The 47,979-nt window shown below is 69.9% G+C and carries 15 protein-coding genes and 1 pseudogene; 13 read left to right on the forward strand and 3 right to left on the reverse strand.

Going from position 1 to position 47,979, the window contains the following annotated elements; all coding sequences use genetic code 11:
• The first annotated feature begins 138 nt into the window (after nt 1–138).
• The 4 genes from ACFYMM_RS35400 to ACFYMM_RS35415 all read left to right on the forward strand — a co-directional run bounded on the left by ACFYMM_RS35400 (nt 139) and on the right by ACFYMM_RS35415 (nt 34,548).
• Complete coding sequence (locus ACFYMM_RS35400) at nt 139–27,021, forward strand: hypothetical protein (protein WP_388394485.1); 26,883 nt, start codon at nt 139–141, stop codon at nt 27,019–27,021.
• Nucleotides 27,022–27,111: 90 nt separating this feature from the next.
• A complete protein-coding gene (locus ACFYMM_RS35405; RefSeq protein ID WP_388394488.1) occupies nt 27,112–27,498 on the forward strand; it encodes a YbaB/EbfC family nucleoid-associated protein in 387 nt (128 codons plus the stop codon).
• A 103-nt stretch (nt 27,499–27,601) separates the two neighbouring features.
• Entirely contained in the window at nt 27,602–31,615 is a 4,014-nt protein-coding gene (gene eccCa / locus ACFYMM_RS35410; RefSeq protein WP_388394491.1) for a type VII secretion protein EccCa, read from the forward strand.
• 134 nt (nt 31,616–31,749) lie between these two features.
• Nucleotides 31,750–34,548: an ATP-binding protein gene (locus tag ACFYMM_RS35415; RefSeq protein ID WP_388394494.1), complete on the forward strand. Its 2,799-nt coding sequence runs from the start codon at nt 31,750–31,752 to the stop codon at nt 34,546–34,548.
• Nucleotides 34,549–34,623: 75 nt separating this feature from the next.
• On the opposite strand, the gene ACFYMM_RS35420 is transcribed toward ACFYMM_RS35415, so the two are convergent.
• Nucleotides 34,624–35,238 (reverse strand): sigma-70 family RNA polymerase sigma factor, encoded by a 615-nt coding sequence (locus tag ACFYMM_RS35420; protein ID WP_388394496.1) that lies wholly within the window; start codon nt 35,236–35,238, stop codon nt 34,624–34,626.
• A gap of 282 nt (nt 35,239–35,520) precedes the next feature.
• Between ACFYMM_RS35420 and ACFYMM_RS35425 the strand changes: the two genes are divergently transcribed.
• The 8 genes and pseudogenes from ACFYMM_RS35425 to ACFYMM_RS35460 form a co-directional block, all read left to right on the forward strand.
• Nucleotides 35,521–38,415 carry an ATP-binding protein gene (locus ACFYMM_RS35425; protein ID WP_388394499.1) on the forward strand — a complete coding sequence of 965 codons (2,895 nt, stop codon included), beginning with the start codon at nt 35,521–35,523 and terminating at the stop codon, nt 38,413–38,415.
• A 349-nt stretch (nt 38,416–38,764) separates the two neighbouring features.
• Complete coding sequence (locus ACFYMM_RS35430) at nt 38,765–40,099, forward strand: cytochrome P450 (protein WP_388394502.1); 1,335 nt, start codon at nt 38,765–38,767, stop codon at nt 40,097–40,099.
• Between the two features lie 184 nt (nt 40,100–40,283).
• The gene (locus ACFYMM_RS35435) at nt 40,284–40,670 is read left to right on the forward strand and encodes a YbaB/EbfC family nucleoid-associated protein (protein WP_388394504.1); all 387 of its coding nucleotides are present in this window, start codon (nt 40,284–40,286) and stop codon (nt 40,668–40,670) included.
• Between the two features lie 161 nt (nt 40,671–40,831).
• Nucleotides 40,832–41,938 carry an NAD(P)/FAD-dependent oxidoreductase gene (locus ACFYMM_RS35440; protein WP_388394507.1) on the forward strand — a complete coding sequence of 369 codons (1,107 nt, stop codon included), beginning with the start codon at nt 40,832–40,834 and terminating at the stop codon, nt 41,936–41,938.
• 575 nt (nt 41,939–42,513) lie between these two features.
• Nucleotides 42,514–42,975 (forward strand): hypothetical protein, encoded by a 462-nt coding sequence (locus ACFYMM_RS35445; RefSeq protein WP_388394510.1) that lies wholly within the window; start codon nt 42,514–42,516, stop codon nt 42,973–42,975.
• Between the two features lie 17 nt (nt 42,976–42,992).
• Nucleotides 42,993–44,255: a cytochrome P450 gene (locus ACFYMM_RS35450; protein ID WP_388394513.1), complete on the forward strand. Its 1,263-nt coding sequence runs from the start codon at nt 42,993–42,995 to the stop codon at nt 44,253–44,255.
• Entirely contained in the window at nt 44,252–45,040 is a 789-nt protein-coding gene (locus ACFYMM_RS35455; RefSeq protein WP_388394516.1) for an enoyl-CoA hydratase/isomerase family protein, read from the forward strand. Before ACFYMM_RS35450 ends, ACFYMM_RS35455 begins: the two co-directional genes overlap by 4 nt.
• 94 nt (nt 45,041–45,134) lie before the next feature.
• Nucleotides 45,135–45,749 (forward strand): annotated as a pseudogene (locus tag ACFYMM_RS35460) (transposase); the annotation flags it as partial.
• Here ACFYMM_RS35460 and ACFYMM_RS35465 read toward each other — a convergent pair.
• Entirely contained in the window at nt 45,733–46,053 is a 321-nt protein-coding gene (locus tag ACFYMM_RS35465) for a transposase (protein WP_388394519.1), read from the reverse strand. The pseudogene ACFYMM_RS35460 and the gene ACFYMM_RS35465 overlap by 17 nt on opposite strands.
• Entirely contained in the window at nt 45,980–46,330 is a 351-nt protein-coding gene (locus tag ACFYMM_RS35470) for a DUF4262 domain-containing protein (protein ID WP_388394522.1), read from the reverse strand. Before ACFYMM_RS35470 ends, ACFYMM_RS35465 begins: the two co-directional genes overlap by 74 nt.
• Before the next feature lie 261 nt (nt 46,331–46,591).
• Between ACFYMM_RS35470 and ACFYMM_RS35475 the strand changes: the two genes are divergently transcribed.
• Nucleotides 46,592–47,470: a metallophosphoesterase gene (locus tag ACFYMM_RS35475; protein ID WP_388394525.1), complete on the forward strand. Its 879-nt coding sequence runs from the start codon at nt 46,592–46,594 to the stop codon at nt 47,468–47,470.
• Nucleotides 47,471–47,979 lie beyond the last annotated feature (509 nt).

The raw sequence follows: 47,979 nt of genomic DNA on the forward strand, positions 1-47,979 counted from the left end.
ACTCCGGCGGCCGGGCGGACCGGAGCCGACACCGCGCGGGCTTCGGCCACCGTTGATCACCAAGCCACGGCCAAGGCGGCGGGCACCCAGGCGGGCGAACGGACCGTGGAGCCGGGGCGGAGGGCCACGCCGGAGGATGTGGCTCGCTACAAGGCGCAGATGGAGGAGTGGGACCGCAAGGTAGCGGAGCTCGTCCAGCGGCAGGCGGCTGCGGATGCCACGCGGACCGCCGAGTCCCGCGCTTCCGCCGCCGATCACCATGCCACCGCAGAGGCCGCGCGCACCCCGGCGGGCGAGCGGACCGTGCAGCCGGAGCACCGGGCCACGCCGGAGGATGTGGCGCGTTACGAGGCGGAGCTGCGGCAGGCGGCCCGCAAGGCGCAGGAGGACGTGTCGGCCGCGCGGCAGGCGGTTGCGGACGCCACGGTGAAGCGTCAAGCGGCCGAGGCCGAACTGTCCGCTGCCCGATGGCAGTTGAAGACCGAGGTCGAGGCGAACCTTGCCGCGGACGCGGTGAACGGGGACGGGCAGTCCACCGGCAGCCGTGCCGCGGTCGCCGCCGACATCGAGTCCGAGGCGCCGGTCGACGAACCCGGCACCGACACGACGCCGTCCGAGACCGCGGGGGACGAGCCGTCCCCCGACTCCGCCGAACCTTCCGAGCCCGCCGGCTCCTCCGAGCCCGCCGGCCACACCGAGCTTGCCGCTTCCTCCGAGCCCGCCACTCAGGCCACGCGCCAGGACCCGATCGCCGACGCACGCCAGCCGCAGGACGAGCTGTTCCGAATGGTCGCGGACTGGCACGAGCAACGCGTCCAGGAGACCACCGCGGCCGCGCACGCCTCGGCCGAGACGGTGCGGCAGGCCCAGGCCCAGGCTCAGGCCGGAGATGGCACGGCCCCCGAGACAGCGGTCCGGCAGGCGGCCGCCGACGAGTCCGCGGCACAGGCAGCCCGCGCCCAGGCGGAGCGCTGGGACGAGCACCGGCAGGCCGCGACGCGGGCGCAGGCGTCCGACACCAAGACGACGGCCCCGGACACCGCTGTGAACATCGGCTTCACCGGAGCGAGGATCGTCGGCCGGCAGGACCTGTCCACGCCGAACCGCGTCTCCCCGCTGCTGCCGACGAGTGACCAGGCGATCATTGTGGACGGCCCGTACAGGATCGCCGACAACCGCATGCACGTGGACGGGCGTTGGCTGACCGCGGCGGAGGTGGCGGAGTACATCCGGCAGCAGACGCGCTGGGATCCGGCAACCCGCCTGCCGGTCGTTCTCATGGCGGGCCAGGCCGGACGCGAGAACGTGCTGCCGTCGTTCGGCGGGCAGGTGGCCGAAGCCCTGAACACCCCGGTCATCGCTCCGGTGGGGCAGCCGGTCCAGCTCGGCCCCACGGAGATCGTCGCCGGAACGCCGGTCCGTCGCGAAGAAGCGGACCAGGTGGACCTGCGCGTCGACACAGGTGAGGGCTTCGCGCTGAACGTGCCGGGACAGCGGCGAGGCAGAGCGCTCACGCACGACCTGGGTACGGCCCTGAGCCATTTCGGAGCCACCCTGGAGCCCGGCACCGCACCCCCGTCCGAGCCGGTCATCTGGGGCTTCGGCCCGGAGGCCCCGGCCGGCATCGCCCGCTACACCGCGCCGCCCACTGCGGCTGACGGCTCATCGGACGTCAGCAGTGCCGTCAGTCACGAGGCGTCCGCGGATGCGGGCACTGCCCCGTCCGCCGAGGACCCGGTCGGCGATCCGCTCGTCCACTCGGTTCCCACCACCGGTGGCACGTGGATCCGGGCTTCCTTCCCGGAGGTGGAGTGGGCGGAGAAGGGCGCGGCGTATCCGCATCTGGCTGATCTGACGACGTTCTCGCAACATGCCATAGATCCGGTGACGAAGAAGCGGTTCAAGCAGGAGCTGCCGTTGCCGTGGCTTCCCGGTCCCGGTTCCACGGCCGGCGTGGATGCGCCGAGGGTGCATTTCTGGGGTTCGCACGCCAGCCCCCACGGCTTTGACATCGCCCAGCAGGACGGCAAGAGCCGCCGGGCCGGCGCCACGGCGACAGGTCGCATGCTGAACCGGCGGAACAGTTTCGCGGCGTTGCCCAGGACGGACATCCTGGTGCTGCTCACGTGTGAACCGGGCGAGCCGCAGAAGGTGGCGGACGAGACAGGGATGATTGTCTACGCTCCCGACGGCGGCCGGGTTGGCCTGGAGCCGCCCGAGGTGACTGAGAGTGGCGAGACGGAGCTGTCCCTGCTCGAAGACGCCCAAGGTATGCCCACCAACTGGCGGGCATACCACCCGCGCCGGCCGTCCGCTCCGGCCGCGGAGCCGACGGCCGGGCCCGCGGCTCTGTCGGGGGGTAACTGGGTTGCCGGGGAGGGTCCTGGCGAAAGTTACGTGAACGCCCCGGGTCAGGCCACGACCGGCGGCGGGGCGCCTGCTTCGGAACCGCTGTCCGGGGACCAGCTGCCCGAGAACGTCCAGCAGCTGCTGCGGTATCCCGTGGTGCAGGCGTTCGTGCCTTTCCTGGGGCTGGCGAGCAGTGAGGATTTGCCGGATCTCGTCGGTGGTGTGAGGGCACCGCTCTCCGGGGCCGAGGTGCAGGCCATTGCCGGGGTGCTCGGTGGGTTCGCGCTGGGAACGCCGCTGAGCGCCGACGAGTACCAGGGGCTGTGGAAGCTGGTGGTGGAGATATCGGCCGCCGTCCGGAACCACCTTCGCACCGCGGACCAGCGCCATGGGTGGGTGCTCGGTATCGTGCGGGGGGCCGAGTCGGCGCTTCTGGAGCTCGATCCCCGCCGGCCCGAGCCGGAAGCGAGGATGGTGCCGAACGCTGTTGTTGCCACGAACAAGGCTGACATCTTCCCGCCGCCGGCATGGTCCCCGACACGACTGTTCTTCGTCGCGGCCGGTGGCACCACTCAAACGGTCTTCCGCGATGGCTTGAAGCCCGCCAAGAGGAGCCTGAACATCGTCAATCGAGTCCTGGCGGACAACCCATCGAATCACGGCTTCGTGGCCGCCTTCGGTTCGGCTGAGAAAGCTGCGGGGCGGTTGAGCCGTGGGCGCGTCTTCGAGATCGACGCGCCGGGCGGTATCGACGTCGAGGCGACCCTCGCCGCGCTCGGCGACGATCGCCCGGACGCTGGCGGGTTGGAGGTTTTCTTCGCGGGCGGCGTCGCGTCGCGCTTCATCAAGGGCTTCTGGAAGATCAGCGACGGCATTAAGAATATCGAGGACCAGCCATGGGTCCCCAACCCGCATTACGCGACCATGCCCGAGAGCCTGGCCGCGGGTGCGCAGCAGGTGTCGGCTGTTGTGTCGGCTGCGGCTGGCGGTGACGGTGGGTCTGCGGTGTTCCCGGAGCAGTTGTCCGGGGGCGGGTTGCAGGGGGCTGTTTCGCAGGTGGTTCGGCAGCGGGCGGTGGAGGCTTTCCGGCCTTTCGTGGAGATGCTGGGCTGGCAGGTCATGCCGGTGTCCGGTGGTCTTCCTCCCTGGAATCCGTTCAGCGTTGCCCAGGTGGAGTCCCTTCTCGCGTTGCTCGGCAGGGTCGAGCAGGGAGCTTGGTTGTCGCCTGTCGGGTACGGACGGTTGCGGCAGCTGGTGGAGGTCGTGGCGCGGGCTGTCTGGAGGGAGCTGCCGCAGGTCGGAGCCCTCAGTGGCGGGGATCTTGATCGGGTGGGTGCCATCGTCCGGGAGGCCGCGTCCGTTCTTGGGCTGCTCGGGCTGCTCGACCCGGCCCGGCCCCCGGTGACCGCACAGGAGGCGGCGAACGCTGTCGGTGCCACGTATCTGGCAGCGATGTTCCCCGAGGAGCAGTCCGGGGGGCGGCTGGGAGAGCCCGTCCAGAGGGTTGCAGAGCATCCTGTGGTGCAGGCGTTCGTGCCTTTCCTGGGGCTGGCGAGCAGTGAGGATTTGCCGGATCTCGTCGGTGGTGTGAGGGCGCGGCTCTCCGGGGCCAAGGTGCAGGGCATTGCCGGGATGCTTGGTCGGTTTGCGCTGGGAACGCCGCTGAGTGCCGACGAGTACCGGGGGCTGTGGGGTCTGGTAGTGGAGATATCGGTCGCCGTCCGGAACCACCTTCGCACCGCGGACCAGCGCCGTGGGTGGGTGTTCGGTATCGTGCGGGGGGCCGAGTCGGCCCTTCTGGAGCTCAATCCCCGCCGGCCCGAGATGCAGGAAGGGCAGCCGCCGAGTGCTGCTGTTCACGCGCCCATCGCCCACATCCGCCCGCAGCCGGCATGGTCCCGGAAACGACTGTTCTTCGTCGCTTATGGTCGCAACCGCGATGAGAAATTCAACGATGGCTTGAGGCCCCTCGGTACCGGCCTGAACATCGCCAACCGTGTCAGGCTGGGGAGGGAGGACACGAACAATACCTACGGCTTCGTCATCGCTTTCGGTTCGGCTAAGGAGGCTGCGGGGCAGCTGAGCTACGGGTGGGTCTTCGAGATCGACGCGCCGGGCGGCATTGACGTCGAGGCGACCCTCGCCGCGCTCGGCGACGATCGCCCGGACGCCGGCGGGTTGGAGGTTTTCTTCGCGGGCGGCATCGCGTCGCGTTTCATCAAGGGCGCCTGGAAGATCAAGCGCGGAACGGAGATCGAGGACCAGCCGTGGGTCCCCAACCCGCATTACGCCGCCGAGCCCCAGAGCCAGGCCGGGAGCGCGCAGCTGGCACCTGCTGTCGCGGGGTTGGCGGCCGCGGACCTGCTGCCGACCGGGATCGAGGGGCCCGCGGCTCTGCCGCCGGGTGACTGGGTACCCGGCGAGGACGACGGCCTCGCGGGGTTGGCGGCCGCGGACCTGCTGCCGACCGGGATCGAGGGGCCCGCGGCTCTGCCGCCGGGTGACCGGGTACCTGCCGAGGACGATGGCCCTGGTGAAAAGTATGTGAGTGCTGTCGGTTTGAGGGTCATGGACCCGCATGTCCTGGAGGCGGCGCCCGGGGAGTCGGTGCCCCTTGAGGGGGTGGAGCTGGCCGCGAGGCCCGGTGTCAAGGTGGTCCTGAGTTATATGGACTTCCATCGGCGTGATGACGGCGTGTGGCATCCGGGGTTGGGACCGCTGGCGGGGGATGGTCAGCCGGAGTCGCCGACGGAGAAGTTCCCCGTCGCGGAGTTCGTAGTCGAGCCGGTGAAGCTGGGTGAGGGGGAGCGGCGTCAGAGCGCGGATGCCGGAATAGCGGCGCTGGTGGCGGGCCGCACGGCGCTGCGCTTCACTGATGAGACGGAGTTGTCCTGGGGCTTGGAATGGCTTTTGGGAAAGGAGTGGACTGTCACGGCGGAGGGCCAGAAGCTCACTGTCCGGGCCAATGCTCATGATGTGCAGTTGCCGGCATATGTCCGGCCCACGCTGGCTGGGCCGGCTGACAGTCTGAGGATGTATCAGGATGCTGCTTACCAGCGGCTGGTCGCCGAGCAGTGGCGGCCGCTCGTCTTCATGGGGCGGGTCTTCGGGCAGGAGCTCGTCGAGTGGTTCGTACGCGGTGTCACCGACGAGGCCGATGTGAAGGCCCATCATGTTCCGTTCTTGTCGGTGATTGCGGACATCGATGAGGTGTGGGGATATGCCTGGCGTCTGTTCACTCATGTCGGTGCTGTGTCGGTGGCGGAGACGTTCCCCAACCCGCAGCTGGCCGGGAACATGTTGACGGCGGCGTCCGAGACGGAGTTCGCGGACGACCGCCCGGGGATCAGGGAGATTCTGCGGCCGGGCACACAGGAGTTTTTCGGCCGGGAACACGACGCTGTCCGGGACCATTTCCTCGCGCTCCTGGATGGGGTGACGGCGTACTACCAGCAAAAGACGGGCAGGCCGGGCGGGAGCGTCGACGTCGACCGCCTGTCTGTTCTGCTGCGCGGGCTGCCAGGTGCCCCTCAGGCGGAGAGTGACGCGACGGCCGGCCATGATGCGACGGTGTCGATGGCGGGGGCCGTGGTGCCGGTCGACGGCCAGGGGCGACCTGAGAGGGCCACGGTGCCGCTGGATCCGCAGAGGTTCGGCTTCAGCGGCCGGCTCATGAGCGATGCGGAGATGGGGCAGGTCGTCCAGGAGCTGACGGCCGTGACGGACCGCGCCCACCTCCGGTGGGCGAAGTCGTCGGAACCGCTGTCCGGGGACCAGCTGCGAGAGCAGATCCTGCAGGTGCTGGGGCATCCCGTGGTTCAGGCTTTCGTGCCGTTCCTGTATATGGCGGGCAACAAGGGCTTGTTGGAGCGTATGGGTGGTCCGCGTCCTGCGCTGGATGAGTTCGAGGTGCAGTCCATCGCCGGGATGCTCGGCGGGTTCGCCCTGAAAACACCGCTGAGCCCCGGCCAGTACCGGGATCTGCGGAAGCTGGTGCTGGACATATCGAAGGCCGTCCGCAAGCACCTCCACGATGAGGACCGTGAGTGGGCGCTCGGCGTCGTGCGGGGTGTCGAGGCCGCGCTTCAAGAACTCGACCCCGGCCGGCGCGTCGTGGAACCAGGATGGGCGCCGGGTGCTGCAGTTCCCACTCGGTGGGCTCGCATCAGCCCGGAGCCGGTCGAGTTGGAGAAACGACTGTTCTTCGTGGCGTACCGTCGCGGCCCCGACGTGGCTTTCCCTGATGGCTTGAGGACCAATGGTCGCGACCTGGACATCGTCAAACGTGTCCGGGAGGGGAGGGACCACCGGAGTTACCGTTTCGTGGGCGCCTTCAGTTCGGCTGAAAAGGCCAGGCAGCAGCGGAGTGGGTACGTCTTTGAGATCGATGCGCCGGGCGGCATCGACGTCAAGGAGACGCTCCTGCGGGCGGGCCACGTGGGCCTGGGCACCGACGGGGTGGAGGTTCTCTTCCCGGGCGGTGTCGCGTCCCGCTTCGTCAAGGGCGCCTGGAAGATCACAGCCAGAAGGCCGATCGAGTCCGGGGAATGGATCCCCAACCCGGGCTACGCGGCAGAGCCCGAGGACCTGGCCGAGAGCGCGCCGCAGGCGCCGCCTTTCTGGTCGTCGGCGGCTGGTGGTGCTGGCGGGTCTGCGACGCTCCCGGAGCCGGAGTTCGGGGACCTGGCCGAGAGCACGCTGCAGGAGCTGCCTGCCTGGTTGTCTGCGGCCGACGCTGATGACGGGTCTGCGATGTTCTGGGAGCCGCAGTCCGAGGGCCTGGCCGAGAGCGCGTTGCAGGAGCTGCCTCCCTGGTTGTCTGCGGCCGACGCTGATGGGGGGGCCGAGATGCTCCTGGACCAGCAGTCCGAGTTCTGGCTGGAGGGAACCGTTTCGCAGGAGTCGCCTCTCTGGGCGGCCGCGGACCCGCTGGCCACCGGGGCCCCGGGGCCTGCGGCTCTGCCGCCGGGTAACTGGGTTCCCGCCGAGGACGACGGCCCTGGTGAAGACTATGTGAACGCCGCGCCCCCGAGGCGGCGCTCGTCGGAGGAGATCCTCAAGGAGCATCTCCAAGGGCTCACGGTGAAGTCGGTGGGCAGGCGCCCGTCCGTCCTCACTCCGGTCAATGAAGTCGCGCAACCCCTCTCCGCGGACGTCCCTCGTGATGCGGCCCGTCAGGGATGGGGCATGCCGGCCACTGACCAGCTGCTCTTCCATGAGAAGTCGAACAAGCACGATGCCGTCATCGATATGCGCGGATCCAACGTCGAGGCGGCGCGCCGACGGGAAGAGGGGGCTCTGCCCAAACCAGAGGAGATCAAGGCCAAGACCGTCAACCGCTATGACACCTATCTGGGAGCCTCGCCGGAGGACGCCGGACTGGTGGCCTATTTCAGGCCGGTTCTGACAGGCATCCTGCCGGACGACGCCGAGACCGTCGCGGCGATCCACGAGCGGTACAAGCAGCGGCTGGAGGAACACTCCCAACTGCGCGAGAGCATGGCGACGCTGACGAACAGCGGTCGGTACCGCGTCACCCCCACGGGGCTCGTCCAGGGCCGGGACAAGCATGGCGAGTTCCGCAACCTGGCCTCGGACAACGACGCCTATGACCTGTTCAGGCGGGACGGACGCCGTGTCAGCGCTGAGGGGGCTCGGGCGATCATCGACGATATGCGGGCGTCGAACATGGGCGTCATGCACGGCGCCCACAAGTTCTGGCGCCCCGTCGACGAGTTCAGCCGGAAGATCTACGACAAGATCGTCAAGTCCCACAAGAGGCCTGACAAGGGTGGTGACGGCGAGCACCTGCTCCGGTTCGTGCCGGGGCGCAAGCTGCCGACGGTGGCGCATGACGAGTCGGAGATCGTGGAGGAGGGGGAACAGGAGCAGGTCGCCGCTTCGTCAAACGCCCGCCCTGACGGTGACGCCGCCGGGGACGGGCACGCGGGCCGGGCTCCGCTGACGGAGGGCCCCGGCGCGCCGGGGGCGCCTGGTGCGCCTGCACCCAAGATCGTGGTCACCGCGCCGGACGAGCCCGGCGACCGTACGCCCTGGTATCTCGAGTACGGCGCGATGGGCCAGGCCGTCGTGCCGGACTCCGTCAAGCAGGTCGAGTTCACCGACGAGCAGGCCAAGCTCTGGGCGGAGGCGATCAGCGAGCGGCTGGAGCTGCCGGAGTCGGTGCCGGATCCGGAGGGCGCGCTGCGTGCCGGGATCCGGGACGCCGTACGGACTCTCCTGCTGACCACGGAGCCGAAGCACTGGGACGACCTCCTGGCGGCCGGGCGCACACTCGTCGTGGCCGGCCGGCTGGTGTGGCTGCGGCCGGTGCTGCGGGATCTGACGTTCCTTCCGTCGGAGAAGAAGGATGTGGCCGAGTATGCGGTCGGGTTCACGTCCACCCTGACCGGGGGCGGGAGCGGCCGCGAGACCGTGCAGGGCGCGGACACGGTGCTCTTCACGGGCCTGAACCTGGGCGGGGGCGTGGCCGCGTCGGCCGCCCTGGCCGGCGCGCCGCAGATCAACGTCGGATCGTCGAAGACCAAGGAGCAGAGCTGGGCGCGGACGGTGCTGTTCGGCCGCAAGCCCTTCGTCAATCAATTCAACCGCTTCAGCGCCGGGCTGGAGATGCGGGTCTTCGTGGGCGGCAAGGAGGCCACACCGCATGGTCACCGGGTGACCGTGCCCGACCGGATCCACGTCGACCTGCCGACGCCGTACTCGGCGGAGCAGGGCCATCGTCCCGATCCGGTCGCGCCGCAGGGGCCTCTTCCGCAGCAGCCGCGCAAGCACGGGCCGTCGCAGGCGCGGGACATGCTGAACGCGGTGGACATGACACCGGTGATCGCCGGTCTGCACAGCAGTCTGCTGGACGCCGGGCTCCCGGCGCCGGCGGTGAAGAAGTTCATGGACGGCCTGGAGATGAACTCCACGAAGGGCTTCCTCACCGAACCGACCGCCCGCAACCGCTACCTGTGGTGGGCTTCCGGCGACACGTCGAACAGTGTCGAGGTGAGCGGTCCGCTGCTGCGCTCGAAGTTCAAGGGCCATGTGCGGCTGCAGGCCTCGATCGCCAGCCTCCAGTACGTCGGCGACACCACCGTGGGCAGCCGCGAGGACATCGGCGCGGGCACCAACCGGACGGCGTCCAGCAAGGGCGCGTCGGTGGGCGGTCTGGGCGGCGGGTACAACACGGCCGGCATCGGTACCGGGGCCGACGCGGCGGCGGCCGGCAGCGACCCGGAGAACGTGCTCGGGACGGGCCAAGGGGCGTCCCATCCCGCTTCGACGACGGTCCGGGTGACGGGCATCGCGCCCGCCATCGGCGGCAGTCTGACCAGTCAGCGCGGCACCGGCTACGCGCTCGATGCCGGGCAGCTGAGCCACGCGGTGCTGAACACCTTCGACGACCAGAGCAGGTACCGCGTCGGACTGCGCCTGACAGCGACCGTGGAGTCCCCGACCCACACCATCGAGCCGGTGGAGGTCACCACCGAGTCCGAGCTGAGCGTGCCCCAGCGCGAGGCGGCCGACTTCGTCAACCGGACGGTGGGCGCCGGGTGGACCCCGGACCTGCGCCCGCTCGACGACGGTCCGGGCGCGCCGCGCCACCAGGTGCTGACACCGCCCGCACCACATACCGTACGACGGCTGCCCACCGCCCGGTCCCCGTTCAACTTCGGTCTGCTCGAGGACTCCCGGAAGGGCATGCGGCTGAACCCGCACCCGCGGGAACCGCTCGCGCTCGCCTCCCGGCGGGGCTTCGGCTTCAGCATGCCGATCGCTTTCGCCGGAGCCGAGATCCTTCAGGCGGACATCCGGGCGGCCATCGCGCAGCACCACCAGAACGCGGTCGGCGCCCGGAAGGCCAAGAAGACCGACTGGGCGACCGCGGACCGCGATCTGGCGGTGTTCTACGGCTCTTCCGGGCTTGCCGACCCCCACAAGGCGCTGCTGGGCGTCCACGAGTCCATCGAGCTGGGTGGCCTGCGCTACAACGTCTCCGCGAGGCTGCGGTGGGGTGACCGCATCAACGGTCCCAACCCGCTGGCCGGCCCTGCCGACCCGGCGAAGGATCCGGTCGAGCAGACGTACAAGATGAAGGTCAACGCCCGGGCCGTCCGCGGCGCCACGGTGTCGGGGGAGCGCAGCCGCGGGACCACCGGCAAGTTCGGCTTCGGCGGCGGTTTCCGAGTGGCCGTACCGGAGCACGAGTTCCGCCTCGGCGAGCTGCACTTCACCACCCCGTCCTTCCGGCTCGCGCTCGGCGCGTTCAAGGGGTTGTTCGGTGGCTCCCGGAAGAAGGCCCAGAAGTTCAGCGGTCTGGCGAAGAACTACCGGCGGACGGAGACGGCCGGCGAGGTCCACGAGGACCGCTACTGGATGATGTACGAGTGGGCGGTCACCCCCGCGTCGGGCGAGCCGTCCTACCTCAGCGGCCGGGTCCCGGTCGTCGGCCGGGTGGTGACCCCGCTGGAACACGCACCCAAGCAGCCCGTCACTCCGAGGCAGGCGGAGACCGCGGGCAAGGCCAGGATCAGCAAGAACCGCCCGCAGGCCGACCGGCCGCTGGACTTCGCCACCGGCACCCAGGGCATCTACCCGGGCTTCCTGATGATGCCCGAACTCGCCCAGCTCGCCGCCCGGATGTACGCCCGGGAGCACGAGCTGCCGGACAGCTGGCTGGGCGACCCCTCCCAGTGGCCGGAGGAGATCCTGGACCTGGCGCATCCGGTGAACCTGGGCTCCGGCTTCGGTGGGATGACCGCGGCGCACGGACACGAGACCGAACTGCCGAAGACCGGCAAGTACAAGGAGGCGTTCCGGGTCAAGCTCCTCACCGACGCCCCTGAGGACCTGGGTCCCAGCAGCGAGGTCGAGGTCGAGCACTACCTCCAGGCCGCCGCCGCGTACGAGAAGGAGAAGAGCAGGGAACTGGAGCTGGGCCTCAGCGGTTCGGGCGGGCCCCAGTTCCGGTTCGGCGCCGACAGCGAGGAGGGCCACCACCACGGCGGCATCGGCGGCCGTGCCACCGTCCTCGGCTACGGCGAGGCCGCCGCCAGGTGGGGCCACGGCGAGGCCGACAAGGCCGGCCGGATCGACATCACCCGGGCGACCTACGGCGGCGATGTCCACACGATACGCACCAACCCGGTCTTCGAGCTCACCTACGTACGGTGGCGGGGCAAGGAACTCATCGAGACCACGCGGTACGTGAGCGTGGAGCGGGGCCTCGACCTCCTCGTCCCCCAACGCCGGCTCGCCGACGTGATGCCGCCGACGCCCGAACCCGACGCGCAGTCCGAATCCGCCTCGCAGTCCGAGGCCGGGCCGGCGTCGGAGCCGGAGGCCCGGCCGAAGGCGGAAGCCGGTTCGCAGTCCGGTGCGGAGCCGGAGTCGGAGCTCGGTTCTGACGCGGCGGCGGATGCGGCGTCGGAGTCCGGGGCGCAGGTCCAGCCGGAGCGGACCGGCGACACTGCCGAGGACCCGGCACGGACTCCGATCCCGGACATTGTCGTCACCCCGCCCGCCGACGAGGACCCGAAGCTCACCCGGACGTACGTGTCCCCGGACCTGATCGCGGGCGTCGGGCATCCGGAGGTGCTGCGGGCCGACGGCGTGCTGGAGGCGATCTTCCAGCGGCTGCGGGACCAAGGTGTGGTCACCACCGAGAAGGTGGCCGGTGCCGCACCGCGTCCCAACCTCCTGAACCGCACACTGACCGCCTCGTTCTCCTCCGAAGCGCTGGAGACCGAGATGCCCGCCCTGACGACCAACCAGGGCGTCAGCCGCTGGCTGCCGATCCCCGGCGCCCTGGGCTCCACCCGCTATCTGTGGGTGAAGGTCAACGCGACCCGGCTGGGCCCCGCGACCGACCAGCGACCGCGCGACGACGTCAAGCTCACCCTGCGCGGCGAAGCGGAGCACGAGAAGGCCGAGAGCGAGACCCACGGACTGGAGTACGGCGGCGGACTGGACGCCCGCGCTCGCGTGGAGGGTGGCGGCCGGCACGGCGGTGTGGAGGGCGGCGCCGGTTACCGCAGCTCCCGCGGGAGGACCGAGGAAAGCACCGACAAGACGGTCAAGATCTACCGGGCCAACCCCAAGGACACGTCGGAGGAGTTCAACCACGACATCACGTTCCAGGTCGAGATGGGCACGACGACCGAGCCGCCCGAGATCCTCAGCGTGCCTGCGCGGGCCGTCGACAAGATCGCCAGGCTGTACTCCGGGGAGCCGTCCCGGGACCGGGGCGTCTTCCAGTGGTACGACGCGGGTGACGGCACCGAGGGGAACAGCCCGCTCGTGGAGGGCGGGAAGGCGCGCCTGCTGGTGCCCCGGCACATGACCGTCGAGACCCATGAGCCGCCGCAGGCCATCGATCTCACCCGGGTACGTGAGACGGCGGTCGCCTGGGAGCCGGCGCCACCGCGGAAGCCGAACAAGCTCCAGAAGCGGAACCGGCCGCAGCAGACGGCCACGAAGCCGGACGCCCCCACGCGTCCCCAGCTGCCGAAGGCACTCGTGGAGGGGCTGCACCCCTGGGCGGTACCGGCCGCCGCCTCGATCGAGCGCTGGGCCGGTCTGACCGCGCTGCGCCAGCGCACCGCCCCGGAACTCGACGTGAATGCCCCGCCGCGGATCGGCGGACTGAACTTCACCACCCGGGCCGGACTGCGCTACAACCACTTCACCAGCGGCAACATGCTCCGCTCGCACATCGCGGAGCTGCTGAAGCACACCTACCAGGTCCCGGTGGGCAGCGACCAGGTCACGGTGGGCCTCGAACTGGACAGCGCCGAGATCCTCGGCCCGGTGGAAGGCACCCTGCTCAAGCAGCGGACGTACGAGCAGCGCAACGAGGAGCCCAAGTCCGAGACGGAGCGGGAGAGCGGCTGGGACATCACGCTCGGGCCGGAGATGGGCGGTTCGATCGGCGAGCACAAGATGTTCGACCGGTTGCCCATCACCGTCAAGAACTGGCTGAACAGCTTCAAGCGGTCCGCCGCGATGGGCGAAACGGACGAGCGCAACAAGGAGGCCCAGCGCCCCTACCGCCAGTACCGCTTCGGCGTCACGGCCGTCGTCCACGGCCCGCACGGCGTCATCCGCATCAAGGTCCCGGCTGGTCTGTACGGCGGGCTCCCGGTCGACACGGCCACCGGCAAGCTGGCCGACGGCCTCGAAGACGAACTCGGCGGCCTGCTGGCGCCCCGGGCCAAGCTTGCCCTGCCGCAGCTCCCTACTCCCGCTATCCGAGCGGCCACACCGCCGCCCCAGGCACCGAAAACGGCGGTGTCCTCCGGGACCGGCGCGACGGCGGACACCGGGACCGGCACGGTCGGTCACGAGGCGGCTGCCGGCATGGACGCCGCCGACACCCGTCAGGGGCTGACGGATGCCGGAGCTGTGCGGACGCAGCACTCCGGGGATGACCCCTCGCTCGCGGAGCCGTCGGACGAGCCGTCGGCCCTGCCGCCGTCGGGTGGCTGGGTTCCCGCAGGGCCGGTGAAGAAGAAGTTCCAGAACGCCACCGGCCCGGCGTCCGAGGCTTCGCGCCTCCCGGAGCCGGAGCAGGGAGACGAGGAGCCGCAGGAAGACGGCGGCGACGGCCCGGAGCCGACGGCGAAGGCCGCCGCCACCGCGCGTCGGACGGCGCGTAGGTCGGCCTTGACGTGGCACCCCGCCCTGGACACCATCCCGGAAGAGGACGGGCCGCAGGACGACGCGTCGTCGACGATTCCGATGACGCCGGTGGTGCGGGACGGCACGCGGGTGAGGCCCGAGGACCTGCGGCGGCTGCGCTACCAGCACGAGGCGGAGGTGTACGAGCGCAAGCTCGGTGACTACCTTTCCCAGCATCCCCAAGTCGTCGAACAGATGGCTCGATTCGCCCGTATCACGTGGGAGAAGACGCCCCCAGTACTCCGGGGCAGGCTCGGCACCCACCAGAACTTCGTGCCTGGTGCCGTCGGTATCGATCCGGAGGCGTTGGAACGGGTCGTGCAGAGCGGCAACCTCCGAGAGCGTTCCACCCTGGTGTGGAACGCGTTGCGCCGCTATGTCTTCCATGAGCTGCTGGGGACGCCGACCACCCACCCGCCCGCGATCAGCGAAGCACGGCGTTGGCGTGGTGCTCCGTCCGACGGTCGCCTCCCACGGAGTGCCCGGCAGGAGATCCGTCCGCCGCTCAGCCCCGCCGAGGCGGCGTTCACCTCGAACGGCGCGACGTGGAGGCCGGGCGAGGAAATGTTCGGCATCAGCCACCGCCCCTCTCCAGGGGTGGCCGAGGACGGCCAGCCGCTGACGTTCATGGATTCCCCGCACGTGGCCGGCCAGCGCACCGGTGGCCTGCTCATGACTGGCATCTCCGGCACCATGTACAGCCTGCTCAACGCCGCGCAGGCGGCCAATGAACAGTGGGGTGCGGGCCTCGACCTGCGATGGCTGAGGTTGGCGCTCACCGGTGGGATGCTCGTCATTCGTGACCACACGTTCCATGAACTCCTCCAGGCGGCCGAGGCATGGGCCAACGAGGAAGCGCATCCGGAGCGCCGTGCTCTGGGCTTCGACTACGAGGACTCATGGACCCGTTACCACCGTCTGGCGCCGCTGTCCGAAGCGGAGTTGCGGGAGAATGTCGCGGTCGGCGGGCGGTTCCCCGACGAGCGGGTTTACGAGTTCTACACGGGCAGTACGCCCGGGCCCTACTCCTCCGCCGCGCCGCGGCTGTCCCAGTTGCTGCCGGAAGCCTCGTGGTGGCGGCTGTTCATCGACCCCAACGTGCACGCCGAGGCGTTCCGGAACTCGCCGGGAGACGTCGGTGGCCACCTGGACAAGAGCGCGTACCCGGGCTACCGGCAGAGCATGACCGAGCTGTACCAGGAGGTCCTGGACGGTGGACGGATCGGACGTGACTGGTCGCGCATCGACGCCGCCGCGTATGAGGAACTGCACAACATGGCCACCCGCCACCTCGTGCCGGAGGCCGGGTGGAACGTGGCCACCGCGTGGTCGCAGAGCGGCCACCGCACCACGATGCGTGGTACGGGTACTGCTCGCATGGCTTCCGACATGGTCGACGATGTGCTGCTGGGCCGCCGCCTGATGTTCGGTGTGAATGAGGGGTCGGCGCCGGCCGCCAGGCCGCTGACGGTCCTCTACATCGATCACCGCGGCCCCCAGCTCACCCTCAACTACGGCGCGAACGAAGCACCCTTGCTCGTGGATGCCGCGCTGGACCGCTACTACGACGAGGTGGCGGTGGCCGCCGGGCCCGAGGAGAAGCTTCGGGCCATCGCCCGGGTGACGAGGGCCCTGCAGATCCTGCAGGCGTTCACGGATGCGAACAGCCGGCTCAACGTCCACACCCTGATGCAGAAGTTCCTGCTGGAACAGGGATTCCGTCCGGCCGTGCTGATGGACTCCCGCTTCCTCTTCCTCGGCGGATACACGGTGGCGGAGATCGCCGAACGCCTCAAGGAGGGCATGGCACGGTTCGATCAGCAGGTCCGCGCGTCGCGCTGGGACGGTTTCAGCCAGCCCGACGAATCGCTGGTGACCGGGCAGGCGGACCGACTGGCCGCGGCGATGGGGATCACCACTGGCTCCGCGGACGAGCGTCGCCGACAGGTCATCGCTGCGGTGCGGACGGCGCGGGCACTGCTCGGCTCCGAAGCCACCGGCGAGGACAACACGGACCTGGAGAAACTGGCGGCGGTTCGTTCGCTGGGCCAGGTGGCCGAGGAGCGTTACCCCCGTGCCACCGTCCATGCGTCGGTCGTCGAATACGCGCGGGCGGTCTTCGGGCTCGCATCGGTGGACGAGGTGAGCGATGACCACCTCCGCGTACTGAGCCTGGCCGCCGGACGCGCCTCCGCCGAGGGTCGGCCGCTCCATCCCGACGTTCTGCGCGACCTCGTCCTGCCGCTGCCGTCGAACGAGAGCGGACCCAGCTCCAGCTCCGACTCCGACGATGGCCCGGAGGCCGATGCCTCGGTTGCCGAGGTCTCCTGGGACGCTCTGGAGTACCGGCCTTCGTCCGATGGGCGTAAACCGCTGGACTTCCTGGTGTCGGACCTGGTTGACGGCGGCCTGCTGCGCAGTGGAGAGGATCTCGCCCAGGCGTTGATTCCGTCCTTGACGGGGGAGCAGGTCGGCGGTTTCCGGCTGGTGCTGCGGGCCGACGTGGGGTCGTTGGGGTCCGATCCGGTCGGCTTGGTCTCGGATCTGGTGTACGAGCTGGACGCGCCGGTGGATCTGCTGCTGGCCGGGGGCGACGGTACTGTGCGGCTGCTGCGGTTCGACGAGCACGGTTCCCATGAGGACTTGGGCCCGGTGTCCTCCGCGGAGCCGGAGCCGGAGCCCACCGCGCCGGTCACCGGTCCGGAGGCGGCGAGCGAACCCGCGCTGCCCTACCGGCGCACGGTCGAGGACGCGCACATCTCCGGGTCCTCCGCGATGCGTCTCGCGGTGACCGACGAGGGGCAGATGCGGAACGCCGCCGTTACCACGTACCTGGCTGACATCTTCCCGGCCCCGACGCTGTCCGGGGGAGGCCAGTTCTACGTGGTGGATACCGACGATCCTGGCAAGGTTCGCCTGGAGGGCCTGAAACCTCCGGGTGGGTCCCTGGACATCCATGCATATGCCGACGCGGGCAAGGACGCTCGTCGCCACTTCGGCTTCGTGAGTGCCGTCGGTTCGAAAGAGGCGGCTGCGCGGCGGATGAGCGGCGGATACGTCTGGGAGGTCCACGCGCCGGGCGGCATCGACGTCAGGAAGACGCTCGAAGCGTGGCACGTCATTTACGAGGACACCGGCGAGGGCGAGGTTCTCTTCGCGGGCGGCGTCGACTCCCGCTTCATCAAGCGTGGCTGGAAGATCGTCGCTGAAGGGAGGGTCGACTCCCAGGAGATCACCAACGAGCACTACGCGGGCGACTCCGAAAGCCCGGCCGCGAGCGCGCAGCAGGCGTCGGCTGTTGCGGAGCCGTCGGCAGACTTGCCGGCCTCGCTGCCGTCGGGTGGCTGGGTTCCCGCCGGGCCGGTGAAGGCGGAGTTCCAGAACGCCATGTCTTCGGCGGCCGAGGCTCCACAGGCTCTGGTGCCGAAGAAGGGTGGTGCCGAGCCGCAGGAGGTCGACGGCGACCGTCCCTCGGATGTCGTGAAAACGTTCGGCTCGCGCCGCGACGGCGCACAGGACCTCACCAACATCACGCCGGTCCCCGACCACGTCGTGGAGTGGCTGCAGGAGCAGGCGATCGAGAAGGGTGAGGACGGCAAGGGCGAGGACGCCGACTTCCGTAAGGCCGTGCGCGAAACGCTGACGGCGCGCTGGCTGACCGAGGAGCGGTCGGCGGTGTCCAGTGAGGCCGGTCTCCCCCTCAACGTCGAGTATCGGGGGCAGCGTTACCCGGTGTCGCTGAGGCGGACGCTCTTGCGCATCGGTCCCGCGCCCGAGCAGATGGAACCCATGCCCGACGGTCCGCCCGTCGGAATTCAGCGGTGGACGTCCGACATCCACGAGGTTGCCCGTACGGCGGGATCCGGCAACCTGCGTAAGGTGCACCTCAATTACACCCAGCCCTGGACGGTCAAGCACGGGGCGCTGAACGGCATCACCTTCTCTCCGCGGATCGACCTGACCCTGAACCAGCTCACCACCTCGGTGACGATCGGTCGCACGGTCCAGTCGATGGTCCTGCTGCGCAGCAAGGGCAGCTCGGTGCCGTACGACTTCGCCATGGTGTACCAGCTGCGCCGGAACACGGGCTCGTCGCGCGACATCCTCGCCAACATCGGGCAGCCGGCCTGGCAGGACCTCGGCCCGACGCCTGGGCCGCCCGGGGATCCGGCGGGTACGACGCCGCTCACCGTGTGGTTCCCCTCCTACCTGGCGAAGGCGCCGGAGGACAAGCAGGAGGACAAGAAGCTGGAGGGGAAGAACGACCAGCAGAACGCTGAGACGGAGGAGGAGAAGCAGAAGAAGGAAGAAGAGCGGCTCAAGTCCGAGCCGGCGCCCATCGACCAGGTGCAGGAGATCCTCCCCGGCATGCTCGCGGCGGAGTCGATGGTGGACCACGACACGCTGTTCGCCGATCTGCTGGAGGCGTATCCCGACCACCTGAGTTCGGTGGCGGAGAAGTCCGTGGACGCGCTGTTCCAGTTCGTGAAGGAAGGCAGTCGGCGCTCCACGCTGAACCGGATGCAGAACGGTACGGTGAGTTCGCCGGTGCTGATCTCGGCATCGGGAGCCGTGATCGGCTATCTGAGGATCTCCGGCAGGCTGACCGGCGGACAGACAGTGACGGGACCCATCACCGCGTCGTCGGTGATGGAACACCGTTCCCTGCGTTTCGTACGCATGCAGGGCACCGCACAGGTCGCCAAGGGAGCGGGGATCACGCTGCCGGTACGGTTCGGCCTGTCGTCCGGCGGCCCTGATCCCGTGACCGGTGTGCAACCGCTGGGGGGTTCGGTCAGCGGGCAGGCCGGTGCCTCGCAGCAGTACGCCCAAACCCTGACAGCGGGAGGCAGCGCATATCTGGCGCGCACCCTGCGCATCGCGGACCCGCTGCCGCTTGTCAGCCCCGAGCTGACACTCCACGTCGAACTCGTCCGACCCGACGGCGCCCCGGTGCGCCCCGCCCCCGACTCCCGGCTCGGCAGGGGCGAGCCGTACTCCCTGAACATGCGGGTCCCGTCGGTGCACACCCTGGGCAAGAAGCCGACGCAGGCGCGGTATCTGCCGCCTGAAGTGCTCCACCTCACCAACATGGGCGCCCAGACGACACCGACCCGGGCGAGCGGTACCGAACCGATCCTCGACGCGGCGGAGGGCTGGTTCCGGGCCAACGGCTATCTGCCGTCGGACCGGCCGCAGCCCAGTCTGTGGGACCGCGCCACCGAGGAGGCGATACGCCGCACGAAGCTCGTCAACCAGCAGGACATGGACAAGTTCCGGTCCGGCTACAGCCTGATCGGGGCCCTGGACGAGATGGCCCAGGTGCGACGGGACGAGCAGGGCGAGAACGCGTCCGCGCAAGCCGCCGGCGCCTCGATCACTCTGCAGGTGCCGACATCGAACGGTGTGCGCCGTGCGACGTTCTGGTTGAACACCAAGCGCCGCTACACCGGCCCCTCCGACAACGACGGGGTGATCCATGAGCGCGATCTGGCCGGCGTGCGGACGCTGAACTACGACGGTTCCGCGACCGCCGGCAACGAACAGTTCCAGCGGACGCCCTTCCGCTGGAACGTCGGTGCCGGAGGCTCTGTCACCAACCCGCTCAGCGCGGGCGACGTCCAGCCGCTGCACGAAGTGGGCGCGCGCTTCGTGTACGGCAAGGCCACAACCGAGTCCGCCGACTCCAGCGCGGCGACGGGGCACGAGCACTACATCCTCAGCTCCGCCAGCGGCTCGCAGCTGTTCTCCGTGCCCGTCACCCACGGGGGGATGATCAGCGAGGACGGCGAGAGGCACGCCCTCGAACCGGCTGACGGCTCGGTGTGGCTCGTCGTGCCCACCGACCGCACCTTGCAGGCGCCGTACACCGGGCCGCGGCCGCGGCCGGCCGTCGTGCGTGACCTGCAGGACGACGACACAAAGAAACTGGATATGCCGGGCGACGGCCCCACCTATCACAAAGGTGTGCTGCGACCGCCGGAGTCCGCCGTCTTCGAACAGGCGCCGGGCAGCGCGGACCTTCGCGCCCTCGTCCCGCAGATGATGGACGAGCTCGACGAGGAGGCCGCCCGCCAGGAGGAACTGGCGGTGCAGGCACGTGCGCCGATACCGGGCGCCTTCCCCGGGGACATCGATCTGGCGGTCCAGGACCATGGCGAGACCTCCAGCGACGACGAGTCCGACACCGAGAGCGACACGGACACGGTGACGGGTACGGGGGCGGGGAACGGCGAGGACAGCGACGGCAGTACGGACTCCGGCACCGTTGCCACCGCGCCGGCTCGGCGCGGCCTGCTGGCGGACCTGATCCTGGGGGCCGGCTCCTGGCTGGGCGATCAGGCGCAGGGGGCGGCGCGCTCGGCGTGGCGTACGGCGTTCGGTGAACCGGCGGCCCGCGAGGGGTCGGTGGCCCGTGAGGTCTTCGACGCAGCCTTCTCGCCGCAGCACGTGGTCGCCAACGCCTCGCGCGTCTACCGTGACTCATACGTGATCACGGGTGCCGACACCACGGGTGCGGTGGCCGGTACGGACTACCTCGTCGAGGTCCAGGGCTATCTCACGCACGTGGAACTGCTGCCCGCGGGCGAGCCGGTGACCTTCGAACGATGGCTCCTGTCGGTCGACGCTGCGGCGTTCACCTCCGGCGAGTCCTCGTCCCATGAGGTCGTCTTCTCGGTGGCCGGCCAGTACGGCTCGCAGGACAGCGCCTTCACGCCGACCGGGAGCTTCACCTACTCGCGAACCAACGGTCAGAACGTCACCGCCAACGACTCCACCGGTGTCTTCCGCGCCATAACGGACGACAGCGTCACCCCCTACCGTTTCGAGGCGAGGTCGCATCAGGTCGTCACGGTGACGCGAGGCCGCCGCAACGCCGCGCTCGGTACCTTCGACTCCAGCCCCGGCCTGAGCATCACCAAGGTCCTCGAGCCGGACGACAAGGTGGTGTTCTCGCTCGTCGACGACGACCTGCAGAACGCCCCCGAACTCGCCGCACTGGCGCACGCGGCGGGGCGTGCACCGGCCGACGCCGGCAAGGCCGAACACCCGCTTCCGTCCTGGTACGTCGCCAGCGGTGGTCAGATCGGTGACGGAGACGTCACCCACGTCGAATTCCGGCGCGGCCGGAAGGCGTTCACCAAGCTGATACAGGACCTCGTGGAGCGCACGGTCCCCGGCACGACCAAGCCGGGCTGGGCAGCCTACCTGCCCGCCCTGCCGGCGTGGATCAACGAGCGCGGCACGTCTCTGGGAGCTCGCACGCTGCCCAACGCGGGACCGAGGGGACACACCGCCTTCCACTTCTGGGACCGCTCCTACAAGACGTTCGGGTGGGTGTACCGGTTCGTGGAGGTGTCCCTGGTCGCCCGGCCCGCCCGCACCGTCGGCCTCACCAAGGTGCGCGGCAGACTCGTCGACGAGAGCTCGGCGCTGGACAGCATGTTCAGTCACTCGCACGGCGACGGCACGGCTCTCGGAGTGCCCAAAGCCACCCGCGTCACACGCAGCACGGGAAACAGCCACGAGCTGACCTTCTCCCCGACCGGACAGCACGGCGTACATCGCTTCGGTCCGACGGCGAGCGCGGCCCGCCACACCACGTGGGAGGACGCGCAGCTCTCCAGCCGTGACCTGCGATCCTGGAAACAGGCGGCCAAGAAAACCGTCGCGTACCGCGACGTACCGTACGAGCTTGAAGCGACGGTCCGTTCGTGGTCGTCGCTCGACAGCGCGTCGATCGACAAGCTGATCGCCGCGATCGGCAGCGGCCTCGCCACCGTCTCGGACTGGGCGGCCGACGTGCTCGGCCTGCTGCCGTCGACCGAGCACACCCGCCATGAACTGGCGGACGTGACCCTGCGGTTCAACTTGTCGGAGACGACGGGCGACAGCACCCCGCTCACGCAGGGCCCCCACCTGTTCTCGTCGGATCCGCGGATCGCACCGGCACCGTCGGAGGCCCCCGGGGACGTCGTCCTCGACATGGAAGTACCGCGCGGCCTACGAGAGTTGCTGTCGAAGGACAACTGGGTGCCGTCCCGGCCCTTCCAGATATACGACTTCGCGGGCATCGACCGGTTGGGCAAGGCACTGCGGGCAGTGGACCCGAAGCTGCGCCAGTCCCTGGACCCGCGCACCACCCAGACCGCCGAGGGCATGTTCATCCGCCTGACGACCCTGGTCCAGAGTGGCAAACTGAAGCTGCTCGACCCCGCCGCCACGGCACCGTACCTGGGCGATCGGGGCAGCGACAGCACCTCTGTGTCGGTGAAGCTGTACGCGCCGCGGGTCGAGACGACCTCCAAGGACGCCGCGATCCACCGGTTCGAGGTGGCCACGGACGGGTTCCAGTCGCAGGCGGACACCGTCATCGCCACCGGCCTCACGTTCGAGTACTCCGGTGGCGCCGGCAAGCGCGGCGGGGCGTCGGTGCCGCTCGCCGGTGAACACGCCGCTCTCGGCCAGATCTCCACGGTGTCGAGCCAACGCCGTGAGCTGCTGCGATTCGGCACGGCGTCGGAGGACGCCGAGGGCCGGGGCATGCCGGGCTATCGGGTGCGCGTCGTGTTCGTGCTTGTCGTACAAGGACCGAAGGGCACCCGGTATGTCACCGGCGACGGCCTGATCCGTACGACCGAGGCGCCACCGGGGGAAGAGGCCACCGGGGCGACACAGACCGACGGAGGCGGCGCCGGGAACAGCGCCGAGACCAGCGCCGGCAGGAGCGTCGACGACCCGTCGGCCTCGAAGGCTGAGGATGCCGGGTCGAGGGCGTCGAAGTCGGGGGACGCCGAGTCCGACACGACCGGGAAGCCGAAGAGCGGGGCCGGCGAGACGGAGAAACTTGCCGAACAGGCACCGGAGCTGCCGGCAAAGTCGGCAAAGAAGCAGGGTAAGCGAGCGGAAGAGCGACCGAAGAAGGCCGCCACCGCGCGTAGGTCGGCCTTGACGCGGCACCCCGCCCTGGACACCATCCCCGAAGAAGACGGGCCGCAGGAAGACGCGTCATCGAACGCTTCGGCGGACAGCGTGGCCGCATACGTGCCGGGTCGCCGGGTGATGGTGCCCGCCACCGGCCTGTGCCTGCTGTACTCGTTCCTGGGCAGCGACCCGCAGTACATTCGCAGCCGTCTGCCTGCTCTGGAAAGAACGCATCCCGAGGTTTACCGCTTCATGGGGGACGTGCAGGCAGTCCGGGCCGCACTGAGGGAGAACCAGCGGGTCTACTCCCATTACAGCCGCCTCCCGCAAGGGCCGTCCGGGACCGCGATCGGGATCGCCGTCAAGGCCATGCTCGACGTCGTGGAGGAGCATCTCAGGGCTCACCAGGGCCGACTGGACCCGCAGATCCTCAGTGGTTTCCGGAAGGCCGAGCACGCCCCTTACCTCACTGTCCTGACCGGCATGGACCGCGACGACCTGCGCGAGCGCCTCGCCTACCACGGAGTGACGGACCGTGCCGCGGTCCTCGGAGCCCTGGCACCGGAGCATCTGCGGGCCGACGCGCCCGCGGACGGAGCTCCGCCGCGCCTGGACGACCTCACGGACGACGGACTGCGGGCGCAGCTGGCCGCCGTCTACATCCAAAGCACCGCTCCGCTGGACGCGATCGAGCAGCTCATCCTGCAAGACGCCGCCACCGACTGGCAGCGGAGTTGGGGGCGACCGGAGGGCGAGGCCTTCCTCCCGCTCCTCGCCCAGGCGTTCGGTGTCGAGGCCCATGTCATCAGGCCCCGTTTCGGCCGGCCGCAGACTCATGGCCCGGCTGATGGCCACCGGATCGAGATCCACTACAACAGCCAAAACCACTACGACGCCAGTGACGCCGACCCCGAGACCCTGAACCGTCGGGCGTCGCGGGCCCCCGACAGCACTGGCGCCACCGCCGAAACGTCGACTGGGGCCTCGGCCCTGCCAAAGGGCGACTGGCGTCCCACCACCGCGGTCCCCGACAAGTACACGAACGCCGTTGGCCTGGAGGTCGAGGACCACCACATCCTGGAGCTGAAACCCGGAGCGGGGAGCCTCCCGGAAAACGGTGAGGAACTGGCCGAGGGGCCGGGCATCAAGGTGGTCGTGGCCACCAAGACCTTCCACAAGCGTCCCGACGGCCGGTGGTATGGCGGACACGGACCGGGGGTGGACGGCAAGCCGCGGTACGAGACACAGAAGTTCCGCATCGCGGAGTTCGTGGTCGATCCCATGGCCCTGCATCCCCGGGAAGAGGGTGTGCGCCAGAGTGTGCGCGACGGAATGGCGGCGCTGGCGGCGGGCCGTGAGGCGCTGCGCAGGACCGATGACAGAGGGCGTGCGATAAGCCTGAGGAGGCTGCTGCAACCGCTGAGGTGGACCGTCAACGAGGAAGGCCGGAAGTTCGACGTTCTGCCCAATGCCGATGGTCGGAACGCCCCGGCCTATACCCAGCTCAGCCTGGGCGGTGCGACCGATGCCCTCAGGCGGTACCGCGATTTTGCTCTCCGGCGGCTCACCTACCAATCGTTGCACCAGTACGTCACCGGGGGACGGGACTTCGGACGGGAAGTCGCCGCACGGTTCGTACGCGGGAAAGTCGGCGTGACCGATGTGACGCGGGATCACATTCCGTTCCTGTCGATGATTCCGGACATCGACGAGGTGTGGGGATACGGCTGGCACTTGTTCGCCCATGTCGGTGCCCAAGCGGTGGAGAAGTCGTTCCCGCGTGAGATTCTCACCAAGAACGCGTTGATGGCGGCGTCCAGGACGTATTTCGCCGGTACGGCCCGCAGGCCGGGGATCAGGGAGGCGCTGCGGCCCGAGACGCTGGAATTCCTCAACCAGGATCGCCACGCCATCCGAGATGTCTTCGACACCGCCCTGACCTCGGTGCTCGCGGAATACGAGCGAGTGACGGGCAAGGAAGGCGGGAGCGCCGACGAATTTCACCTGGCCGTCGTGCTCAGCGGGCTGCCGCCCGCCGACCACTCGGTGTACGCCCGGTTCAGGGAGGCCATCCGGCAACTTCCGGAGACAGATCCGAGACGCCGGATGCCCGTGGAGGAGGTGGTCGCGGAGGATCTCCATGAGCGGTCCACGGACATGAAGTACTTCCCGGTGCTGGACGGCGACCTGGCAGTGACGGAGTTCCGGCACTTCGGCTTCGGTCGCCGGCACATGAACGACGAGGAGATCGTCCGGGCCGTCGCGGAATGGGCGTCCGTGGCGCAGGCCGCCCACGACTGGTCCTCGAGGTTCCCGGAACCGCTGCCGTTTGACCAGTTGCAAAGTCTCGTCGGGCAGGTCACAGGACATCCCGTGGTACGTGCCTTCGCTCCCCTCTTGGAGGTGGCGAGCAGGCATCACATGCGAATGCCCGATGGTGACACTCGGATACCACTCACCCTGTTCAAGGCCGTGGCCATCGCCCAGACGCTTGGGTGGTTCGCACTGGGACATCCGGTGTCGGTCGACATGTACCGGATGCTGCGGGAGCTCGTGGGCGACATCAAGGGCGCCACGCGGGTGAGGCCGCCCCACCAGGGCGCCCTCAGCGACGAGGATCGTACGCAGGTGCGGGACATCGTCCGGGAGGCCGAGCGCGTTCTTCCGCTGCTCGACCCTCGCCGGCCCGCCGCGAGGCAGGACACCGGGACCGACGCCGTCGGTCACGAGACGGCTGCCGGCACGAGTGCCGCCGCCCTGCTCCCGGAGCCGCCGACCGGGCGCTCGGCCCTGCCGACGGGTGACTGGCGTGACGCCGAGCCGGTCCCCGGCGGCTACGTGAACAGTGGCGTGGGCCAAGGGGCGACGGCGTTCTTCGAGCAGATGCCCAGCGGATCCGACAGCCCTGCGGCCCCGGCGCTTCAAGCCATCGATTCCGACTCGGACGCGTCCGGGACCAGGCCGGACGCGCGGGCGACCGACACCTCCGCCGGGTCCGTGGTCGACGGGCGGAGCGGCTTGGCGGGGGCTGGGCACGACAGGGCCCGCACCGACCCTCCGGCGCCGACGCAGGCTCCCGTCGCCGTCGTCCCCCAGGCCATGACCGAGGTGCCGCAGGCCGCACCAGAGCCCGCGGTCGACGATGCCGGGTCCTCCGCGATGCGTCTCGCGGTGACCGACGAGGGGCAGATGCGGAACGCCGCCGTTACCACGTACCTGGCTGACATCATCCCGGCCCCGACGCTGTCCGGGGGAGGCCAGTTCTACGTGGTGGATACCGACGATCCTGACAAGGTTCGCCTGGAGGGCCTGAAACCTCCGGGTGGGTCCCTGGACATCCATGCATATGCCGACGCGGGCAAGGACGCTCGTCGCCACTTCGGCTTCGTGAGTGCCGTCGGTTCGATCGAGGCGGCTGCGCGGCGGATGAGCGGCGGATACGTCTGGGAGGTCCACGCGCCGGGCGGCATCGACGTCAAGAAGACGCTCGAAGCGTGGCACGTCATTTACGAGGACACCGGCGAGGGCGAGGTTCTCTTCGCGGGCGGCGTCGACTCCCGCTTCATCAAGCGTGGCTGGAAGATCGTCGCTGAAGGGAGGGTCGACTCCCAGGAGATCACCAACGAGCACTACGCGGGCGACTCCGAAAGCCCGGCCACGTCGGCGCAGCAGGTTTCCGTTATTCCGTCGGCCGGCCCCTCCCATCAGCACCCGGTCGAGCCGGTCGAGCCGGTAAGCCGCGAGAAGCACGTGTTCCAGGTGGTGGAGAACGTGGTGTCCCCGGACGAACTCCAGGAACTGGTGGCCGAGTTCGGCAGGGACAAGGAGGCGGGCGAACGGTACGCGCACGAGCTGGGAACGAGGCTGGCGGACCACATCGATGCCACGCTTTCGGAACAGGGGAAGTCTCGCGACGGCATCGACGTGCACCTGAGTCTGGAGAACGAGCTCCACTCCCCGGCGGGAATGGCGCTGGCCACTGTGGTCGCGAGCAGCTTCGGCCAGGTCAAGCTTCAGGTCGGCCAGATGGGGACCTACAACATCTGCCCGCGGCTGTGAGAAGCCGACGAGACCCGTTCGGGCCTCGCGTCCGTATCTCTAGGTGGAAGCACCCGCTCCCGGACTCCACCCCTCATGGAAGGCGGCCGTATGCCCGACGAAGAGCAGATCGACTTCTCCGCGTTCGCGGAGCGTGCCCGGCGTATGCGGGGCGCGATGACCGACGCCCAGCAGGATCTGCGGACGTTGGAGGCCACGGGGCACAGTGCGGACGGCATGGTCACGGCGACCGTGTCGGGCGAGAGCCGGGTGGTGGACCTGCGTATCCACCCGTCGGTGATCGATCCCGATGATCCGGAGGGGCTGGCCGTGCTGGTTCTGCAGGCGATCGACAGTGCGTACGACACCGTGGACGAGCGGCGCACCGAGGTCTTGTCGGGCATCACCGGGGGCCTGCAGAGCATCCTGGCCGGTCTGAACGGCGGTCAGAGGGAGCCCGTCGTCGTACCGCGTCTGTCGAAGTACCGTCCCCGGTGACCGGACCCGTGCCCCTGCCGGGGAGCGCCCCGGCGCCGTACCGCTGTCCCGCCCCCGGCGGGGCCGCCGCGCCTCATGCCCGTGTGACACACGAGGAGCCCTGATGTCCCGGCTCATCTTCCACCGGCCCGCCAGGGTCGTGCCGCCCGCACTGCCCACCGACCCGGTGGTGCTCGCCGCACCGCCGCAGCCGGTGGGCAAGGACAGCAACGCCAGTTGGCTGATGCTGCTGATGCCGGTGCTGTCGAGTATCAGCATGGCCGCCTACCTGATGTCCGGCGGCCGCAAGATGCTGGTGCTGCTGGGCATCGCGTTCGTGGTGATGTCCATCGGCGCCACCGTCGCCGTACGGATGCAGATGCGCGGTCAGGTCCGCAAGCAGAAGATCCGGGCCCGCGACCGCTACCTGGACCATCTGGTCGAGGTGCGGCGGACCGCCCGCCAGGTGGCCCAGAACCAGCGGACCGTGGCGGTCTGGCAGTTCCCGTCACCGCATCGGCTGTGGGCGATAGCGACCCAGCGACGCCGGGTGTGGGAACGCCGCGTCACGGACGCCGACTTCCTCAAGCTGTCCGTCGGAACGGGCCGTGCGCCGCTGTCGACTCCCATCCGGATGGCCACCCGCAACGACCCGACGGTGGAGTACGACCCGCGCGCCAAGGAGGCGGCGGACCGGCTGGTCGAATCGATGTCCACGGTCGGCGACCAGCCCGCCGTGCTGGATCTGGCGAAGGCCGGCGTGGTCAGCGTGCTCGGCCCGGCGAAGGTGGCCCGTGCGGCCGTGCGTGCCCTGCTCTGCCAGATCGCGGTGCTGCACGCCCCCGACGACGTGGGCATCGCCATCGCGACCGGCGGGGAGGACTGGAACTGGGCCAAGTGGCTTCCGCACACCCATGAACCGGACGCCACCGGGGAAGCCGGTGTGGTGTCCCTGGTCGCGGAGGAATTCGAGGGCATCGCCGACCACGTCCAGCAGGCCCTGGAGACGGCGGCCCAGCAGTCGACGCGCCGGCTGGGCATGGCCGACCGGGACGGCGCGGACACCCGGCGCCGCCTGGTCGTCGTCCTCGACCGCTACCTCCCGCGGGCGGCCTGGGCGCGGTCCCCGCTCGCCGCCGAGCTCCTCGCCGCGGCCGGGCCGCAGAGCGCCGTCAGCGTCATCTGCCTGGTGGACCAGGAGAACGACGAGCCGACCCGCGCCGACGTACGGGTACGTATCGACGCACAGGGCGCCGTCACCCTGGAGGGTCGCCGCGCCGACCCGCGTGCCGCAGTGGACAACGCCGTCGCGGCGCGCGCGGATCTGCCGCTGTGTGAAGCCGTCGCCCGGGCGCTGGCCCCGCTGCGCCTGTCCATGGAGGGTGAGGAGATACTCGCCCAGACCATGTCGCTGCCCAGCATGCTCGGCATATCCGACCTGGAGAACTTCCGCCCCGAGTCGCTGTGGGTCGCCGCGGACGACGAGGAGGTGCTGCGCATGCCGATCGGCTTCGACAGCGGCGGCCAGCAACTCGTACTCGACCTCAAGGAGTCCGCACAGGGCGGCATGGGCCCGCACGGACTGGTCGTCGGCGCCACGGGATCCGGCAAGAGCGAACTGCTGCGCACCCTGGTCACCGGCCTGACCATGACCCACTCGCCGGAACTGCTCAGCCTGGTCCTCGTCGACTTCAAGGGCGGCGCGACCTTCGCGGGCGTGACCGACCTCCCGCACGTGGCGGGCCTGATCACCAACCTGGTGGACGAGGTCGCCCTCGTCGACCGGGTCAAGGACGCCCTCGTCGGCGAACAGCAGCGGCGGCAGAAGATGCTCCGTGACGCCGGAAACGTCGACAACGTCCGCGAGTACCAGCTGCGGCGCGCCGCCGGGGCCACCGGCCCGGACGGGCAACCGCTGGAACCGCTGCCGTATCTGCTGGTCATCGTGGACGAGTTCGGCGAACTGCTCGCCACCCGGCCGGACTTCATCGACCTCTTCGTCCAGATCGGCCGGGTCGGCCGCTCCCTGGGCATGCATCTGCTGCTGGCGACCCAGCGACTGGAGGAGGGGCGGCTGCGCGGCCTGGAGGCCAACCTCTCCTACCGGATCTGTCTGCGGACCTTCTCGGCGGCGGAGTCCCGCGTCGTCATCGGCACCCCGGACGCCTACCGACTGCCGCCGATCCCCGGCTCCGCGTACCTGAAGTTCGCCGAGAGCGTCCTGGAGCGCTTCCGCGTCGCCCATGTCTCCGGGGTCCACATGTCGGCGGAACAGCGCGCCCTCGCCGCCGGACCGCCGCCGACCGACCCCGTGCCCTTCGACCTGCGGCTGCCGCTCGACCCCGACGCGGAACCGGAGGAGGAGCGCGAGCGCGTACGCCCCATGCTGGAGGGGCCGAGCGAGATGCAGGTGATCGTCGAACGGCTCGGCACGGCAGGCCAGTTGGCCCACCAGGTGTGGCTGCCCCCGCTGCCCGCCGCGCTCGCCCTGGACGACCTCACCGGGCCGGTCGTGGTCCACCCGGAGCGGGGCATGAGTGCCGACTGGTGGGCCCACAAGGGCGCACTGCGCGCGCCGGTCGGTGTCCTGGACGTGCCGCTCCAGCAGCTCCAGCAGCCGCTGGTGCCGGACTTCGCCAAGGCCGGTCACCTCGCGGTGGTCGGCGCCCCGCAGACCGGCAAGAGCACGTTCCTGCGCACCCTGATGCTCTCGACGATGCTCACCCACACCCCGGCCGAGGCACAGTTCATCTGCCTGGACTTCGGCGGCGGTTCGCTCCAGCCCTTCGAACGGGCCCCGCACGTCAGCGGGGTGGCCGGCCGGCACGACCTGACGCGCGTGCGGCGTGCGCTGGCCGAGGTGCGCCAGCTGATCGCCGAGCGGGAGCGGATCTTCCGACACCTCGGCATCGACTCCGCCGACGAGTTCCGGCGGCTGCGCAGCACCGACCGGCTGCCGAAGGGCATGCGCTCGGCCGACGTCTTCCTGGTGATCGACAACCTGGGCGCGGTACGCGGCGACATGGAGGGCCTCGACGAGATTCTTCTGGACATCGCGGGCCGCGGCCTCGGCGTCGCCGTCCACCTGGTGCTGGCGGCCAACCGCTGGGGCGACATCCGCATGGCGCTGCGCGACTCCATCGCCGCGCGGCTGGAGCTGCGTCTCGGCGACCCCGGCGACTCGGAGATCAACCGCCGCGCGGCGCGCGCCTTCGGCCTCGCCGTCCCCGGCCGCGGCATGGCGCCGCCCGGGATGCAGTTCCAGGCCGCACTGCCCCGCCTCGACGGCAAGGACACCACCGAGGGCCTCGCGGAAGCGCAGGAGGAGGCGATCGGCAAGCTGGCGGCCGCCTGGTCCGGGCCCGTGGCCCCGCCGATCCGGATGCTGCCCGAGCGGCTCACCGCCGACCGGCTGGCGAGCCAGATCCCCGAGGACGACACGGCGCCGGGCGTGCCCATCGGCATCGCCGAGAGCGACCTCGCGCCGGTGCGCCTGGACCTCACCGACGCCGACCCGCACTTCCTCGTCTTCGGCGACGGAGGCAGCGGCAAGTCCACCTTCCTGCGCGGCTGGATGAAGGGGCTGGCGGCGCGCCGCTCGGCGTTCGAGACCCGGTTCATCGTCGTCGACTACCGGCGAGCCCTGATGGGCGCGGTGGACGAGGAGTACGTCGGTGCCTACATCGGCGACGCGGGCGCGGCCCAGGTCTACGTCGAGCAGGTCGTCGCCAAACTCACCGAGCGGCTGCCGCCACGGGACGTGACCATGGACCAGTTGCGCGAACGCAACTGGTGGACCGGCCCGGAGTTCTACATCGTGGTCGACGACTACGACCTGGTCGCAGGCGGCCGGACGTCACCGCTCAACCCGCTACTGGACTTCCTGCCGCAGGCCCGTGAGATCGGCCTGCACATGGTGGTGGCCCGCCGGGTCGCGGGCATCTCACGCGGTGCGATGTCCGAGCAACTCCTCACCCGGGTCAAGGAGCTGGGCACCGCAGGCCTCGTGCTGTCCGGGGATCCGCGCGAGGGCGTGGTGCTCGGGGGCGAGCGTGCGGCCCAGCGCCCGCCGGGCCGGGGAGTCCTGATTGGCCGTCAGGCACCGCCGACCGTGATCCAGGTCGCCCTGGACGTGTGATCGATCTGGCATCCTGAGGTAACCCGGACGAACAAGGAGGAGAGTGGCGAGACGGACGTGGTGAAGCGGAAGCGGAGCGGCAAAGTTCACTTCCGGGGAACCTCCGTCTCGCCGGTGCTGTCTATGCTCCGCGCATGGCGGTGCAATCGACGCTCTCGTTCCACGGCAGAGACGCGGAACTCAAGCTGCTGGAAGAGGCGTTGGCCGGCCTCGTCGCGGGGTACGGACGTGCTCTGCTGATCGAGGGCGAGCCCGGGATCGGCAAGTCCGCGCTCGTGTCGACAGGTCTGTCCACCGCCGAGCCGGCCGGTTGCCGGGTGCTCAGGGGCGCGTGTGAGGAACTGACCCAGCGGTTCCCGCTCCGGGCGTTCGTCCAGGCGGTGGGGACGGGCCGGCTGTCCGCCGGACATCGGCCCGCACCCACCGAACACCAGCAGGTCCCCGCCGAAGATCCCGTGGCCGCGGCGGTCGATCAACTGGGCGTCCTGGTGGACAGGTTGTGTGCCACCGGTCCGCTGGTGCTGGCGGTCGAGGACCTGCACTGGGCGGACGAGGCGAGCCTGCTGTTGTGGGAGCACCTGAGCCGGGCGACGACGCGGCTGCCCCTGCTGCTGGTGGGGACCTGCCGCCCGGTGCCCGTCCGGCCCGAGCTGGACCGGCTGCTCCGCACGGTGCGGGCATCCGGCGGAGTGGTCGTCACGCTCGACGGACTGGCGGAGCCGGAGACGGCGAAGATGGCGACCGAGCAACTGGGTGGCGCACCGGGGCCGCGGCTGACGCGACTGCTGGCGTCGGCGGCCGGAAACCCGCGGTACACGGCCGAGTTGCTGGCGGCCCTTGCACGGTCGGAAGCGGTGCGGACGGTGACCGACGGCGTGGAGCTGAGGGGGGACATGCCGCCGCGGGCGGTGACGTCGTGGGCGCGGATGATCGTGGACCAGCTGGACTTCCTCTCGTCTCGGACCCGCGCCACGCTGCGCGCGGCGGCCGTGCTGGGCCGGCACTTCTCGGTCACCGATCTCGCGACGGTGGTGGACGCCTCCCCCAACGCCCTGGCCGGCGCAGTGGACGAGGCGCTGGCCGCGCGCGTGGTGGAAGCAGACGGCGCGCGACTGCGTTTCCGGCACGGACTGATCCAACGCTCCCTCTACGAGACCACGCCCACCGCCCTGCGGGCGGCCCTGCACCAGCACGCCGCCAAGGCACTGATCGCTGCCGGAGCACCGGTGGAGCACGTCGCCGCCCTGGTTCTGCCGGTGCTGGCGGAGGCGGAGGGCTGGGAAGCGGGCTGGATCGCGGCGAACGCCGCAGCCCTCGCGGACCGCTCCCCACACAGCGCGGCGCACTTGCTGGAGTACGCCCTGGCCCGGCTCGACAGCGACGATCCGCGTCGTGCCGACGTCGAGGACCAGGTGCTCGCGGTCGCCTACCGACTCGGCCGGGACCAGCAGGCCGAGCGCACGGCCAAGGACATCGTCGCCCGCGGCACCGAGCGAGCCGGCCGGGCCGCGTGGTACCTCGGCTCCACGTTGTTGCGCGCCGACCGGAGCGAGGAGGCCGCCGCTGTCCTGGCCGGCATCGAAACCGCCCCACCGTTGTGGCGGGCCCGGAACTCGGCCCTGCGATCGACGGCGCTGGTCGGACGGGGTAACAGGCAGGAGACGCAACAGGCCGCCGAGCGGGCGCATGACGAGGGGCGGCAGCTCGCCGAGCCTCTCACCACGGCCCAGGCCCTGTACACGCGCTCGGCCCTGGGCGCCCTGACCCACGACTTCGCCGACGCGCTGACCAGCATGGACGGGATCCTCGCCCTGGCCGACGGCAGCGAGGAACTGGCCGAACTGCGGCTGACGGTGCTGGGCGACCGTACAGCCGTACTCACGGAACTGGACCGCTTCACCGAAGCCGAGGCAGCGGTACGGGCGGCGCTCGCATCGGCCGATCGGACCCAGTGGCCTGTCGCCGCGCTCGCACTGCGTACCCGGATCGCCGAACTGAACTACACCCTGGGCCGGTGGGACCGCGCCCTCGAAGAGCTCGCAGACCTCGAAACCGCGCGGGCGGAACCCGAGGCGGTGCGCCTGCCCGGTGCAGCGCACGCGGTGCGGGCCCTGATCGCCGGGCAGCGCGACGACTGGCAGGAGGCCTCCCGGCATCTGGCGGCCCTCGGTGAGCGGCCGACGGGGGACGAGCGGCTGGTCGGGTCCGCCGTCGTGCTGCGGGCCTGGGCACTGGACGCCGAGCAGGCCGCTCGCCCGGAGCGGGTCGTCGAACTGCTCGCGCCCTGCCTGTCGCCGGGCGCCGCGGAGCGGATGATCGATCCGATCAGCTGCCTGCCCACGCTGGTGAGGGCCGCGCGGGAGTGCGGAGACCTGGCCGCACTGCGAACCGCGACCCAGGGGTGCCGGGCAGCCGCGGAAGGCGAGCGGTACCCGGCCCGGCAGGCGGACCTCGACTGGTGCGGCGGGATGCTGGCGGGCGACCCTTCGCCGATGCTGGCCGCCGCGTCGTACTACCGCACGCGCGGACGCCGGCCGGCGCTGGGCAACGTCCTCGAGGACGCCGCCGTCGTACAGGCGGCCTGCGGTGAGGTGACGGCGGCCCGGGTCGCGCTGGGGGAGGCGCTGGAGGTGTATTCCGAGCTGGGCGCGGCGTGGAACGCACGACGGGCCGCCGCCCGGCTGCGGCCCTACGGTGTCCACCTCGGGGTGCGGGGTGCGCGGCAGAGGCCCCTGAACGGTCGGCAGGCGCTGACCGACACGGAAAGGCGTGTCGCGGAGCTCGTCGGGCAAGGCCTGACGAACCCCGAGATCGCCCGACGACTGCTGCTGTCCCGCCGGACGGTGGAGACCCACGTCTCGCGCATCCTCGCCAAGCTTCAGATCCGCTCCCGCCGCGAGGTCGCCCGACACGTCCGGTCCAAGGACGCGTGAGCACCGGTCACGCTCCGTCGGGAAGGAACGTCCGGGGGACGCGACCACTGGGCTGCGGTCGGGGCTCCGCTCGGCTCAGTGCCCGGCCGGTACCCGTACGGGCGCCGGGCACTGACCCGGGCGGTGTCGGACCGGACCTGACGGGAGGTGTCGGATCGGACCGGACGGGGCGCATCCGTGTGCCACCGTGCGCGTGCGGAGGGCCGCCGTGTGGCGGTCGCCCAGCGCCTCGCGCAGGGCTCGCAGGGCCTTGTGGGTGCGGGACTTGACCGTGCCTTCCGGGACGTTGAGGACCTCGGCGGCGTGCCGGACCGGGCGGTGCAGGAAGTAGACCTGGGTCAGCACCGCGCGATGGGTGGCGGAGAGCTCGGCCAGGGCGGTGCGGAGCACCTGGCGGTCGAGGACCTGCTCCAGGGGCTCCGCCGTCGCGGGCATCGACTCCAGCGGATCGTCCTCCACCTCGGTCGGACGCGCCGAGCGGGCGCGCAGCATGTCGATCGCCAGCCGCCGCGACACCGTCAGCAGCCATGGACGTACCGCACGCGGGTCGTCGGGCAGTGCGTCCAGATTGCGCCAAGCCCGCAGCATGGTCTCCTGGACCAGATCCTCCGCCGCCTGCCGGTCGCCCTGGGTCCAGCCGCGCAGACTGCGCATCAAAGAGCCCTTGTTGACTTCGTAGATCAGTCGCATCTTCTGCTCCGTGGACCCGGGGGAGCGGGTGGCCTGCGGTGTGGGAGTGCGCGTCGAGGGTGTGAGTGCCGCCGTCATGAGGTGCCCATCTGTTGCCGTCCGATGGGACGAGCCTGTGGCAGCCGGGACACGGAGACATCCGTGAGCCTCACTGAGATACGGACGGGCCGAGACCTACGCGTCTCAGTGAGCCAGGGGCGGCTGCATGGTTCAAGCCACAGTTTTCCCGGGCGTTACCTGATCCGGACGGAGACCTCACGGAGCCGATCTAAAGTCATGGGCATGCTCGGGCAACATCTACAGTCAGTGATCGGCCGGGACGCGGAGCGAGCCCTCGTGGAGCGGCTGGTCACCGATGTGGCGGCGGGGCGTGGAGGATGCCTGCTGATCGAAGGGGAGCCGGGCATCGGCAAGTCCACGTTGCTTGCGCACGCCCTGGCCAAGGCCGATGCGGTCGGCTGCGAGGTGCTGACCGGGCAGTGCGACGAACTGGGACAGAGATTTCCGCTCTCGGTCATGGCGGAGCTCCTTGAAGTGGACGCCGACTCGCCCGATCCCCGCCGTGCGGAGACCGCGCTCGCCCTGGAACAGCCTCAGGAGACGCAGGGCTGGACGATGCGCCTGCTCGTCGGGGACCCGGTGGTGGCCGCGACCGAGCAACTGCTCGTCCTGGTTGACCGGTTGTGTGCGGGCGGCCCAATGGTGCTGGCGGTGGAGGACCTCCAGTGGGCCGACGAGGCGAGCCTGCTGATGTGGCGTCGGCTGTGCCGGGCCACCGTCCAGCTTCCGCTGCTGGTCGTCGGCACCTGTCGGTCGGTGCAGGGGCGGACGGAGCTGGAGGCGCTCCGCCGCGATCTGCGCTCCCGGAGGGGCGAGCTGGTCTCGCTCGATCAGTTGTCCGGGGCCCAGGTGGCGGAGTTGGCCGGGCTGCTGGCGCAAGGTGAGCCCGGACCGATGCTCACCGAACGGCTGCGGTCCGCCGCAGGCAACCCGCTCTTCGTCAGGGAACTGCTGGACGCCCTGACCCGCGTCGGCGCCCTGGACTTCGCCGACGGACGTGTCGAGCTGAAGGCGGGCGGCCGGGACGTGCGGGAACTGGGCGAGCTGAAGGACGTAATCGCGGACCGGCTGGCATCGCTCTCGGCCGAAGCCGGGGAGGCACTGCGCGCCGCGTCGCTGCTCGGGCCGGAATTCTCGGTGACCGATCTGGCGGCGGCGGTGGGCTGCGGGGCTGGTTCCCTCCTGGGGGTGGTGGAGGAGGCTCTCGGCGCCGGAGTCCTCGAGTCCACCGGGGCCCGGCTGGCCTTCCGGCACGCGTTGCTGAAGGAGGTCCTGCACGAGTCCATGCCGACTGCCCTGCGTACGGCCTTCCTCCGGCGCGCGGCGCAGGAGCTGGTGGCCTCCGGGGCATCGGTGGAGCGGGTGGCCGAGCTGATTCTCCCCGTCCTGGGGACTGCCGAGGACTGGGAGTGGGAATGGGAATGGCTCGTCGGCAATGCCGAGAGGCTGGCCGTCCGAGCACCGGCCGTCGCCGCCGAACTGCTCGAACACGCCCTGCGGTACGCCCGCACGGACGACCCGAGGGTTCCCCCGCTCACCGCGCAACTGGCCGCGCTCTACTTCCGCGTGGGCCCCTTGGACCGCGCGGAGGAGTTGGCCCGGACCGTGCTGCGGCAGCCGGCCGACCATGAACTGATCGGCCGGGCGAGGTGGCTGCTCAGCATCATCGGCATGCGGACCGGTCGCTACGAGCACGTGGTCGACAACTGGCGCGCCGCCACCGCCGATCCGCGCCTGGAACCCGTCTGGGGCGTCCGGCTGCTGGCGCTGGTGGCGCTGGCCCGGCACGTCCTGGGGCAGATCGGCCGAGCTCGGCTGGCGATGGCCGAGGCATTGGCCGAGGGACGAAAGCTGGGCGATCCGACGGCCGTCGGCTACGCCCTGCACGCGGCATCCGTCATCCGCAGCTGGCACGGTGACCAGGCCGGGGCACTGGCCCTGAACGGCGAGGCGTTGACAGAGATCGGCAACGATCCGGAACTCGTCGACCTGCGGCTCATACTGCTGGGCAAGCGGGTCACAGAACTGGACGTCGACGGCGACCGCCTCCAGGAGGCGGAGCAGACCCTGGACCACGCCCGTTCGCTTGCCGAACGGGTCGGAGCGACGCGACTGTCCATGACTCTCGTCCAGAGCGCCGAGCGGTACTACGAGCACGGTCGCTGGGACGACGCCCTCGCGGTATTGGACGAGGTCACCGAACTCCCGCCCCTGTGGCGGTTGACCCGCCACGGCCTGATGGCGCTGATCAGCGCCCGCAGGGGGCAATGGCAGGAGGCTGCCAGGCAGCTCGACGCCCCGGGCAGCAGGACGACACCGTCGGCAGGGCCCGTGGCCGCCGCCTACCTGCTGCTTGCGCGCGCCCTCGTGTCTGAGCGTGTGGGCAGGCCCGGCGAGGCAGTGAAGGTGCTCACGGAGCTGCTGACCACCACCTACGAACACGACCTGGCCAACCACCCGGAATGGCTGCCCACCCTGGTCCGGACAGCGCTGGCCGCCGACGACCGGCAGACCGCGGAGGCGGCGGCCCTCGCCGCCCGCCAGGCGAACGAACGCCGGCCACGAGCCCGGACCCGGGCGGCGGCCGACTGGTGTTCCGGGCTGCTCGATCAGAACCCGGTTCGGCTGATGGCCGTCGTCGACTACCACCGCACCGCCGACCGGCTGCCGGATCTCGGCGCCGCGCTGGAGGACCTCGCTCTGGTCCAGGCCGCCTCCGGAGAACTCGACACGGCCCGCGCCTCGTTCGGCGAGGCCGTCGCGATCAGCACCGAGCTGGGCGCGTCCTGGGACGCACGCCGGGCCGCCGCCCGTCTGCGCCCCTGGGGCCTGCGCGCCGACGGCCGCGGACTGCAGGCGCGCCCGGCCTCCAGCTGGGAGGCGTTGACCGTGACCGAGCGGCGTGTCGCCGACTTGGTGGCGCAGGGTCTGTCCAACCCCGACATCGCCGCACGCCTGCTGCTCTCGCGCCGCACCGTGGAGACTCATGTGTCCCATATCCTCTCCAAGCTCCAGGTCCGCTCCCGGCGCGAGGTTGTCGCTCCGCTGACTACGGACAGGACCTCCGCGACGTTCTCTTCCATGACCCGTGGCCCCGGTTCGACCGAGCACAGGTGACGACCGGGCCGGTCACGAGCGGATCACCAGAAGATGCTCCGGTTCCCGATGCCGAACCGGTCGCGGTCCAACCATGACCCGCTCGCCGGTTCGGTCCGAAGCAGGCAGGGCGCCGACCGGCCGCCGGACGGCATGATTCGCGTACCGAAGTAACCTAGGCAGCCGGGCCTGAAACCCGACAGGTCCCCGTTCGGGGATCTATCCCTGACTCTGTGGTGCGGCCCTAGAGTGCTGCCGTCCTTGATGTGCCGAAGGTGCATCCATGCGCTCCCGCCTCCGGCGACCTTCCCTTCGCCACGCATCCCCGCGACATGCCTGCACATCGCGGCCTACCGTCAGGAGTTACGGCGTGACCAGCGATCCCACTGAGATCGTGACCCTCGACAGCGGCGGCGGCGGACGCCTGTACGACCAGCTCGACGAACTCCGTGCCGCCGGCCCCGCCGTCCTGGTGAAGCTGCTGGACGGCGTCGCCACCTGGTCGGTCATCCGCGGCGACATCGCCAAGGAACTCCTGGTCCATCCGCACATCTTCAAAGACCCTCGCAAGTCCTGGGCGGGGTATCGGCCCGGCGCCGTTCCATGGCTGTATCCGTTTGTGGACGTGATCAATTTGGCCACCTCCAACGGGGACGATCACACACGGCTGAAGCAGCTGATCGGCAAGGCGTTCACCGCCCGCAGGATCGAGGCGATGCGGCCTGGGATCGAGGCCGTCGTCGCCGATCTCTTGGAAGCGCTGGAACGCCGCGGTGCCACCGAACGCGTCGACCTGCGCACAGAGTTCGCGCAGGGCGTGCCCACCCGGGTCGTCTGTGACCTGTTCGGTTTCCCCGCCGACCAACGGCCCGAAGTACTCCGTGTCATGGGGTACGTGTTCGCCAGGGACGTCACGCCCCAGGAGTCCGAGATCCTCGCCCAGGACCTCCACCGCGCGATGCGGACCCTGATCGAGGCCAAGCGCCTGATGCCCGGCGATGACATGACGAGCCTGCTGCTGACCGCCCACGAGGAGGACGGCGATCGGCTCAGCGAGGCGGAACTCGTCTCCACCCTCATCCTGATGATCGGCGCCGGCGGCGAGACCACCGTCGCCCTGATCGGAGCCGCGGTGCGCGAACTCCTCTCGCACCCCGGCCAGCTCGCAAAGGTTCGCGCCGAACCGGCCCACTGGACCGACGTGATCGAGGAGGCACTGCGCGTGCACGCGCCCGTCATGTACATGCCGTTGAGGTACGCCACAGCGGACATCGACCTGGGTGACGGTGTCGTCATACGGGCCGGCGACGCTGTCATCATCGGCTTCGGCGGCCACGGCCGCGACCCGGAGATCCACGCCGACCCCGCCAGCTTCCAGATCGACCGCGCCGACAAGCAGCACCTCGCCTTCGGCTACGGCACCCACTACTGTCTCGGAGCCCCGCTCGCCCGCCTCGAAGCCCAAGTCGCCCTCCCGGCCCTGTTCGACCGCTTCCCCCAGCTCGCCCTCTCCGTCGCCCCCGACCAACTCGAGCCCCAGCACTCGTTCATCGGCAATGACGTCGTCGAACTGCCTGTGACCCTGGGCCCGGCCGCGTCCCCATCAGAGCCTGCAGGGCCACGCGCTGGTGGCGGGAGAACACCTGTGTCACGTGGCGCCGATCCACTCGCTGCTGCACCTCCAGCCGTCCTGCAAGATCGCTGATCGGCGCGCGGCGCCCGACGGAAGGGCCGGGCCCGACCACGCCGGCCGTCAACATCTGCCCGTGGTGACGAAGCGATGGGACCCGTTCGGGCCTCGCGTCCGTATCTCTAGGTGGGGCCACCTCACCTCCAGGTGGGACCGCCCACATTCTCCGGACTCCACTCCACACGGAAGGCGCGGCCGTATGCCCGACGAAGAGCAGATCGACTTCTCCGCGTTCGCGGAGCGTGCCCGGCGTATGCGGGGCGCGATGACCGACGCCCAGCAGGATCTGCGGACGTTGGAGGCCACGGGGCACAGTTCGGACGGCATGGTCACGGCGACCGTGTCGGGCGAGAGCCGGGTGGTGGACCTGCGTATCCACCCGTCGGTGATCGATCCCGATGATCCGGACGGGCTGGCCGTGCTGGTTCTGCAGGCGATCGACAGTGCGTACGACACCGTGGACGAGCGGCGCACCGAGGTCTTCTCGGGTGTCACTGGGGGCCTGCAGAGCATCCTGGCCGGTCTGAACGGCGGTCAGAGGGAGCCCGTCGTCGTACCGCGTCTGTCGAAGTACCGTCCCCGGTGACCGGACCCATGCCCCTGCCGGGGAGCGCCCCGGCGCCCGTGTGACACACGAGGAGTCCTGATGTCCCGGCTCGTCTTCCACCGGCCTGCCCGGGTCGTGCCGCCCGCGCTGCCCACCGATTCCCGATTCGTTCCCCCCTCACCCGGCTCAGGAGACCCGCTGTGCAAGACGGCAACGTAGTGGTGATAGGCGGCGGTTACGCGGGCGTCCGTCTGGCGAAACGGCTGGATGCGACCGCGCGGGTGACGCTCGTCGACCGCAAGGAGGTCTTCTTCCACCGCATCGCCTCCCTGCGCGCGGGTGTGCGCCCGGATTGGACTGCGACCCCCTTCATCCCGTACGACCGCCTGCTGCGCAACGGCCGCGTCGCCGTGGGCGAGGCGGCCGGCATCGACACCGTCGAACGGCATGTCACCCTGGCCACGGGTGAGCGGCTGCCGTACGACGTACTGGTGCTTGCCACCGGCGCGGACTACCCGGCGCCGGCACGGTTCATCGGAACCACGCCGGACGAGGCGGCCAAGTCGTTCGCCGAACACCAGCAGCGCGTCGCCGCCGCCGGACACGTCCTCGTCGTCGGAGGCGGCCCCTCCGGTGTCGAACTCGGCGCCGAGATCCGCCTCGCACGCCCGGACGCCCGCGTCACGCTCACCCACTCCGGGCCGGAGCTGCTGCACTCCACGGGCAGCGCGCGCGCCGGCCGCAAGGCCCGCGCCTGGCTGGAGTCCCACGAGGTCGACGTACGGCTGAACACCTTCATGTCCCCCGGAAAGGAGTTCGGCACCTACCGCGACGCCAACGGCACCGTCCTCGCCGCCGACCTCTCCTTCTGGGCGACGGGCACCACCCCCAACACCCTCTGGCTGCGGCAGGCCGGGCACGGCGACTGGCTGAACAGTACGGGACACGTGAAGGTCGACAGTATGCTGCGCGTCGCGGGCCGGTCCGACGTGTTCGCGGTCGGCGACGTGAACGACGTCGCCGAACTCAAGGTCACTCCCGCCGCGATCGCCCAGGCGCAGGTCGCCGCCCACAACATCGACATCTATCTGAGCATGTCCGGCAAGCGGGGCAAGAGGCCCCGCCTCTATCGGGCGGTCCGCACCCCGCTGATCGTGCCGTTCGGCTCGGCCGACGGGGTGACCATCGTGCCCGTGCCCGGCGGCGACACTGCAGTCCTGGGCACCCGCACCACCACCGTGGCCAAGGCGAAGACCCTCATGACCCCCTTCATGAGGCGCCAGCTCGGGTACACGGCCCCCCGATGACGTGGCCAAGTGTTCGTGATGCGCGCCGCCTGCGCTGATCTGTTTGCCCGCGGCCGGTACCTACCGTCGCCGTTGGCGCCATCCAGGAATTTTTTAGTGCTCCTCAGGAGAACGCGATGAACATGCCCGACGAGTTCTCCGACCGTGAACGGGGCGCAAGCCGGGCGCCCTCATGGCTCGGGACATCCGGCAGTACTCGATACCGGGTGCAGTCCGTGCCAAGTGCTTCCGCGTCGATCAACCCGCCAGGTGGGCGAGGCATGGCGTGGGACCGGCTCCGGTTATGGCGCGACTACGCGGACCGGTACCGCGAGGGATTGGCCATCGTGGGAAGGTCGGCAGCGGCCCAGTGTGCGGCACGGGCCGGCGGTCTCCGGGGTGACGTTGTCGGCGTGCGAGCCGACCTGGCGGCTGTCTACCTGTATCTGACGGGCGAGCGGTGGAACCTCGACGAGGCACTGTCCGAGGGAGCCGCGGGTGGACACCTGTCCTTGGCCCGGTGTGTCGCATCGGGACTGCGTCGGCTTCCTGCCTTCCGTGGTCCTGCGACCATACGCACGAGCACGGTCGGACCTGTGACGGACTGGTATCGCGAGAACCGGTTCGTCACGGAGCAGGCTTTCTGGACCGCTTCAGCATCGGCAGCTGCGCTGGATGAGACCGGACCCGGTTTCGTCGTATGGTCACTGACCGCCCGTCTCACCACGGCGGTCGACCCGTCCGCCCCGGATCAACTGATCTTCCTGCCGGGCACTCGGTTCAAAGTACTGCGGGTGATCGACGGTCGACGGACCTTGGTGCTGCTCCGCGAAATGTTCCCGCCAGAGCCGGAGTCCGAAGGCCGTGCGAACGACGCCAACGGGCAGGAACCCACGTGGCTCGACGCGAGCACGCTGGAAGAGCTGGAACGGATGACGACTGGCACTGAGACGGCGAACTCGCCCAAGACGCCGGTCGCTTCCACCCCCGCCGGTCCATGGAACCGACCTCCCGGATTGATCGTCAAGCCGGCGCTCGACAGACACCCGACTCACTGAAACAAGAGGAGCTCCGCGTGACCGCCGTTGGCGACACGACCGGCACCACCCTCGACCGCCGAGCCGTGATCTCCCTGCTCCGGCGCCTGCGATCCCCCGAGGGCCAGAGCAACCCACAGCCAGTGTGGCACCAGCTGCGCGCACTGGGCGATGTCGTCCCCGCCCCCTGGGGCGGCTACCTGGTCACCGGCTACGACGTCTGCAGCGAGGTCCTGCGCGGCAGGAACTGGCTGGTCCCGGACCTGGCCTGGCAGGCACGCCAGCCCAACGCCGAACGCTGGCAGGCACCCGCGACGCAGGCCGTCAGCCGGGGCCTGTTCCGGCTCAACGCGCCCGTCCACACATCTCAACGCCGTGCCCTGGGCAACCTGTTCGGCCGTACGACTCTCGACGCCCTGGCACCCCTCGTCGCCGCTCAGACAAAGCGGGTCGTCGACGAACTGGCCGAGCGAATATGCCGTGACGGCGAGGCCGACTTCGTCCCCATCGTCAGTGACCGGTTACCGGTCCTCACCGTCGGCGAATGGCTCGACGTCCCCGCACGCCACCACGCGCACATCCTCGACTTCACCCATCGCCAGGTCCACCTCCAGGAACTGCTTCCCACGAAGAGCGAACTCGCCGTCTCCGCCCAGGCGACCGCCGACATGCGGGAGTTCTTCACCGGCCTCATCCGAGAACGCCGCGCCGACCCCGGCAGCAACGTCATCTCCGGTTGGATTCGCTACTGGGACGAGCAGTTCCCCGGCGATCCGGCAGCTGCGGACGAAACCGTCTACGACCTGACCATGTTCATCACCACCGCCTCCCTGGAGACCACGGCGACCCTGCTGGCCAACGTCGTCTGGCTGCTCGGCCGGAGCGAAGAGCAGTGGCAGTGGCTGTGGCGGAACCCGGAGCACATCGACGACGCGATCGAAGAAGCCCTGCGGTACGACCCGCCCATCCACGTCAACACCCGGATCGCCGCAGACGACACCGTCCTGGCTGGCACACCGATCGCCAAGGACGAGATGGTGCACGTGATGTACGGCGCGGCCGCTCACGATCCCCGGCGCAACGAGAACCCGGAATGCTTCGACATCCTGCGCAACGGCGCCCACATGACGTTCGGAGGAGGCGCCCACTACTGCGTCGGCGCCGCACTCGCCCGACTCGAGGCCCGCACCCTTCTCACCGAACTCCTCGGCCGTTTCAGGGCTTTGCGCCCGGTGTCCGCCCCCACCTACGCTCCCCGGATGGTCTTCCGAAGAGTGACGTCCCTGAAGGTGACCACATGACGAACCCTACGGAACTCGAGACACAGATCGAGCTGAAAACACTGCGTGTGCGCCGGCAGGGACCGGTTCTGGCCATCGAGCTCAACACTCCTGACCAGGGCAACGCCGTCACCGACACCATGCTGGAGGACCTCCAGTCAGTACTGGACCGGCAGGAACCGCACATCCAGGTGGTGGTGCTGACCGGAGCCGGTGGGGACTTCTGCCTCGGCGGGGACCGCAGCGAGTACGCCGCGCACCTGAGCCGGGACCCCAGTGGCAGCGGAGTCCGGGCGTCCGGGCACAGGGCCCGCCGCGTCTGTGACAGCCTCACCGGCAACCCCGCGGTCACCATCGCCCGCATCCACGGCAAGGCGATCGGCGCGGGCGTCGCCCTCGCCCTCGCCTGCGACCTGCGCGTCAGCACCGACACGGCGACGTTCCGACTGCCCGAACTCGCACTGGGCCTGCCCACCGCCTGGGGCGGCCTGCTGTCCCGCTTCATCAGCGAAGCCGGTGCCGCCCGCGCCCGCGAACTCATACTGACGGGTCGCTCCTTCGACGCCGAGGAGGCCCTTTCACTGTCGCTCCTGCAGAGAGTCGTCCCCCCATCCGAACTCGACACAGCCGTCGAGACCTGGATCAAACCCATCATCCGCCGGCCGGCCACCGCACTGCGGATCACGAAGGCCATGCTCAACTCCTATGCCGCCGCCTCACGCCTGACCGACTCCTCCGCCCTCGACCCCGAGCTGATGGCGGCCGCTGTCATCGAGACACGGCGGGCCCGCCGACTGCCGAACTGACACACGAGGGACGCCTCTGTTCGTGCGGCGGGGTGTGGGCGCGGGGCAGCAGCGAGGACGGCGAATCCGTTCGCACTCCGGCGAGGCTGCGCGAGGCATGCTCACTCCGGCAGCCATCCGTCGCTCCGGGGTGAAACGGATCGAGACCTGGCTGAAGAAGCACAAGGTCCATGGCGCCGCCACACTCGCTAGGACAGCTGTGGACGCCGCCCAGGCCCAGCACACAGCGTTGCCAGGGTGATGGCCCTCGACGATGAGATCGCCGAGCTCGACGCTCAAATCGAGGCCCGGTTTCGCGAGCATCCATATGCCCAGGTGATCAGTACTCTGCCTGGGATGGGCCCCAAGCTCGGTGCCGAGTTCCTCGCCGCGACCGGCGGCGACATGGATGCCTTCGGCACCGCGGACCGGCTGGCCGGCTTCGCCGGGCTGGCGCCGCAGCCACGCGACTCCGGCCGCGTCAGCGGCAATCTCCGCCGACCCCGGCACTATCACCGCGGCCTCCTACGGGTGATGTACCTCTCGGCCATGGTCAGCCTGCGCTGCTGTCCCGGCCTCCAAGGCGTACTACGACCGCAAGCGAAGCGAGGGGAAGGGGCACAAACAGGCCCTCCTGGCCCTCGCCCGCCGACGCATCAACGTCCTATGGGCCATGATCCGTGACGGAGAGTTCTACCAAACCCCGACCCCTGTCACCACCGCGGCTTGACATCCTGATTGGGAAGCTCCATCTCCAGCTCACGGATGCGCTTGTCCTTCTCCCGGGCCTCGGCCCGCAGCCGTTCCAGCTCCGCCCGCTCACTCTCCCGCAACCGGCCACCCGAGGGTTCGGCCGACGGCCGGTCCGACGACGGCGACCCGTTGCGCCGAGCCCGAGACACCCAGCTGTGCAGGGTCCCCGAATGAATGCCCAGCTCCGCAGCCACCTCCGGGATCGGCTTACCGGTCTCCGTCACGATCCGTACCGCCCCCTCGCGGAACTCGGCGTCGTAGAGGCGCTTCTTGGATGCCATGACCCCAACTATCCCTCCGGTCACGGTCTCCACAGTAGGAGGGGAACCTCACGTGGATATCGAGTCCGAACATGGCGAGTTCAGGCGCGCCGTGAGTGTGCGCCAGCCCGATCGTGTAGGCGAATCCAGGACCGATCTCGTCCTCGGGAACCATCACAACGTGCCATCCGTGCTGCTGCACGTTCTCGATGATCGCCAGGTCAACGCGGTCTGCTTCGTCTCGGTCACCGTAGTCATGGCAGAGGACGCAGCGGCACTGGAACCGATCATCAGTCATGCGCGGAGGCTACGAGGTCAGCGCTTGAGTCGGGCAGCCAGGGTTCGTGCCCCCCAATCGAACGACACCGTCACCCTCCGCGACCGCTCCCCAAGATCTGTGCCAGAACCGAGATTGGACAGCAGTTGTTCAGCACTTCGGACAGCGCCCAGCCCCGTCACCGTTCGATTTTGTGTGCATGAGCAGCCAGGAACCGGTGGACGGGACCGCATGGCGAGAAAGGCCATGGCTCGGCCGGGTAACCGAGGCTAACTTCGGACGATGCGGATCCTGCATCTCTCTGACACCCATCTCGACCGGTCCGGTGGACCTGACGCCGACGGGGCTGACGGCAGTGCGGCACTCCGCCGCCTGCTGACCGAACTGGGCCATCTGCACGACCTAGACGCGGTGGTGGTCACCGGCGACGTCGCGGACGACGGCTCCCACGAAGCGTATGCCCGGGCGCGTGAACTCCTGTCCGACTACGCCGGCCGACGCGGGGCCAACGTCTTCTACACCACCGGCAACCACGACGAGCGCACCGCATTCGCGGACGTGCTGGGAAGCGGCCACGCCCAGCCCGAGACGGTGTACAAAGGAGCCGCCGGTGAGCGGGCGGGGGCAAGCACCCTCGACGGATGGCGACTGATCACCCTGGACACGCTCGTTCCGGGCAAGGGCTACGGCCGACTCGACGGCGGCCAACTCGACTGGCTCCGCGAACTACTGACCACCCCGGCCCCGCTGGGCACCGTTCTGGCCTTCCACCACCCGCCGGTCGCCCTGGACGTCGACGTTCAGCGGGCGCTCGGCCTGCAAAACAGCGCGGAGCTGGCCGACGGGATCCGCGGGACCGATGTTCAGCTCATCCTGTGCGGGCACTTCCACCTTCAGATCTTGGCCCGCCTGGAACAAGCGACCGTCTGGGTCACCCCCGGCGTCGTCAGCCGCATCGACCTGACCGCCCGCCCCGGCACCGAGCGCGCCGTCCACGGCCCGTCGGCCTCCCTCGTCCACCTCGCAGCGCCCCACGGCCCACTCATCCACACGCTCCACGCACGAGACCCGCGTATGGGCGAGACGGTCTACGAGGCCGACGAAGAGGAGATGCGCGAGGTCATCGAAAGGCTCGGCCCCTCCGCCGCGAGCCTGGGCTGACCTGCGGTCCGCTGGACCGCCGCTTGCCTGCCGCTCGGCGCGAGCGGCAGGCAAGGCAGTCACGGACGTCCGCACAGCTGATGTCCGGTGAGCATGCCAGGACCCTCGAGGAGGCGGGCTGTATTCGTCCCTGGCACCCGCTGCGTTTGCTGGCTGTTCGAATCGAGAGCCCCACCAGAGCGCTGTCCGAAGTAATGAACAACTGCTGTCCGATCTCGGGTTCTGGTCCAACTTCTGTGGAGCTCTCACGCTCTGTAACGTCTCGAGACTGGATGGCCCTTCATGACTCGTTAACAGACCTGTTTGGGATCATGCCCGCATGGACTTCGACCTCTCCCCGTCAGTGGGCGTTAGGGAGCGTATTCGGTTGTGATCAAGGGGCCGCTCGTGTGAGGTCCTTGATCCAGATCACGCAGGCCCTGAGGTGGAGTCCGGCGAGGTAGCTCCCGGGGGTCTTGTCGTAGCGGGTGGCGATGCCTCGCCATGCCTTCATCCTGTTGATCGCCCGC

Source organism: Streptomyces sp. NPDC006739, from assembly GCF_042869815.1.
Taxonomy (GTDB): Bacteria; Actinomycetota; Actinomycetes; order Streptomycetales; family Streptomycetaceae; genus Streptomyces.

Excerpts from the sequence above, each read along its gene's own strand:
- ACFYMM_RS35470 (WP_388394522.1), bottom strand. The coding sequence starts at position 46,330 with ATGACTGATGATCGGTTCCAGTGCCGCTGCGTCCTCTGCCATGACTAC.
- eccCa (WP_388394491.1), top strand. The coding sequence starts at position 27,602 with ATGTCCCGGCTCATCTTCCACCGGCCCGCCAGGGTCGTGCCGCCCGCA.
- ACFYMM_RS35475 (WP_388394525.1), top strand. The coding sequence starts at position 46,592 with ATGCGGATCCTGCATCTCTCTGACACCCATCTCGACCGGTCCGGTGGA.
- ACFYMM_RS35425 (WP_388394499.1), top strand. The coding sequence starts at position 35,521 with ATGCTCGGGCAACATCTACAGTCAGTGATCGGCCGGGACGCGGAGCGA.
- ACFYMM_RS35465 (WP_388394519.1), bottom strand. The coding sequence starts at position 46,053 with ATGGCATCCAAGAAGCGCCTCTACGACGCCGAGTTCCGCGAGGGGGCG.
- ACFYMM_RS35455 (WP_388394516.1), top strand. The coding sequence starts at position 44,252 with ATGACGAACCCTACGGAACTCGAGACACAGATCGAGCTGAAAACACTG.
- ACFYMM_RS35435 (WP_388394504.1), top strand. The coding sequence starts at position 40,284 with ATGCCCGACGAAGAGCAGATCGACTTCTCCGCGTTCGCGGAGCGTGCC.
- ACFYMM_RS35415 (WP_388394494.1), top strand. The coding sequence starts at position 31,750 with ATGGCGGTGCAATCGACGCTCTCGTTCCACGGCAGAGACGCGGAACTC.
- ACFYMM_RS35420 (WP_388394496.1), bottom strand. The coding sequence starts at position 35,238 with ATGCGACTGATCTACGAAGTCAACAAGGGCTCTTTGATGCGCAGTCTG.
- ACFYMM_RS35405 (WP_388394488.1), top strand. The coding sequence starts at position 27,112 with ATGCCCGACGAAGAGCAGATCGACTTCTCCGCGTTCGCGGAGCGTGCC.